This window comes from Paenibacillus sp. FSL H7-0331, from assembly GCF_001956045.1.
In genome coordinates this window covers 57,672-115,342 of record NZ_MRTH01000024.1, presented here as the reverse complement: position 1 = coordinate 115,342, position 57,671 = coordinate 57,672, and the positions used below count along the sequence as shown (strand labels likewise).

Sequence of the window (57,671 nt, the reverse complement as noted above, 5' to 3'; positions counted from 1 at the left end):
CTGCATGTACTCAGCCGCTCCGGGGATAAGCATGCCAAGCATGCACATGATGGCAACTTAATCACATTCCACACAGTGAGAAATTTCCGGGAGCTCATTTATTAACTTATGGCAACAAATCTTATGGGAATGATTAAGGAGACATGGATACATGGTGAAGAGGGTTGCACAAACGCTGGCAGAAAAGTGGGTTACGGTTTACCAGTCACCTGACCCGTCATCCATAGCATGCTATAGTCCGGGTATTGCTCGATTACCTGGAGGGCGGCTGCTGGCCACAATCGATATTACGGGCATTGGTTTAGAGCAGCTGGGTGGAAGCAAGGGCATCCGAAATGGCAAGGAGATACAAGGGAAGCTCCTGATCTCCGATGATGGAGGGCAAACGTGGCAGCAGCAGCTCGATTTCCCGTTTATGCATGCCCGTCCCTTTACCTGTGGCTCCAATGTCTATATTCTTGGCCATTGCCAAGATTTGATGATCATCCAGTCAGGCGATGGGGGCAATACCTGGTCGGAGCCGATAAAGCTGACAATAGGAGAACAATGGCATCAAGCTCCCTGCAATGTTCATTATGCAAATGGGTGCGTGTATATCGTCATGGAAAGGTTTGCAGCTTCCGATGTGTCTGGTTGGCCCGTCAGCGTCATCGCTCCCGTAACCATGCGAGGCAGGATGGATGCGGATCTGACAATAAGGGAAAACTGGACATTTGCCTCGGAGCTTGTGTTCCGGGATGCAGTTGCGGTGAGCGAGCTGGATTATTTTGGGGTTCCTTTTTTCCCTACACTGCCGAAGGAAACCATGGAGGTTGCACAAGGAAGGCATTGCGCGCCAATCGGCTGGCTGGAAACGAACCTTGTACAGTTTCAGGATCCGAACCATTATTGGCATGACCCCAGCGGTCATACGTTTCATTTGTGGAGCCGGGCGCATACGGGAGGAACGGGTTATGCAGCGATAGCCAAGGTCGTGGAGCATGAAGATGGAAGTATGACGACGATGCTCGAAACGGTGCCCTCAGGCAAAACAATCTTGTATGTGCCTTGTCCGGGGGGGCAGATGAAATTTCATATTGTATATGATGACGTGTCTCAAATGTTTTGGCTAATGAGCACACAGGCAACCGACAGTATGACTCGTGCCGAGCTGCTACCGAAGGATCGCTATGGACTGCCGAATAATGAGCGGCAGCGACTGCAGCTGCATTTCTCCAGAAATTGCATCGATTGGTGCTTCGCAGGCATGGTAGCCATGGTAGCGGACAATAAACAATCGCGGCATTATGCGAGTATGGTGATCGATGGAGAAAATTTGCACGTACTCAGCCGCTCCGGGGATGAGCACGCCAAAAATGCACATGATGGAAATTTGATTACGCTTCATACCGTGAGCAATTTCAGGGGCTTGATCTATTAGTGAAGGCACGAATCGAATGAGAACCAAGTCCTATGAGGTTACTGTAAGAAAATTCGATATCACCAAAGAGAATGAGCGGATTGTCGTTACGATATAAAAATACGAATATGGAAGAAGGAAACGCTCTTGATTCAGAATCATCCATCAGCAGCTTCATTTAAAGGCGTGTTTTCACTGCTGCTCACCCCATTTACAGCTAATGGCGCCATCGACTGGAACACGTATGACAAGTATGTGGATTGGCAGCTTTCAAAGCAGCCAGATGGTTTATTTGCCGTCTGTGGAAGTAGCGAGATGAAGTGGCTGAGCTTCGAGGAAAGGCTGGAGCTGGCAAAGCGTGCCGCACAACGCTCCGGCAAGATTCCTGTCATTGCTACGGCCAATCTGAATCCGGATATAAGTAAGCATGCCTCCGAAATTGCCGAGATGTCGGAGACCGGAATTTCCGGAATTGTGCTTACGCCACCGAGTGGCATGGGCGAAGATCAAAGCAAGCTGGGCGATTATTTCGCCAGCCTGCTGGAAGGCTGCCAATTGCCTGTAATTGTATACGAGTGGCCTCATGTTACTCCTTATTTGATCGATCCCCAAGTATTTGGGAAGCTGGCTGATCTGGGCCTTACAGGCATCAAGGATACAACTTGTACGCTGGAGGGCATTCAATCCAAAATACAAATGGCTTCCCAATCGGTGGTTTACCAAGCGAATACCCCGTTCATGCTTGATGCGATTCGAATGGGTGCCCAAGGCATTATGGCGATCACAACAGCATCAGCGGCAGGGCTGGTCGTGGATTTTTGGCAGAAGGCAACGCACAATCACCCGGACGCTGAGGTACTTCATCAGCATCTTGTTTATTTGGATGCCATTCTGCGGCTAGGCTACCCGGCGACGGCGAAGCATTTGGCAGTCTGCCAGGGAATTCCGTTTGACCTTTATACAAGATGGCCGGTAACGTTAAAAAACGAAGCACTCAAGGCCATCGAAATATGGTACAACTATGCCAAAAGGCTGGAGCTGCTGTATTAGAATTAAGGGTCATGCGAACAGGGTGAATATCGGGTAAAACCGTATGCTCATCCTGTTTTTAAATTAGTTTAAGAATCGCATATTGGTGTTAATTTTCGAGTATTTACATGGCACCATGTACTCACTAGAATGAAGCATGCAACACGGCAAAATAAATGGAAAAGTGAGGAGGGGATGCAAATTTACTTTGTAAATTGAAGGCAATTTCAAGAGGTATTGTAATAGGCTACAGAGATGCTCTTAAGATTTAGCTTAAAAAAGGGAGTGATAGTATTTATGTTCCATTTTGCACGTGTCAAGTCTAGTGTAATTACCATGATGATACTGGTTTTACTGATGGGTTTGCTGCCAGTCCAGGAGGTTCATGCTGCTTCAGTTAACCCGAATGCCAGTCAGAAAGTAAATGATGTATTGAATTACCTTGAGACGCTGAAGAACCAGAACCAAATATTAGCTGGACAGCATTTGCATGAAGGTCGGACCGATCTGTATGCGCCTATCAGTGAGTATCAGCATACGTACGACGTGACCGGCCGCTACCCGGCGCTTCTTGGCTTGGATATGGATTTTGGTGTGCATGGGTCGGTGTTCTCCAGTATGGATGAAAACCGGTCGAAGAAAGTTGAGCAAGCCACCCAGCATGCTGCGCATGGTGGACTTGTCACCTTTACATGGCACGAGACCAGTCCCCAAGCAATCGATGACAGTGGCTGGAATGCAGTTAACCAAGCCATGACAGCAACCGATTTCCATAATCTTGTTACGCCAGGCACGCCCTTGTACAACAAATGGTTGGCTCACATCGATTTGATTGCTTCTTACCTGAAGGAATTGCAGGATAACGGTGTAGTTGTGCTATGGAGACCCTACCATGAAATGAACGGTAGCTGGTTCTGGTGGGGTAACAAAGGAACGGAATTCAAGCAGCTATGGATCAACATGTACAACAGATTTACGAATCATCATCATCTGAATAACCTGATCTGGGTTTGGTCGCCGAACACGGGAGACATGAACAGCGTGTACACCAATTATTATCCAGGTGATGCATACGTGGATTTGGGCGGAGTGGATTTATATACCAACAATCGAACCGATGCCGCTTGGACTTCCGTCAATAACACCTTCAAGACCAAGCTAGGCTCGAAGAATTTCGGCTTAACGGAAGTAGGGCTATTGCCGACGCCGGAAAAGCTAATCAACGATACCGACTATGTGTGGTATATGTTATGGCATACAGGCTGGATGGACAATAACTTCTATGGGGCACCAACTGGTAACGGACCGGGAAGCAATCCGCAGATTCTGATGGATTTCTATAATTCCCCCAATACGATTACTAGAGATGAATTATCTTTATCGACGACAATTATCGATCCGCTCGACAATTGGAATAAAACCTACAGCCATAGCTCGGGTCTCTCCTTCGACGTTACGAATACGCAATACATTGGCAATGATTCTTCCCGGGCCTATCGGATGCCAACGGCTCCAGCCCATGCCGAGATCGTCTGGAAGTACAAAGGCATCTCCAGCTTTCAGGCTACAGGCTATCATTGGCCCTATGAGTCGATATCGCATTACAGCTTCTTTACATCATCCGATGGAAGCACCTGGACACCGGCAACACCGGTGATTACCCAAAACTCAGTTGGCTCGGGCGGGAATTGGTCCAAGTATACTTACGCTCTTAGCGGCTTGTCGAATGCCAATTATGTAAAAATACAATGGAACTATACGAGCGGAATGCACTGGAATCCCAATCTCGGCGAAGTCAAGCTTGAGCATACAGGATCATTTGAAACCACTTCTGTAGATCCACTCAATGATTGGACCAAGACCTATTCCCATACCCCTAACACTAACTTTAACACGACTAATAGCACTTATATTGGTTACGACCCTTCGCGAGCCTCTAGGACGCTGGCAACGAACGAGGAGATGATATGGAACTACAATCAAATTCAAAGCTTTCATGCCACAACTTACTTCTATCACGAAGAAGCGATATCGCATTTCAGCTTCTTTACGTCACCAGACGGAAGCACTTGGACACCGATTACTCCTACCATTCACCAGAATACGGCGGTTTCCAGTGCTGCGTGGACGAATATGTCTTACACACTGCAGAATCTTAGCAACGTAAATTACGTCAAGGTTAAGTGGAATAAAACATCCGGTTATGCCTGGAGCCCTCAGGTCGGTCAAGTGGCAGTAACGCATCTCAATTAAAGTCGAGCAAGATAAGAATCGCATATGGGTATTAATTATCGAGCATTTACTTCCAGCTAAGGAGTCACTACTATGAAGAATGCAAACGCTATCAGAACATCGAAAGGAGGGTTACAGATCACTGTAATAGGCAAAAAAAAGGCGCTCAAGGTCATACAGAATTATCAATTGTACTTATTGTTTTTACCTACGTTCTTATTTTTTATTATTTTTCATTATGGTCCGATGTATGGCTTGCAAATTGCTTTCAAGGATTTTAATTTTGCGAAAGGCATTACGGGCAGTCCATGGATTGGGTTTGAACACTTCGAACGTTTTTTTCGCTCTCGACAGTTTTGGACATTAATAAAGAATACACTGGGCTTAAGCCTATATAACTTGCTTGTCGGATTCCCGGTACCGATTATTTTGGCACTATCATTGAATCAAATTACAAGGAATCGGTTTAGGCGCTTCGCTCAAACGATTACCTATGCACCACACTTTATCTCGACTGTTGTCTTGGTTGGGATGATGTCTGTTTTTTTGTCCCCTTCCACTGGACTAATCAACCACTTGATTACGTTTCTGGGCGGAGATCCGATATATTTCTTCGGAGAAGCAGGCTGGTTTCAAACCCTTCATGTTTTCTCAGGTGTTTGGCAGCATGCTGGATGGGGAGCGATTATTTATTTGGCAGTTCTTGCAGGAGTCGATCCTGGTCTTCATGAAGCAGCAATTGTGGATGGAGCCAATAAATTTCAACGGATCCGGCACATTGACTTCCCGAGCATAATTCCAACGGCGGTTATCCTCTTGATCTTGAATTTCGGAACCTTGCTGACAGTTGGTTTCGAGAAAACCTTTTTGATCCAGACGCCATTGAATATCGCTTCATCTGAGGTAATTGCAACCTATGTCTACAAAACCGGCCTATTGGGATCACAATTTAGTTATTCAGCGGCAATTGGACTCTTTGATTCTGTGATTAACTTGATCCTATTAATTGCCGTGAACCGACTGGCCAGAAAATTTACGGAATCAAGCCTGTGGTAATTAGTCATCGTAAAGGGAGGTTAAGTTTTGATTAAAGTAAGGAGCCGTGAAGACCGTTTATTCGATGCTCTCAATTATTCGTTGGTGCTCCTGTTATGTGCCATTGTTATTTATCCGCTTTATTTTATCATCGTTGCATCCTTCAGTGATCCTTATGAGGTCAACACAGGGCAAATGTGGTTGTTTCCAACAGAAATATCGTTCGAGGGGTATAAAAGAATATTTCAAAATGACACACTTTGGTTGGGCTACAGAAATTCTTTGATTTATATGGTAATTGGCACATGTATCAATGTTGTTTTAACGATTACTGGAGCTTATCCGCTATCTAGAAAAGACTTTTATGGGCGGGGCTTCTTTATGGTGATGATCGTTTTTACCATGTTCTTCAGCGGGGGGTTAATTCCAACCTATCTATTGGTAAAGGATTTCGGCATGGTTAACACCCTATGGGCATTAATTATCCCTAATGCAATTGTCGTATGGAATTTGATTGTCGCCAGAACGTTCTTCACGCAATCCATCCCTGAGGAGGTTAGAGAAGCTGCCTTTATCGATGGATGCTCGAATATTCGATTTTTTATGACGATCGTTGTGCCTCTATCGAAGGCGATTATTGCAGTCATGGTTCTCTTCTATGCGGTAAGCCATTGGAATTCTTTCTTCTCTGCCTTAATTTATTTGCGGGATGAGAATAAATACCCGCTGCAACTGGTCTTGAGGCATATATTAATCCAAAATCAGGTGCAAGAAAACTTTGATATGGGAGATCTCGACTCGACAGTCATGCTGCAGCTTGCCGAGCAGATCAAATACGGAGCGATTATTTTGGCAAGTATTCCAGTGCTCATCTTGTATCCGTTTTTACAGAAATATTTTGTTAAAGGCATCATGATTGGATCTTTAAAAGGATGAATGCAAGGTTCAACTTTTTTAGATATAGTTAATCTTATAAAGGGAGTGTTTACGTTTATGAGAAGACATGTTAGTACACAGGTGCTAATTGCTTTATCGATGGTTTCCTTATTGGCGGCGTGTACAAATGATAAGGAGCCTGCTGCTGTTGAGAGCACAAAAAAGGTCGAGAAATTTAATGTATCAGGACTTCCTATTGTAAATGAAAAGATTTCTTTAACCGCTTCTATTCTAAAAGCAGCCCATCATGGCGATTTTAATGATATGGAGATGGTGAAGAGGCTTGAGAAGCTGACGAATGTCCATATTAAATGGGATCAAATCCCCTCAGAAAGCATTAAGGAAAGAAATAATTTGATGTTTGCCAGCCATGAGCTACCGGATATCTTCTTTGCTGGATTGAACTCTATCGAGGTTGTGCAGTATGGTTCGCAAGGTCTACTAGTTCCGCTTAATGATTTAATAGATAAGTATGCGCCTAATATTAAGAAATTTTTGAATGAAAACCCGAATGTGAAGAAAGCGGCAACAACACCGGATGGGAAGATATATGCACTGCCTTGGGTGTATAACCAGCCGTATTTTGAATATCGGAACAGCTTTTTTTTGAACCAGGAATGGTTGAAGAAATTGAATTTGAAAGCGCCAACAACAACAGAAGAGCTGTATACCGTATTGAAAGCCTTCAAGGAGAAGGATCCCAATGGAAATGGAAAAGCGGATGAAATTCCGTTAGGCATGATTTATTCCAACTTGAACAATAGCCACCATGTACTGTACGGCGCGTTTGGTGTTTTGGAGCCAACTGGAAGCAAGCTTGCTGTAGTTGATGGGAAGGTACGCTACGAGCCTGTTCAGCCAGCCTATAAGGAAGCCATTACATATTTCCATAGATTGTATCAAGAGGGCTTGATTGATCTGGAAGCATTCACCCAGGATCAGAAGAAATACAATGCGAAGATTGCCAATAAGGATGTCGCGCTATACGGTTCATTTACAAGCTTCAACGGTGGTGAAACAGGATCTAATGAAAGGCTCGCGCAATACGTCCCCATTGAACCTGTGGCAGGTCCTAGTGGAGATCGTTTCTGGCGTAGACAAGATAATCGTATGCAATTAAACTACTTCTCGATTTCATCCAGCAATAAGCATCCCGAAATTAGCATGCGCCTGGCGGATGCCATGAATGAAGGCGAGCTCAAATATGAATTGCATCGGGGACCTTTCGGAACTCATTTAACAAAATCAGCTGACGGTAAAATTACTGAGGTTGCTCCACCTGCCAGTGAATCACAAGCTGTATTTAAAGGGAAAGTAGCGCCTCTAAATTTCATTCCCTTACTGTTCAGCAGCAAGGAAGCCTTAAATGTCGTCGAAAGCGCTGCCAACGATGCTAGAAATGTCGCTTATGAAACGATTTATAAGGACAATATCGTACCTGAGAAAAACACGTATCCTTCAACGGTTTACTCGACCTTGGAGGAAGCTGACAAACTGAAGGTATTGGATCTGGACATTGATTCCTATGTTTCCGAGATGGAAGTGAAGTGGATCGTTCGCGGCGGCATTGATGAAGAGTGGGACAATTATATCAAAGAAATTAACAGTATGGGACTAAAGGATAAGCTGAAGATTCATCAAGGCATCTATGACCGTTATATGAAGAATTGATTTGAAGGCTAGAAGATGTCTATGATGAGATTGAATGTGAGCGAGGAGAAGTGCGTATGAAGTTCTTAAATAAATGTTCACTGCACTACAAGTATTTCATTTCATACACCATCATTCTTAGCATACCTTTGATCCTCATAGGTGGATTCATTTATCAGTATTTTATAGAGACAGTCCGTTCGGAAGTCATAAAGAACAACAAGCAAGTGCTGTCGCAAGTGCAATATAATCTGGATGTGAAAATGGATGAATTGGAAAAAATAGCTTTTCAAATTTCGTTGAATAATCAACTAACTCCGTATCGTGTTACAAGAGACGGTTATTGGGGAAGGCAGGCTCTGCAGGAATTAAACAAATACAAAACAGGTAATAGCTTCATCTATGATCTTGTACTTTATTATGATAAACAACCTTTTCTATTCTCATCCTATAGTACGTATCAGGTAGAAGAATTTATGGATGGATTATTTGGTTATACTTCATGGAACCGAGACCAATTCAGGCAGGATATCCTCCATAACTCCTTGTCTAAAGTGTACGCGCCACAACATATTAAACCATTGGGTGATAATCCGTTTATTACGTACATGGTCCCCATTCCTAAATCAGCGACCAATTATGGAGTGGTCATGTTTTTCATTAAAGAGAGTTCTATTCAGCTTCTCATCCAAAATATTTTAGAGGATGATGGCAAAGCTACATTTATCTTAGATAGAGAAGGGAAACTCATTAATACGACTGAATCTAGCAGCGTATCCCAAATGGCAGTGATTGCTCCCTATCTCCAATCCAAAGCGGATCAGGGCACCATGAAGCTTCAAATAAAGGATGTTGATTTTCTAGTTTCCTATACCAGGTCACCAAGAAACGGATGGACGTATGTGACGCTAGTAGAAGAGGATAAGATCATGACACGTGTTGTCTATATCAAGAAAATTGCTCTTATAAGCTTAGCGGCAACCTTCCTATTGGGGCTTTGCCTGAGCTATTTGTTTATGAAGTTGAACTATAGCCCGATTCGCAAGCTTAGACAATTCATTGAAAGTGAAACCGGAGAGTCTCTACAGCAACATGTTAATGAATTTGAAGCCTTTCATCGTGTTGTTCACCAGATGTCCAATAAGAACCGATCTATGCAGAGCCAAATTATTTTCAGCAGGCCTGTTTTGAGAAATTTTTACTTGCATGAGTTATTAAGAGGGAATATTGAAGAACTGTCCAAGCTGAATTGGATGGTCAATGAAACAGGAATCTATTTTTATTACGACTGGTTCAGGTCTGTCATTCTACAGCTGGACACATCAGAAGAATCGATCAATGAAATACTGCCCCAAATTGCCCGTAAACTGGAAGAAGAGCTGGACCAGGAGAATGTAGGTTATGCACTGGATACATGGGAAAACAATAAAATCGTGTTTATTATCGCTTCTGAAAGTGATAGTCCGATCGCTTTCCTGAAACAAATGGAGAAATTGCAGATGGCTCTAAGAATAGAATGGGGGGTTCATGCGACCATAGGTGTAGGCAATGCTTATGCGAAAACATCCGAAATCGGAAAATCGTATATTGAAGCCAATACCGCTTTGGATTATCGCTTAATACGTGGTAAACGGTCCATCATTTTCATCCATGAGGTGGTAGAAGGTGACAGAGCCTTACAGATGGTGAATGAGATGGAGAATATACGGCTGTATATTCATCGTGGTGAGATCGAGCAGCTATCCAACTATTTGTCCGAATTGATTCGCGAAATCAAAGCGAAAAATGTGTCGTTATTTGTCGTAAGGAACATCTGCTATGATCTCATCCATCTTATTGTGACGACGTTGAACGAGCTGCAGCAAAATGATCAATATGAAGCAATAGGCTACCCGGATGTCATCACTTTATTGGATTATGAAACCATTGATGAATTATCCGATATGATTACGGGTATTAGTATTCTCATCTGCCGCCATATCGAGGAGAGTAAAAACCGTTCCTCTGTCCAATGGAAGAACGAGTTAGTGACTTATGTGGATGAGCAATTCACGAACCCTCAGTTTTCCCTTCAATTGATGGCGGAACAGTTCTCGGTCACGCCACCTTATTTAAGTCGTATTTTCAAAGAAGAAACAGGCAAAACATTAACCCAATATGTCAATGGGCTACGCATCGAAAAGGTCAAGAAGATGCTTGCTGATGGAGAAGATAATATGCAGGAGCTTGTGGAGAAGGTTGGCTATACCAATGTCTCAAGCTTTATAAGGAAATTCAAGGAGAGTGAAGGCATTACGCCAGGCGATTATCGGAAAATCTATACGAAGTAAATAAGGAGGAGTAAATCCATGTTTTTATTAGAAAAAAGAGTGTTAATTAGAGTTTTGATCTTTTGTATGCTGTTGTCTTTAACACCGTTCATCGGGGTATTAAACCATGCTTCAGCGGCGACGACCCTGTACGTTTCTCCGCAAGGGAACAATGATTATCTAATAAACCCAGGGAAAGGATGGATTGTGTATAGCAATTTTGCTAATGCAAATTCTGCGGTCTGGGAAAAGGCCTCAGTGGGTTATGCTCGCTTTAATTGGAAGGATATTCACATAGGAGACAATTCTTTTAATTGGACACCGATCGATAACATGTACACTGCTGCTGTAACTAAAGGTAAAAAGTTTGCATTTGGGGTTATGCCTGTTCAGGTGAACTCGTCATCAAGCTACACATCCATGCCTCAATGGGTTATTGATGCTGGCGCACAGTATTATTATGCATCAGATGCACCGAGCACCAAAGTGCCTGTATGGAATGATCCCGTATTTATTAGCAAAATGGGACAATTTATTACTGCACTTAAGGATCGTTATAATGGTGATCCCAATATTGAATTTATCGATGCCAGAACCTTTGGAAACTGGGGCGAGTGGCATTTAGGTGGGCTTGGGGGAACAGACCCAGGTGATGCGGTTAAGAGACAGTACATCGATCAGTGGTCTGGCTTTGATCAAACCCATATTATCGTACCGATATCTGGTGGAACGGGTATGTATGCTGGAGGGTATGGCTATTATGCTCGAGACACCTATGGGTTCGGCGCAAGAGAGGATTCTTCGGATTACTCTCCACGATGGCAAAAAGCTTTGTCATTTTTAAATATCGGTCCAGCAGTAGGAGAATGGTCTTTTCCATATGAAAAATTAAAGCTTGGCCAGGGATGGACAGGTGAGATCTGGTATGACGGTATGGTTCCGGGCCAAATTAATGGTTCCAAATACAGCTATCAGCCATTAGGTGAGTGGAATGGAACGGACGCCAATACCTTTTTATCTGAAAAAGGAAATCTGGTTGATGAGTGGCAGAACAAGATGGGCTATTGGTTTAAAATGACAGAGGCGGCTTATCCCAGTGATCTTGGCAACGGCACTACCGGAAGCCTAACCTTCAAGATGCGGAATGACGGAGTCGCACCCCTATACATGAAAGGAAATACGGCAGTTGTAAAGCTGGCCTTGTTGGACAGCAGCAATAATGTACTTGCCACCAGCACCTTGTCCGGTGTGAATCCTTTTGACTGGAAGCCTGGACAGACCGTGACGAATTCAACCTATTTTTCATTCACATACAACGCTAATGCAACTAAGCTGGCGCTAGGTGTATTCTCCAAAGCCTCTATGCCAGAGCCGGATATAAAACTGGGTATTAACAATGGAACATCAAGTAATTGGTATGTACTGTCCGAAATGCCTTCAATACCAGCACCAACTCCCGTTGTACCGGCAGCAGGGCAGGTATTATGGCTGAAGGCAGATTCCATAACGGGCTTGAATAGCGGTGACAATGTGTCTACCTTCGCTGACAGCTCTGGAAGCTCAAACCATGCTGTTCAGAATACCTCGACAAAACGGCCTAAATATTATGCAAATGTTGTTAATGGAAAAGCAGTGTTACGCTTTGATGGCATTGATGATTACATGAGTATGGGGAGTCCTGCATCTTTGAACTTACAGAATAATACGACGATATTTACGGTTGCAAAAAGTCAAGGAACTTCTATTAAAGGCATATATGGCAGAGGAGAAGCGCTGAGAATATCAAGCTCAGACACCGTACCCAGGTTTTTGGTAAGGAATACAAGCCACACGACCAAGACGGTATCGGGAACTGTGTATAGTGGCACATGGAATGCTCTTGGCGGTACCTATAGCAATTCGGATGGGAATCTGAATTTTTATAAGAATGGGGCATGGGTAGGAACCGATTATTTGGGAGGGCAGATCAGGAATGTTTCGCCGGATGATCAACCCAACACGATTGGAGCCTATATGGCTTGGCATACGGGTGATCAAAAGTATATCGATTACTTTTTCCAGGGAGATATTGCAGAGGTAATTATCTATAACCGTGTATTGACAGTGAACGAAAGGCAAGATGTTTTTTCTTATTTGTCCAATAAATACGGATTATAATACTCCTAAAGTTGTGGGATGCTTGTTATAGTCGAGGCTAAGACTCCATGAGAGCTATACTTCTCATGATCAGTATTAGTAGTGAGGGATAGTTCACGCTCCCTGTGCGATTGCAGCAGCGAATGCAGGTGCTCATGAGCGACGCTGAAGTCGCTGCTTTCGTGAACACACTGCATAAAGAAGGAACCGATGTAGACGATAACGCGACCTGCGTATTGCGCATGAAGAGGGGAACGATCGGCACGTTGGTTGCCAACTGGACGTTATTATAAAGGCGGCGACAACAGCACGGTATTTTGGTGCGAGAATGGCGCTATGCACATCGGCACGCATCCGGTTGATCAAGTTATTGTCGAGCTTCGTGACGGCTCCGTTGAGAAGTATCAAGTAGGACCTAATACTTACTTCTAATACTGGTGCTGAAAAAGTAAACCTATCTGCTGCTTGAGCAGCTGACGGCTTACTTTTTTTATATTGTAGCGAAAAGCGCATATGCAAGCATAGGGGGTGATTTTTTATTTCCCTTTTAAGTCAAAAAAGCATGTACATATTTGTGTATAAAAATACATTCATGCAATGGCGGATAGTCTCATCAAATATGGAAAACTGCGGTTTAGTTCAGGTGCGATTCCATGCACTTTCTCACAAATTGTGATAAAGGCCCTTGATAAATCAACATTTTCAACCTCGTTTTTCTCAATAAATATGACACCACACAGTAAATGTGTGGTGCAAAGTTCTAATCCATGATACCATGATTCAAATTGAGACATGGGATAAATACAGCTAGAGTTATCGTAATCTAGTAGAAATGATAGAAGAACGAGGACTACATATGGCTCATACAACCATTATGTGAGGGGTTCACCAGTTTGGACTGGAACTAGACAAGCGAATTCACCCTTATTTGAAGTCGACAAACGATTCATTCCGGATGGATGAGACCTATGTTAAAGTCAAAGGACAATGGAAATATCTTTACATAGCCGTGGATTCAAGCGGCAACACGATTGATTTCATGCTATCTGAAAATCGAGACATTCATGCCGCCAAACGATCTTTCAAGAAATCGTTGACCTCACCTCACAATCAATCACCGCGCGTGATCACCGTCGATAAAAACCCAGCATACCCTACCGGAGTCCAGCAATTGAAGGACGAGAAAGCTATGAATCAAGAAACATTACTACGACAACAGAAATATCTAAACAATATTATTGAACAAGAGCATCGATTCATAAAGAAAGTCAAATCATTAAGTACTGCAGAGAAAACAATTGCCGGAATCGAAGTCATGCATATGATAAAGAAAGGACAGATCGAATGCTATCATTCGTCTGTCCTTTCTACAGTTAAATTTATCAATAAATTGTTTGGTTTGACAGTATTACAAAACCAAAATCGCGGATATCTTTGATCAGTTGCAATGGTTGCACCAAAGCCAGATGAACTCCTAATAGCTAAAGTCTTGACCTGATCTCGGCGAGAAGCAACATTTTTTCTTCCTCGCTGATAGCATCCGCACATAGTTTACGCGCCGCAACAGGCATGATCCAGTTTTCAACTTCATCCAGAGAATTGCCCGACAAACGGCGATACTCATCGCAAAATATTTGAATGATATGCGCTCTCAGGGAATCGAAGTTGGAAACCGCTCTGCTCGGAGCGTGGGGCGGCAAGATGGCATAACGGATCATAATGACATATTCGGCCAAATCAGCCTCGGGGTTGCCTATCGAAGCGTTCATCCAATCAATGAACAAAGCTTTGTTCTCACGAATCATGATGTTTCCCGGATTAGGGTCTCCATGGCAGACTTGCTTTTTGATAGGCAATTGTTCCAGATGGCGGATCACCCGTTCTTTCTCGGATGCGGTTAAATAGCCTGCCGAGCGAATGGAGTATATCATCATTTCTCTTTGAGAAGGCAAAGGAAGGTTGCCAAAACGATGCGTTTCGTTCAATAATCTTGCAGTGATTTTTAAAAATTCACTACTATCGCCATTTTGACTTTTTTCGGAAGGAGGCTGAATAAGGTAACGGAAGAAATGCTCCATCAACGATTCCCCGTGGATTCTTTCCATGACAATCGAGGGACGGCCATCGACTTCCAGTAATTCATAGGGACGGGCCGCGGGCAATCCGTTCTCCCATACGAGCATGTTATTGGAAAATTCTCTTTTCACCGCATCCACACTCGTGTTGCCCTTCGCTACTTTCACGATTTGTTGATTCCCGCCCCATTGGAATACTTCCGAGCAACCGCCTTCGCCTACTTTCTTTCCGACCATTTGCGTCATGATTGTGGTCTCCCTTCATAGGACAATAATGCCTCGTACATTTCTTTAACCATCTCTATAGTTTCATGGAAATCCATCTTTAGCGTGCCTGAATTGATCATTGTGCCAATCCCAATGAGATAGATCGAGATTTTGATAAATATATTTTTTTGCTTATTCTCATCAATAGCTCGAAATCGCTTGCTATGAAGCATTGATTTCATACTTAACGTGTCTCCCATAAACACTTCGTGACTTAAATCAAAACTTTTGTATCCGGATAAATACACGAACTGAAAAATATATCGCTCTTGCTTCGCAAAATGCAAAAAACCGATCGCCATATTCAATGCTGGCGAGTTTTGGTCATCCTGATGGCTGAATATTTGATCCCGCATCAGACTTACAGCCATTCCATACACACGATCTTTAACTTCATCCATATTATCGTAGATTCGATACACAGGTTGAGTCGAGCAATTGAGTTTTTGTGCGATGTTTCGGGCAGTCAAGTATTCTAACCCTTGCACCCGGACAATTTCAAATGCTGCCTTTAAAATCTTCTCTTCCGTGATAACTGCTGTTGGGGGCATTGCTTCAACTCCTTAATAATAACATATGTTATGTAACTAATGTTATTTTAAAGTGGAGTTTGTGTCAATTCATTTTTTCCAAAGCCCCTTGCTAAATAAACGTCGCCAACCAACTCCGACAATGAGCAACTTACATCCCCCTTGGCTCCACCAAACAAAAACGTTGTAGCACCGGGAATTCCCGGTGTTTTTAGATTTGTTATGGGGCATTGATCAGCCGAGAATTGCATCGTGGTCACACTAGTAAATTTTTGATGATATTTCTGCTTTTTCGGAAGCCAATGAACTCCATTCAGACATTATTTTTCTTAAGAAAAGCAATCGCACTGTCCTCTGTTGAAGTCAGGGGATTCATTCTGTTCTGCTCCTAATGCTCCGCTGAAAGGCGGTCAGCAGCTTGGGAACGAATTATTGAATCGTCGTTGACGAATCAGAGCTGTTGCGGTTCAGCATCAGGATAGCCACGGTATGTCTCAGGTCATGAAAACGGATTTTAGGCACATCGGCTTTTTCATCAGTTCATAAAACGTGCGTAGCACTAACTTTACTTACGGGTCCATGGAAATGGTTAGATCATGAACTCATCCGCAAAGTAGTTGCATTTTTTCACAAAATACTATCACATCTGTCAGTGCGTTCTTGGTATGCTAAGAACAACAAAGAGAGGGAGGGTGAAGAGGATGTTGAAGGTAGCTATTATTGGGGCAGGTGCGATTTCGAAGGCCCACATTGAGGGATATCTGCATTTTACGGAGCGGTGCACGATTGTTGTGGTTTGTGATATTTATGAGGATAAAGCGCAGGAGCACATTGACCAATTTCAGTTGAATGCGCGGGCGATTAAGGATTACAAGGAGCTACTGCAGGAGGAAATTGATCTTGTTTCCATTTGTACGCCTCCCTATACGCACGCAACCCTAACAACAGAGTTTCTTGAAGCGGGTTCTCATGTCATGGTTGAAAAACCGATGGCCTCTTCCCTCGAAGAGTGCGATCTGATGAATGATACTGCGAAGCGGACAGGCAAGATCTTATCAGTGGTAGCGCAGAACCGTTTCAAAACGCCGATGATGAAATTGAAAGCCGTGCTGGACAGCGGACTCATGGGAAAAATTGTCCACGTGCAAGTCGACTCCTTCTGGTGGCGCGGTCATTGCTACTACGATCTATGGTGGCGCGGGACATGGGAGAAAGAAGGGGGAGGCCCGACGCTGAATCACGCCGTGCATCACCTCGATACGCTGCTTTGGATGATGGGTAGTCCAACGGAAATCCAAGCGTTCATGAGTAACGTGTCTCACGATAATGCGGAGGTCGAAGATCTTTCCATCGCCATGCTGCGTTATGAGGAGGGTTCTTTGGGGCAAGTGACCAGCTCAGTTGTTCACCATGGCGAGGAGCAGCAGCTGATCTTCCAGGGAGCGAAAGCGCGAGTCTCCACACCTTGGAAAGTAAAAGCATCCAACGCTTTAGCTAATGGCTTTCCTGAGACGAACCATGAGCTGGAAGTACAGCTGCAAGCCTTGTATGATATGCTGCCGGAAGTTGTGTATGAAGGCCACACGGGACAAATCGATAATGTGCTAACCGCCATTGAAACCGGTGCTCTTGTGCTGATTGACGGTATTAGCGGACGTAAAACCCTTGAACTCATTACAGCGATTTATAAATCGTCCAGTACTGGGGAGCTCGTAAAACTGCCTCTAACGAAAGAAGATTTGTTTTACACGAGAAGTGGCGTACAGGCGAATGCGACTCACTTTTATGAAAAGAAGACATCCATCGAGAATTTCGCTTCACAAACGATTACAACCGGCAGTACATATAAATAAAAGAGGAGTTACACGACATGCAAAAAAGCGACGGTATGAATTACGCACCTCAAGGGAATTTCAACGCGGTTTGTCAGCCTGGAGAGTTTATATTTGCGGCAGCGGCGCTAGACCATGGACACATTTATGGTATGTGCAATGGGCTGAGGGAAGCGGGAGGTCAATTAAAGTGGGTTTATGATCCGGACCCGGACAAAGTGGATAAGTTCGTCAGCACGTATCCCGATGTAAAGGTGGCGAGCTCACTTGATGACATTTTGCAGGATACCCAAGTCATGCTTGTTGCGGCAGCGGCAGTTCCTTGTGATCGCGGACCTCTGGGGCTTCGTGTTATGGATAGCGGTAAAGATTACTTCACGGACAAAGCGCCGTTTACCACATTGGAGCAGCTGGAAGCGGCCCGTGCGAAGGTCGTCGAGACAGGACGGAAATATGCAGTGTACTACAGTGAGCGCTTGCATGTGGAAAGCTCTGTCTATGCCGGGCAGCTGATTGAACAAGGCGCGATAGGTCGCGTCCTGCAAGTTATTGGTCTGGGACCGCATCGGATTAGTTTGATGAGCAGACCGGATTGGTTTTTTGAAAAGGATAAGTTCGGCGGCATTTTATGTGACATCGGGAGCCATCAGATTGAGCAGTTCCTTCATTATACGGGAGCGAAAGACGCGAAGGTAGTTCATAGCAAAGTCGCCAACTATAACTATCCGCAGTACCCGAACTTTGAAGATTTTGGCGATGCGGCATTAATCGGAGATAACGGAGCCACCGGCTATTTCCGTGTAGACTGGATGACGCCGGATGGTTTAAGCACATGGGGAGATGGCCGTATGACGATCCTGGGGAGCAAAGGGTACATCGAGCTTCGCAAATATGTGGATATAGCCCGTGATCAGACGAGTGATCATGTCTATCTGGTGAATCAGGATGGTGAGCAGCATTTCGCTGTGAATGGGAAGGTCGGCTTTCCTTACTTCGGTCAATTGATCTTGGATTGCCTCAATCGTACGGAGAACGCTATGACGCAAGAGCATACGTTCAAAGCAGCGGAACTGTGTTTGATTGCGCAGCGCAATGCAATTTCGATCACAGGTACGGAGTAGAGCTGGTGTCAAACTGCTTCTGCCATTGCTTCCGATATTGGTGCGGTGTAACGCCGATTTCCGTTTTAAACATTTTACAAAAGTAGGAGCAGTTCATCATGCCAACGGCTTCACCGATATGAGCCACTGCATGATCCGTTGAGATTAACAGTTTAACAGCCTGCTGCATACGCCTTGAGAACACGTAATCAGTAATGCTGGAGCCTGTACACTCTTTGAATAAGTGGGATAAATGGTGTGCAGAAAGGTGGAGCTCAGCGGCCATTTTCTCCAAACGAAGCGGTTCGGTGTAATGCCCCTCCAGCCAGACGAGTATGCGCTCTGCTTGGTGGGGCTTGCGCGACGTACCCATGCCAATCTGGCCTTTACTTTGTTCCCAAAGGGGCTTAAATTCGCGGAAAAAAGCGATCAAAAACAAGGAGTATTCTTCGAGCTCATCCTTCTTGATCAAAGTGGATTGTTTAAGCTCCAAGCTTTGTAACAGTGAGTGAAACTGTGCCGTTTCGTCAAGGTTAAATAGGCAAGGATAGGGCAGCTTGCTTGTATGAATATGCTTAAAAAAAGCCAATAAACTTGGCCATTTATCGAAATACGCTTCATAGAGTGAAGGCTCGAACTGAATGATAGAGCGAACGAAGGGCGTCTGCGGAGTCATTTCCATCTGAATATGATGCAGCTGATAAGGCTGGAACACACATAGCATGCCGGACATTACTTCGTAGCTTTTCTGATCAACGATAAGCGTACCCTTGCCTTCATGAACGATCAGAATCTCGATGCCTTGATGCGCATGGAATGTACCTTGGAACTGTTCAACTCCTGTGCTTTTTCGTTGGTATGCAAAATAGAGCCGGATTTCGTTCAAACCGAAAGGTTGAATATAAGACATCAGGGGGTCACATCCTTTACAGACTATAGCATACAGGAATGAAGCCGTGGTCTGCAAGGCTGTTGTATGTTTGAAGCTGATGGTTATGTGTAGAAACGAGGAATGTGAGCATTTTCGGTTATTGTCGACGATGATCCCATTCTTTTTATGTTTCGAAGATTTCACATGAGAAACAATAAGGGGAATTGAAGCTATTCATATGCTACGGAAAGGATAGGTTGAAAAGCTACATTTAAAACACGGATGTATCTTCGTCGAATCGGCTCCGATCAGGAGCTTTTCTTATGTTGAATGGATGAAAAAATGAAAACGGCGATGATTTCATTTACAGCAATCCTGATCAAAACAACAGCAATATACGTAAAACAAAAACAATAAAAGCATGATAAAATTTATATAAAGCGTTACCACATATATAAAATTATATAATATTGCTTTTTTTAAGTGTTCGAGAGGAGGAATGATAACATGCTTTCGATACATAGCCCGACCAACCTTGCTCTAGAAAAGAACGGAATTTATGTTCGATCAGAGGTTGATAACTTTCAGGAAAGTTGGCCTATTCACACACATTACGGTACTGAAATTTACTTTTTTATCCAAGGAGACGCAACGTTGCTTATCGGGGATGTTATTTATAGTCCTTCACCAGGTGATATGTTTATTTTTAACGGGAGTGTACTGCATCGTATAAATCCGTCAAAGGAAACACCCTACGTCCGTAGCTATGTGAATTTTAATGAGTTATTTATACAGGATATGCTTACTGGTGAAATGATTGATAAATTGAGTTCCCTGTTTCAATTCCCGAATGGTCTCTTGGTACGTTGGGATCCTGAGGAGTGTGAACAAATAAAAGAATTGTTTATAGCATTGCGAGATGAAGATGAGAAGGAATCGGTTGGCTTTAAAGTGATGATGAAGACGTATTTGGTACAAATGTTGTTCAAAATTTACCGTAAAACGAAGCAGCTTTATTCATTTCATACGGTACCCACTCATTCGCAAAAACAATCAAGTGTGCGTCGTGTGCTTCATTTTATCAATCAAAATTATACGGAAACCTTTTCTCTCGACGAGCTCTCTAAGGTTTTACATTTGAATAAGTACTACATCTGCCATTCCTTCAAAGAAGCAACAGGCTACACGGTGAATAATTATTTGATTCGCAAACGAATCGAAGAGGCTAAAAAGATGTTGCTTTCTACCGATAGATCGGTTTTGGATATTTCTGAAAAATTAGGGTTTAACACTCCTGTGTATTTTAGTAGAGCCTTTAAACAATATGTCGGAATATCACCACAAAGCTACCGAAGGCATAGCGAACTTGGCTAAATGGCAAAATATCTTCCCTAAATCATATGGATATAGGGTTGAAATATATTTTTAATAAACAGGGGGTTGATTGTAATGAAAAAAAAGAGCTTGATGAAAAAATTATTTCTTTTGCTTTCTGTAGTTATGTTATTTACTTTGGCTGCATGCGGACCGAAACCAGGCAGTGATCAGGCCAGTGGTAAGAAAAATGTATCGCTTGATTTTGTATGGTTCTCTGACGGTGGCGAAGGTGATGTAATGAAAGGAATTATAAAGGATTACGAACAAGCGAATCCTAACGTCAAAATTAACTTGATTGAGGTCGCATTTAAAGATTTACAAACCAAATTAAAAACAATGGTCTCCGGCGGTAAACCCCCGGCACTGAGCCGTGTGACAGATACAGGGGCTTTTGCGAACCAAGCGCTTGATCTTACGCCCTATGTAGGTAGTGCCGATCAGTTCACACAGCAATTTATCGATTCACTTAAGCCGTATTATTTGATTAACAATAAACTGGTTGCTGCTCCGATGGACGTCACCGCCAACGGATTAATCTATAACAAGACGCTATTCAATAAAGCGGGCGTTAAGGTGCCGACTTCTCCGGATAATGTATGGACTTGGGATGAATATATGGCGGCATTGAAGCAGGTGACAGAAAAAGGCGGCGCCAAATATGGTATGGTTTGGGATTTCACACCTCACCGCTGGTCTACACTCTTGTATCAATTCGGCGGTAGTATGATAAGTGAGGACGGCACTAAAGCGACGATTAATAGCGAAGCAGGCATCAAAGCAACTGAGATGTTTAAAAAGCTTCATACGGATGGAATTATGCCAACATCTGTCTGGTTGGGAGGAGAAAACCCGAACAATCTATTCCGCACCGGTACGGTAGCAGCCCATTGGGCAGGTAACTGGATGATTAGTAATTACAAGGATATAACCAATTTTGAGTGGGGAGTAACCTATATGCCGAAAGGGATACAGCGTTCATCAGTTCCCGGCGGGAAGTTCGTGATGGCATTAAAGGGTTCAGGAGTGGAGAAAGAATCAGCCGATTTTATTAAATATTTGACTACAAAGGATGTCAATTCTAAATATAACAAAGAATCATTATTCATGAGTCCCCGCAAAGACAGTTCTAAGCTGGATTACGCGTTTGGTAAAGATATGTTCGAAATATTTGCCGATGAACTGAAGAATACATCACCGCTCGCTGCAAACGACTGGTCAAGGCAAATTCTTGTTACCAAGTTTTCGACGGATCTGAAAAATAACCTGGTTGAAGTTATCTCAGGGAAAATAACGGCAAAAGATGCAATGGATAAATCCGCAATATTGATTGATAAAGCAATAAACGACGCCAGTAAATAGTAGATCAGAATGGGCTGCGTCCGTTTGGATGAAGCCCATTCAATCATCACTTTATGAAAAGAGGCATGTAAATGGGTGAGCCGATTAAAGCATCTATGACCTACAAAAGCTCGAAATCCGGAGGTAAGTCTACAATTGCTCCGTATTTGTTTGTTCTCCCTAATTTGATTATATTTTTTGTGTTTATCGTCATCCCCGCCATCCTTGGCCTTTTATATTCTTTCTACGAGTATGATGGATTGAATCCGATGACATTTATTGGTCTGGATAACTATTTGGATATATTTAAAAATATGGAGTTCTGGTCTACTTTAGGTAAAACTGCAATTTACGCCGCAATAGTTGTTCCTTTAATCTATGGTATCGCACTCATTATTGCTTCGCTTTTGATTCAGGAAGTCAGATTTAGGGGTTTGTTTCGAGCCATCTATTATTGGCCGACCATGATTTCCTTTATCATTGTGGGTTTAACGTGGAAATGGATTTTTGGTGATGCTTTTGGTATCGTCAACTACTTACTGACCTGGATTGGATTAGAGCCGATTGCATTTTTGTCATCATCGTTTTGGGCTAATATTGTGGTTATAATTGCCACGGTTTGGTCGCGGGTTGGCTTCTTCATGGTCATTTTCATTGCGGGCTTGCAAGCTATCCCTGCGGACTATTATGAAGCAGGTCGTCTGGACGGCGCTTCCAAGCTTAGATTGTTTTGGAGTATTACTTTACCTTTATTAAAACCTACAAGCTTACTCGTGGTAATGCTCTCTCTGATTGACGCCTTTAAAGCTTTTCCGCTGATGTTTGCCTTAACCGGCGGAGGTCCGGGTAAAGAAACGACTTTCATCGTCCAGTATATTTACGAGGTCGGGTTTACAAAGCAGGAGTTGGGGCTGGCGAGTGCAATGTCGGTTGTACTATTTGCCATTATTGGGATCTTCTCTGCTCTGCAGTTCCGTTTGTCGAAAGGGGGAGCTGTTTAGTATGGAAATGAGAGCCTTATCCAAATTTGCAGTTTACGCGGTGTTGATCGTGATCGGTTTGCTATGGATATTTCCGGTGCTATGGGTTGTCATATCATCTTTTAAAACGAATAACGTTTTATACAGTTTTCCGGCTAAGTTTTGGCCACAGCCTATAACTTTTGAACATTTTACCGAAGCATGGGGTAAAGGCAACTTCGGTTTATATTTTAAAAATAGTGTGGTAGTTACCATTTCATCAACTATTCTACTGTTATTTATTAATTCTATGGCCGGGTTTGCCTTGGCAAAGTACTCCTTTAGAGGGAGCTCCATTATTCTCATCGGGTTTATTTCCACTTTAATGATTCCGCTTGAGGTCATCATGATCCCCATTTTTAAAGTGCTAAGTTTTTTGGGTCTGTACAATAATTTGTTAGCCATTATCATTCCGCCAGCAGCTACGCCGACAGGTGTGTTTCTGATGAGGCAGTATTTATTAACGGTGCCTGAGGAGCTGTTGGAAGCGGCAAGAATGGATGGTGCGAGCGAATGGAAAATTTATTGGCGCATTATATTACCGATTGCTAAACCCATGCTGGCTGTGTTGGCTATTTTCTCCTTTATGTGGCGTTGGGACGACTTCTTATGGCCATTAATTGCAATCAGCGATCCGTCCAAATACACCATTCAGTTAGCTCTTTCTAATTTTATCGGTGAATTCAATGTCGATTGGGGAAGTCTATTGGCTATGTCCGTTATTACCATGATTCCAATGCTTGCCGTCTTCTTGACATTCCAACGTTATTTTGTCAGCGGTATGATTACTTCCGGAATGAAAGGATGAACTCAAACACAACCTTATAAAAGGTTTGCGAGCTATTTATTGCTCTATGTGCCGGGATTTTTGTTGGCGAAGCCATGCGTTGTAGGCATCCAGTACGGGCCGGCTTTCTTTGGCACGCGCCTTGTGGGGTTCTTCAGGAGTAGGTAGCCAAAATTTAAATTGATGTACCGCCACGTCATGCTCCATGCACCAAGCTTTCATCGTTTGATCGCTGGCTTGATAGGATCTAATACGCTTCATCCATATCTCTTACAAACCCATATCCGTTTGAAGCGATCCTTCCTATGCGTGATAGCATCATTATGGTTAATTCGTTTCGATATGAACAGGTCTATTCAGTTTTGACGCTTACCAAAGAACTGCAGATGCTCACACAGACCATCAACATACAAAAGAACCAACCATAATGGGTTGGTTCTTTTGTATGTTGTGTTATCAATTGTTTCGTACTGATGATTGTCGATAATTGTATCTCTATGAGCCAGTTTATGCAGGTTCCCGTTGGAACTGAAAATCATGGAATTTTTAAAAAAAACGAACCTGGTTTACTCCTTAATTGTCTTATTGATAGAAACTAGACAGGAGGTGGATTCAAGAATGACAGATAGGGAAATATTCGAGACTTACAGAAACGATGTGTATTATTTGTGCTATTACTTGCTGAAAAACGCTGCGGATGCGGAGGACATTTGCCAAGAGGTATTCATGAAAGCATTTCAGGCAGATCACCGTCGAATTGAGCGCATGAAGCCTTGGCTCATTCGCATTGCGGCAAATTTATGCAAAAACCATCTCGATCGCAAAAAGCGGGGCGTGCTGAAAGAGCTAAAGCATTTCTTGCTGCAAGGCTTGCAGCAATCCGAAGCAGCAGATCAAAGCCTGATATGCAAGGAAGGAGAGCTTGAATTGGCAAGTTGGCTTCATGCTTTGCCGATAAAAATTAAACAGGTGATGGTGTTGAAGTATGTCCATGAGCTATCTTTGGCTGAAATTGCAGAATCGCTGGATATTCCACTTGGGACGACAAAGTCAAGGCTAAACAAAGGGTTAATTCTCATAAAAAAGCAATTAGATAAGGGAAATCAATTTGAAGTGAGAGGAGTGGATTGTCTTGACTAATCGAACAGAACAATTTTTGCTTGAGAGTGCACGCAGGGAACAACCTGCATTGCCTGATTTTGAAGCCATGTGGGGAAGAATGCAAGTCGGTAAAGCACCTGCCAACTTAACTAATAGAGGGGTTATGGGGAAAATACCTCTCTTTACCTCTAGAATGCGACTTCTTCCCGTGTCAATCGCATTGTCTTCGGTCCTAGTGGCTGCACCCGTGGTAGCAGGGGTCTCTCTAGGGTGGGATGAAATGTTTGACCGCCTTGGGGTTTCAACAGCTTTAAAAAGTGGTTTTGGTAACCCTCTTGATATTACGGTCCAATCAGCTGGAGCCTCTTTGGCTATAAAGGGTGTAGTGACGGATGAACAACGGTTAGATGTATTGTTTTCATTAGATTTCCCACAAATGTCGAATTTTGATGTGGCGGCGTTTGAACAAAAGACTTTAACTAATTCCCGTGGGGAAACGCTCCAGCTTACTGACCGAATCCGCAAGAATGCTTCCTCAGGCCAGTTAACAGGTTTGCTTGAAGCGGAAAACGGACTTGGGACAAAGCGGGAGCAGCTTGAGATTTCTTTGCAAAATCTATTATTATATAAATACAAGGAAACGGAACTCCGGGAAAGTCCGGCATCTCTAAAAGAAGGCCAGCAAATCGATAGCATGACTCGATACGGAAATTTGGATATCGTTTCTGTGGTGAGAGAAAACGAAGTGCTGACGGTTCGCTATGAAATCCCGATGAAACAGCCAAATGATCAAAAATTAGATCCCAAGCTACTCCTTAAGGTCGGAGGTAAAACAGCTGCCGCTAGTTACTCAGCTGTGTTGCCGCCCAACAAAGCTGATGCCATTCTCCGTCAGGATACGTTTCGTCTAACAGATTCTGAATTGAATAGCGCAAAGCTTTATTTTAATCAATTAGAAGTCGTTCAAACGATAGCAGGTAAGTGGGATGCGTCATTTGAAGCTGATGGAAAGAGAACGAGTGAGGCAACTTTTTATAAAAAGCTTGATCCAGCCGTGGTAGCCAATGATTCGAACATGGAACTCAAGCAGCTCGTCGTAACGCCGTTGAACATTCGCATCATGATGGATGATAAATGGAAAACTAAATCGTCTTACGACTCCTCGGTGTACTATGATAAAATCGAGCTGTTTATTAATGGGCAAATTATTCCCGGGGGCAGGTGGGAACATAAAAAAGGGCAATTTTTGAATTTTGAGTTGCCAGAGTGGTATAAGGATTGGTCTGCTATTCCAATGAAGCTGCTGCTATCAGAAGCCAGGATCTCAAAACGGTCCAAAGATTTGTTGCCGTTAGCTGGTCTGTCCGATGCAAAGCAATCTATTCAAACAAGCTTGGATGGAATTGCGGTGTCGTTTACTTATTATAAACAAGGGCAGGATTTAATTGTAGAATCGCAATCCAGCGATCCTAAGTTCTTCGGCATCTCGCAGTCGTCTGTAGTAAAAGACGGAAAACCAATTTACCCCGAAATGAATCCTGTGCCACCAGGTGGAAACGGGACGAATAAGCGGGTGGAGCGATACCCGGGGCTTCTGTCCAAGCAGGGAGAACTGCAGTTGAATCCAGGCTTCTACAGCTACTGGGATAAAGAACGCAAGGTGGAGATTAACATTAATTAAGTTCAATATAGTTGCGAATAGGCGGGGTTATCTAAGTACCCCACCGTACTATGCATGATTACCATAAATTGTCTTAGTGTATATTTCAGTTACAATGTTGACGGGACCCCTAATAGAAATAAACCGAACTCTTAAACCAGATCAATGAGATGAAACAATGCCTTTTGATATTGGCCAAAAGCTACTTCATTCAAAAGAAGTGGTATCAGAAAGAAGGGGCATCTCTAAGGGTATCCCCTTAGGTTAGGGGGATGTATCGCGAAGCCGGTTTTGCTGTTGTTCTAAAAAATACAATGAAACGAAGAAGTCTCTCCCTGTTTCTGAATCGGGGGGGCTTCTTTTGCTTATGCACTTACGTCAATGACAAAAAAAGTGGATCATCACAAAAAAGGGTGTAGCGGTAAAAAACGATTTGGCGTACGGGAAGAAAATGTAGAGCTTTCGGATCTTTGGCTCACCATGCTACTTTAGGTTAAAGGCCACACAATGAAATGAGAGAGAAGGAGAGAGAACCTTGAGCCAGTCTGTACACCAAAGTAAATCTGCGGCAGCAGGTGTCATTTTCCTCCCGGGGAAAAGCTCGGTATGGAAGCATGTGAAGCGGGATCGGTATTTGTACTTATTGCTTGTCCCGGTGGCCGTGTATTTTCTGCTTTTCAAGTATGCGCCGCTGTACGGCGAGATGATCGCCTTCAAGAATTATCGTCTAACCGATGGGATTTGGGGAAGCCAGTGGGTAGGGCTGCTGCACTTTCGCAAACTGTTCGAGAGCACAGAGTTTTATGTAGTGCTACGCAATACGCTGCTGTTGAATACCTATAATCTGATTTTTGCCTTCCCGGTGCCCATCATCCTGGCTATTCTGTTGAATGAGGTCGGCGTCAATTGGTATAAGAGGCTGCTGCAAAATTTATTGTATATTCCGCATTTTATTTCATGGGTTGTACTCGGCAGTATTATCATTGCGCTGCTTTCTCCATCGACCGGTTTGGTGAATCAGGTCATACAGCTTTTTGGGTTCGAGCCTGTTTATTTTATGACCGATCGCTTCTGGTGGCCCGTCGCTTTCGTCGGGTCAGGCATTTGGAAGGAAGCCGGGTTCGGCACGATCCTGTATTTGGCGGCTATGGCGACGATTGATCCTACGCTGTATGAGGCTGCCAAGATCGACGGGGCTAGCAAGCCTCGCCAGATCTGGCATGTTACCCTGCCAGGCATTCGGAGCACGGCGGCGATTCTGCTAATTCTGCAAGTCGGGCGCATAATGGATGTGGGCTTCGAGCAAGTGTTTACACTGCGCAATCTGGCTGTGTCGAGCGTGGCGGAGGTGATCAGCACCTATGTGTATACAAGGGGGATTGTGAATTTGCAGTACAGCTATACGACGGCCCTTGGACTGTTTCAATCCCTCGTAGCCCTGCTGCTGATTATCGCGGTGAATAGGGCCATCAAGGCGATGGGGGAAAGGGGGCTCTGGTAAACGATGAAAAAAATGAAGCCTGGCGCTGCGAGGCAAACGCGCAATCGCTTGAAAAGCAGGATGCTGGGGGTCAACTATGTATTTCTGGCGCTATGCGCTTGTGCAACGTTATTCCCCTTTATTAACATGATTGCCATCTCGTTTAGCAGCAGCCGCTCGATTATGAGCGGAGAAGTGTTCATGTTTCCTGTTGAATTCAATGTCAATGCCTATATCAATTTAATTGAAGACGGTCAACTTTTTGTTGCCATGCGCAATACAATTGTGATTACCTTAGTAGGAACGCTGCTGAACATGCTTTTCACCATCCTGGCTGCGTATCCGTTGTCCAAGAGAAAACTGCGCGGCAGGAATGCGATGTTGATGGGTGTGCTGTTCACCATGCTTTTCAGCGGCGGCCTCATTCCACACTTTCTGCTTATCAGCAGTCTGGGCTTGATCAATACGTATTGGGCGCTGTGGCTTCCCGCCTTAATCAGTGTGTACAATATGTTCGTGATGAAATCGTTCTTCGAGGGCCTGCCAGAGGAGATGGAGGAATCCGCCGCTATGGACGGTGCCAATGACCTGATCATTCTGTGGCGAATCATTATCCCCCTGTCCTTGCCTGTCATCGCGGCTTTGACGCTCTTCTATGCGGTGGGCTGGTGGAATTCCTACATGAATGTGCTCATTTATATCAGAAGCACGGATAAGCTGTCCCTGATGGTGAAGCTCTATCAGATGATCGAGCTTGTCAGTCCGGATCTGCTGCGTAGCGGTGAGGGTGCTTCGGAGATGATGATCACGCCGGAAGGAATCAGGGCGGCTTCGATTGTAGTCGCGATCGCCCCGATTCTTGTAGTTTATCCTTTCTTGCAGAAGTACTTTGTGAAGGGTGTGCTCTTGGGTTCGGTCAAAGGTTGATATCTATCTTTGGTGGATTATATTCATTGTGATAAATATTGTGAAAAAATAGCAGGAGGTCAGAGAAATGAAGAGAATTAACAAGAAATGGGTTTTGTCCATATCCCTCATGATGGCCACAGGCGTTGTGCTTGCAGGCTGCTCGCAGGAGACGGCCAAGACGCAAGAAAGCATTAGCAGCAGCCCTGCCAATAAGGCAGACCCTTATGAAACTCTGCCTAAGAAGGTCAGTATCTCGATGTTTGATCGGGGGCAGGTGTCCAGTGACGAAGGGACCTATGAGAATAACCGATGGGTGAAATTTATCAAGGAGCAGTCGGGGATCGACGTCAGCATCGTTCCTGTCCCTAGGAATCAGGCACAGGATAAGCTGAATGTGTTGGTTGCCTCCCAGCAGGCCCCCGATCTGATCTGGGAGTACGACCGGACCTATATCGGGAAGCTGATTACACAGGGAGCTGTCCAACCGATTGATGAATATATAGAGAAGTACAGCACCTCCTACAAAAAGTATTTGCAAGAAAATCCGCACCTCAAGCCGTATCTGACCTTTGATGGCAAGATGTATGCGGTAGCAACAGAACGAGCTCTGGATACGGTGGCGAATCATGGGATTTGGATTCGTAAGGACTGGCTGGATAAGCTCAATCTTAAGGCTCCAACCACAATGGAGGAGCTCATTGAAGTAGCCCAGGCTTTTAAGAATAAAGATCCGGATGGAAACGGCAAGTCGGACACCACGCCCATTGTGGGTAGCTACTCGTATACGTTCGAAATCTTCTCGGCCATGAATGCAGCGGTCAACAACCAATGGTATGTGGAAGACGGCAAGATGAAGTACGGGGCAACGCTGGACCGATTCGGCGATGCGATTGCGCTGGAAAAGCAGTTCTATGAGCTCGGGCTTGTGGACAAAGAGTTCCTCACCGATAAGAACAGTCAGCGAGCCCAGCAGCTATGGGCAACTGGTAAGGCTGGTATGTATATGGGGCAGTGGGGAATGGAAAGCTCAAATAAGGATTTGCTGAAGAACATTCCGGACGCCAAACCTATAGCGCTAGAGCCGGTAGCTACGAAGAATGGTAAAAATGGCTTATATCAGGAAACGCCCACTTTTATCTACGTTGCTTTTAATAAAGAGATGAAAAATCCCAAAGCAGCGGTGGAATACCTCGACTGGATTATTGAAAAAGGCTGGAAAACACTGCGTTACGGTCAGGAAGGCACTCATTACAAAGACGTGAATGGTGTGCCTCAGACTATCGATGCGGAGAAGAATAAGAAGGAAGTGTTATACGCAGGGGAGTATGCTGTACTGCGTAAAGAGACCTTTAAGCCGTCAGACCTGATGGTATCCGCTGCCCAGGACCCTGCTTCTCAATTGATCGCTTCGTTAAGAGCCAATGCGCTGGAAGTTGCGATGAAGAACAAATTCAGACGGGACACCCCCTATCAGCCAAACTTCAATGAAATTAATGAGATTCAGGCTTCGCTCAGAACTTTCCTTGAGGAAACTCGCGCTAAAGCAGCTACACAAGGAGCCAACTTCACTGCAAAATGGGCGATTGGGGAGATCCGTAAGGAATGGCAGCGACTGGGAGGCGACAAGGCCGAGCAGTTGGCCCAAGAATGGTATGATAAAAATAAAGCAAACTTCAAATAAATCGATCCAGATCCAAACAGGGCACAAACTGCCCTGTTTTGGTCTTTGCCGGGACAGCTGCCGGAGGTCGTAGGGATTCGCCCTAAACTTGACCGGTAGAAAGGAGATGAAGCTGTTGACTGCGATCAAAAATAAATGGTTAAGAAAAGTCATTACCGTCTTGCTGGCACTCTTGTTTCTAATTATCATTGCATCAGCTTCTATCTTCTACTTTGTGTTCACCGATAATCTCAAAGAGGAGCTCACACGCACGAATCTGGAGCTTCTCAAGCATCTTGACCAAAAATTGGAAATTATGCTGAAAAATATTGATAAGGAGTCGATTCAGCTCGTTCAATACGATGAGGTGAAGCGATTCTTCGACGGCAGTATGACGGAAACGGAACGATCCGTGAACGAACTTCATATCAGTAATCACATTGACCGCTTGATTCGCAGCGACGAATTTTTATTTTCCGTTGAGATGTATTCGTATCCACACAATCGTCTAGTGACAGGGGACAACTTGACGGAATCGATGAAGTTGAAGAACTACCAGTGGATTGCCGAATTCGAGTTGTTTGACGGTTATTCGAATTGGCTTCCGGCGAGGAAACTTCCTATTTCGGGGGCGAATGATGCGATCTACCGCAATGTGGTCACTCTGGTGAGGACATACCCGCTCATACACCCGCCTGGCAGTCGAAAAGGGGTTGTTGCCTTTAATATCAAAGAGGATATGCTGTTTTCCTTAATTAAGAACAATACGTCGGACGATCAGTCTAAGACGATGATTATAGACCGGGATGGCGTGGTTGTGCTGCATCCTGACTCAGCCCAGCTCAGTCAGGACCTCAGCGGACTGCCCTATATTGCACAAATCCGGCGGTCGGGTCTGCAGGAGGGTGTCCTTGCAGCGGAGGTTGGCGGCAAGAAGTCAAGGATTTTTTATTTTCATGCTCCTTACACGGATTGGACGTTCGTTCGCCTTGTACCGGAGGTACAGTTGAATGAGCCCTTGATGGCTTTGCGGAGCACTCTTGTCTGGCTATGTGGCATTATTCTGATCACAGCCTTAGTGATCGCGCTGGTTGTGGGAAGATGGACGTTCCGGCCGATCTATCAGTTTGTGCAGACGGTGTCCTCGAAGCTGAACACACATCCGCAAGTCAGATCCTCTGCGGAGTCGTCGTTGAGCAGTTTGATCGATATTGAGGCGAGGTTCCACGATATTATGAACGGCAGTGAGCAGCTGCACAAACAGATGAAGGAAAACATGCCCATTATGAAGTGGCAGCTGTTGATCGAGCTGCTATCGGACTACAAAATTAATTTTTCGAATGTGAAGCCGTATATGGAAATGCTTGGCATCCAGCTGTATCCGAACCGGTTTATCGTGATGTGTGCAGAATTGGATTACAAATCGGAGATCGCCTCCACCAAGGATTTGCATCTGTACAACTACGCCTTATGCAATGTAGCGGATGAATTCATGAATGCCGAAGGCAGGGGGGCATCGGTTGAGCTGGAGAATGGGACTTGTGCTATGATCATCAGCTTTGCTGATGACGGCTGCCAGGCGGAGCTGCTTGCTGCAGCGATCGCGGAGCTGATCAAAAAATATGTGCAGGATCATTTCAAACAAACCATCACAATCGGAATAGGGGGCTGCGTGCAGTCGGTTAGAGACATCCATCTGTCCTATAAGCAAGCGGTCGAGGCGCTATCCTACAAGCTAGTCACCGGGCGGAACTCCATTATTACGCTGGAAGATATTCAGAGCGACCCCACGCCGCAATTTTATCGGTTGGTCGGGATGACCGACGGTATGCTGGATTCCATCAAGCTGCTGGACACGGAGAAATTAAGCACGCAGATCGACAGGTGGTATGAAACGTTTACCCAGTATAACGTATCCCCAGAGATGATTAGACAATTGAATCTGCAGCTGATGATGAAGACAGCTACTGTGGCCGATGAGATCGGCATCGCTCCGGATGAGCTAATCGGCTCCAGGCGGATGCAGGATACCTTGAATCAGCTTGAGAGCCTTGAGGACATGAAGTTCTTTCTCATTGGCGTGCTAAGCGATTACATCGAACGCATCAAAGAGAGACGAAGCACCCGTGAGAAGAGCGACCTTATAGAACGCGTACAGCAATTTATACATATGCATTATAGCCGCAACGATCTGTCGTTGAACCTGCTTGCTGACGAATTCAAGGTGAGTATTTCGCATCTAAGCAAAATGTTCAAGGAGCAGACGGAAAGCAACTTCATCGATTATCTGATGGAGCACAGAGTCAATCAGGCCAAGGCATTATTGGAGCAAACCGATTCCAAGATACGCCATATAGCCGAGTCTGTAGGTTATGGCAACGTGAACAGCTTTGTAAGAATTTTCAAGAAGATAACGGCTTTGACGCCTTCGGAGTATCGGACGGTGCTGGAAACAAGAATTGAAGAGATGCACAAAAAATGAAGATAGGCCAAAACGGGAAAAAGCATATTGAAACAAAAGGAGATCGTAGGCTTCCGGGATGAATCATGGTACCTTAAAAGCCGTAAGGGCGCATTATTAGGACATATAGGAAAAAGGAGTTGGGAAATGGAAGGAAATGAGGTGAAAGATCGGCTCGTTCATGCCATAGGGTTGATGGAGGAGCGTTATAATCCGCAGACGCGTATGCTTCGCTCGCCATTCAGCAGCCCGGGTTACCACACAACGCTGAAGAATACAGCTTTTATTCACTCCACCCGCGATTCGTTGATTTATGCATTGGGGTTGCTGGACACGGAGCTGCCGCAGTATGAGCAAAGGGCGATGGATATCATCCGCCAGGTCATCTCGCTGCAGGAAACGAATCCGGAGCAGGCTACCTATGGCATCTGGCCGTGGTTCTATGAAGAGCCGTTGAAGCAGATGAATCCGCCGGACTGGAATTGGGCCGACTTTTGCGGGAAAAGCCTTGTCCAGTCAGTCGTACGCCATAGTCACCGCATTCCTAATGAACTCAGAGAGCTCGTTAGGAATGCCGTGTTTCATGCATGTGAATCGATTATGAGGCGCAATATGGGCCCTCATTATACGAATATTGCGATTATGGGAACGTTCGTTACCCTCATCGCGGGGGAGTTTTTTGGACAGCCTCGGTATCTGGAGTACGGATTGGAACGGCTAGAAGGCATAGCCGAGTATACGCGGCGGCTGGGAACGTTCGAGGAATACAACAGTCCCACGTACATGACAGTCGTTCTAACGGATCTGTCGCTCATGCATAAGACAACAAAGGTCGTACGGGGCATGCAGCTCAGTGAGGAACTGCTGGAGTTGGGATGGCGCTCGGTGGCGGAGCATTTCCACGCAGCGACGATGGAATGGTCTGGTCCTCACAGCCGGTGTTACAGCAGCCTGCTGAAAGAGAATGTTCAGGCGTTTTTGCAGATAGCTACCAAAGGGGCGGTCCGGTACTTTCCTGATGACCATATGCCTTTCGATATTGGACTGTATGGCTGTGGGGTTCAATGTCCTTCCCAGTTCATACCTTTATTCGTGGAGTCCGGCATCAGAACGGTTCACGAGATCTACCAGAAGGATGGGAACGACGGCTACGAAAAAACGGCCACTACCTGGATCACCCCTTCCTATTCATTAGGTACAGCCTCCAAGGAAGTGCTGTGGAATCAGCGGCGGAATTTGCTCGCTTACCTGGTGAACGGGGAGAGCAGGACATATGTCGCGCTGCGCTGCCTGCATGACGGTTATGACTATGCGGCGGCTGTATCTACCTGTGTCCAGCAGCAACAGCATGTATTGTGCGGTGTGCAGTTCTCCACCAACGGCGGGGACACGCATATCGGGCTGGATCGCATTGACGGTACGATTCAGGCCAGTGACCTGCGGATTCGTTTTGAGATTGGGGGGAGCTTGCAGAAGGTAAAGGTCAGAATACGGGGCCGGAAAGCGACAGCAGCAATCGGAGCACTGGAAGTCACGGTGATGAACGTCTTGATGGCTTTCTCAGGCATGGAAGTCACGACACCAGCAGGAAACTGGGAGCTTTACGAGGAGGACGACGGCCGGATCGGAATGGATCTTGTTTTGTACAGTGGTCCCAGGCGTATCATCGATTTCAACAAGCTGCATGAGGCGCTGGCGTTAGTTGCCTTTGCCGTGTCGGAACCTGACTCTGAGATGAAAGAAGTGGAAGTTGTTCGAGACGATGAAGCTGTGACGGCCGTGTGGGCGCCAACTGGCGTTCCCATCTCCCTGACATTTGGAATGAAACCGGAGAGGGTAGAAGCTTTAAGAGGAATGCTATAGAAGGGGCTTAGGCCTCTTCTTCATCTGCTGGGCATGTCTGTGCAAATAGCCTAATTGTAAGCGATTACATTTAAAATAACATTTATAAATGAGGTGTGAAGAGTGAACAACGGAAAGCTAAAAACGGCGACCGCATCCTTACTCGCGATGATTTTCTTTTTATTTATTTGCATTCCCGCCTATGCCGGACCGGTGAACCGGTTGACAACACCCCCAGAAGGATGGCAGACGAATACTCCAGCAGCGAATACATTTCGGATTAAGGGCTCTAATAAAACATTTATTTTGCTGAGTGTGACAAACGATGTATATGCCAAGTATTTTGTGCTGGCAAAGGATAGCTACGGTTCACGTGCTTTTGATCCCGATAAGACTACCAAGTTCGATGTTGAGGATACGAACAATATCGCCTATTGGTTAAACCATCAGCTGATTGATCCCAATTCGACCAACAAGCTGCCGGTAGAGCTGTTTCCATATATCCATCATCAGCAGGTATGGAGCACGGAGGCTTGCCGGAGCAACAGCATTTGTCCACAGGATTACACGACTACTGCAGGAGTGGCACTTCTATCGCAAGCCGAGTACATCCAATACGCACCCAAGCTTGGTGTCGTCGATGGCATGTCGGGCTGGGGGTGGTGGCTGAGAACGGCCAGAGGAATAAACGCGGACACTCCTACCCTTGTGCAGGCCGTGCAGGTATCGGCGCTGACGGGGCAAACTGCTGCGAGTGAAGCTTCCTTTACCGGTGCGTTTGTGAGGCCTGCTTTTTACCTGCATCAGGATTTCTTTTCCAGTGTCAAGCTGGATGTGAAAAGTATGGGAAGCCATGTCAAGCAAGCGCTCCTGAACAACTACACCAAAGAGCAAATGACAGGAGGAAGCAATCCCCTCTACACGGAAGCGGAATGGAGCCAGATTGAGCTGGAGGGGATCATTAAGGTATCGCATGACCGTCCTGGCGGCATCTTTGAACCGCAGAGCGTCTTGTTCAACGTTTACTTCGATCTACGGGTCCAAGAGCCGAAAACGTACTTGATCGAATATACAGCAACCGGCACGGCCTCGTTGACGGGCTCGACAACGGTCACAGTTCATCCGGGTGCAACCCCTACCGAGCAGCTTGATTTACTCGGATTGCCCAACGGCGTATACAGCTTGCAAGTGAATGTGAAGCAAGGCTCGCGGGTTGTGTCCAGTGAATCGCTGCCATTCTCGGTGATGCCCAATTATCAGAGCCAGTATGACGATCAGCACACGATGTTCGCGATGGCCACACATTACGCGCTGGAAGGCCGATCCGGTCCGATCGATACCGATATATTGGTCAAAGCAGGCGTAAAGGTTGTTCGTGACGAAATTCAGTGGCACAAGATTGAGAAGGCAGGCGGGGTATTCGATTTCTCCAGACACGACTGGTGGGTGGATGATCTGGTATCCAAAGGCATTAAAATCATCGCCGTGCTGGGCTACAACCATCCGCTTTATAACGGGAAGAGCGGCGTAGTCGGAGCGGAAAAATACGGGTACTCCACCCCGGAGGAATTAGAGGCGTATCTCAATTACGTGACGAAGACGGTGGAGCATTACAAAGGCAAGGTGGATACCTTCGAAATATGGAACGAACCTAACCATGGTGGATTCTGGAAGACGACTCCTGATGCGGGGGTCTATGCGAATCTGGTCAAGGCTACATCTCTGGCTATTCGTAAGGTGATTCCTGATGCCACCATTATTGCCGGTGCTGTAGCGAATCAGAACGGGTACCAATATTTGACGGAGATGTTCGAGCATGGCGTGTATCCTTATATCGACGCGATGTCCTTCCATCCGTATATATTCCCCTATAATCCGGATACGTCGTACATGTCCAAGCTGAATAGTTATACGTCCAAGCTCACGCCTTACGGGGATTGGAAAGACCTGTACGTCACTGAAGTCGGCTGGCCCACTTCCATCGACTCCAATGGGGTTCCGGAGAGCGTTCAGGCTGCTTATCTGGTCAAGCAATTTATGATCAGCGCCTCTGCAGGGCTGAAGGTCAGCAGCCTTTATGACATGAGGGATGACGGTGTGGATCCTTATAATCTGGAGCATAACTATGGTGTCATCCGCCATCTGGACTTCTCGGCGAAGCCTTCCCTGATTGCGGTGAGGCATCTGAACGGCGTTCTTGGCAACGCCCAATTCGTGGGTGAAACGGACATCGGCGCCGGTCTGAAAGCCTATATGTGGAGGAAGAACGGAGCGCCTGTTGTCGCTGCTTGGTCTACGTCAGGCACGAGAACGCTGGATCTGGGTTTGGAAGAAAGCTCGGTCTCCGTAACGGATCTGCTTGGCAATCCTGTAGCCGTGAGCGGTCCGTTATCGCTGGGGACAGATCCGGTCTATATCTCTGGCCTGTCGTCGGCATGGCTCAATGCCAGACTGTTTGCCAATGCGGAGAAGCTCTATGGCACTTGGCTGAACCAATGGGGGAGCCAATTCACACAGTCACAGGGCATTATAACGGCCATTAACGCCTTGCGACAGGCGGCTCATACCAATCCGGCAGCTCCTTCCTATGCGAATTTGACAAGCTGGATGGATAGTCATTATTTACAGGGAGAAGCAATTATCGCATATGTCGAGGACCATACTCTGGATCTTCCGGAAGCGATGTCCATGCTGCATCAGTACCACAAGATCGGTCTTATATGGGAAAGCTTGATCGCAGGAGCCACCCCCGCCGGAACCCCAGCGCTCACTTCAGGAACAGCGATCGCGAGTACGTCCACGCAGATTGAAGCGAAGCTGCAAGCGGCAAAGGGCGGAAGCTTGCCATTCGCCGAGGAGGTTCTCCGACACGCGAGGAATTGGAACAAGCGTGCTCAAGAAAATGCGCAGGCAGGTCGCAGCGCTCAGGCACTGGCCTGGGACAGAACCGCTCTAAAGCTGGCAGGCTGGTCTGCGAAGCTTGCCGGGTTCGAAGCCGTGGAAGCGACGAATCTGCTTGTGAACACCTATCCTTCCCGAATTTCTATCTTTGAAGGAGGCGAGAGCCCGTTACAAGTTGTGGTGACGAATACCAGGGCGACTCCATTTACAGGAAAATTACGCATTTTGAACGCAGTCACCCAAGCCGTGCTTGAGGAAAGCGAAATCACGCTGGGTGCAGGCCAAAGCTTAAGCAAGTCTCTGACGTGTCGTTCGTCGGATCCTGGATTTGCAGGGGCTAATGCGATTGTAGTGGCACTGGTGGAGCAGGATCAAACCGTCCGGTCTACGACGCTTCCCGTCGATAATAAGACCAAGGTACAGGCTTCTCTGTCTTCTACGATGGAGGCTGTTTCGGATATGCAGCACATTGGCATTAAGCTGAAAAATGTGTTTACCCAATCGTTGAGCGGTACCGTTGAAGTCACTGCTCCTGAAGGCTGGCAACTTCCCGCTAGTCAAGTCTTTGTACTGCAAGCGAGTGAAGAGAAGGAGATTTTATTCCCTGTGTCTCAGGTAAGGGAAAAGCCGTTTCATGATTATGTGTTTGATGTGACGGTCAAGGATGCCGCCGGAAATACACTTATGATCAAAAAACTTCCTTTGAGCTTCACGGTCGTGAATAAGGCTCAAGGCGAGATGGACAATTTAACCTATTTTTCAGGTGATTTATCTTTATGGAAAACCGCATTTCCTATCTACGTCAACCCTCCCGCCGACCCGAGGTCCGTGGAGGCCTGGAAGGCGAGCAATTCTGCTACCAAAGCCTACTGGCAATGGGATGAAGACTACCTCTATACACTTGTGCAGGTATATGATGATGTACATCTGAATTCGCGGTACGGGGCCAGCATGTGGGAAGGGGATAGTTTGCAAATTACCATAGACACTTTGAATGACAAGTCAACCAGCTATAATTCCAATGATTATGAGTATGGTTTTGCTTTCGACGGGCGCGGCGGTGATGTCTATGCCTGGCATGTGGCCAGCGGAAAAAGCATTGGCGACAAGCCTTCTTCCTGGCTGCGTGTAAACCGGGATGACGAAGCGAATCTGACATCTTACATCATTCGCGTGCCTCTGAGCGAGCTTACGCCACTGACGGCCGCAGAGTCTGGCATCTTCGGTATGAACATTGCAATCAATGACGCGGATACTTTGGACCGGGACCATTACTATGAATTCACACCAGGCACAGCATCGTCCAAAAATCCAAGCAAATATGCGAATTGGAAATTTGTCGAGCACATCCTGACGGAGGAGCCTGGAACAGAGGACCGTCGCAAAGGGGCGGGAACAACGGGTACATTGGCAGGGGGCAGTAGCAGGAGTCAATGACGGTAACACTGGACCAGCTTAAGTAAGATTCATCGGTGCCATCTCTTTAACGATACGGCTGATGTCAGCGAGGTCATATTGACCTGGGAAGCTATAGTAAGGTTCGAGGGCAAGCCTCTGCAGGTGATAGCGAAGAATGTCAGCTTGAGCATTCCGGCCCATGAGCTATGAAAAAGCGTTTGATGACCTAACCGAATCAGTACTGGGCCATATGCCGGGATTCGCGGCTTGACGGCCAAGCACATCGTGCAAAGCACGGAGAAGCGAATTTCTCTCCCGATGAGGTAACGAGGCTCAATTCGCAACACTTTTCGTGCGCTTATTCGGACTGAATATGAATGCCCCATCCTCTTTGAAGACATCCCATCTTCGGACCCTCTCGCTGCCTCGATCACTGCAGCTTGTGCGGCGGGAATCGTGAAGAGGAAGGCGGATGGCTGGTTACATTTTTTTGAGGGAGTATGGATTGCAAACGATGGGGACTTGTCTATCTACTCATTTGCAGTTAAAATGAACATTTCTTGGGTTAGGCTAGCTATAAGCAAAGGCACTTCAACATGGTTCCAAAGCTAAGTTGTCTTCACTTTGTACAGAACATTGAAATCCTAAGATTAAGAGAGTATTCAAGAGATAAGCGAATCCTCATAGAGGGAGGATAGCGGCACAACCAATTAAAATCAAATATTATTGTATTTTCAAGTCACTGGAATTAGACTGGAAAAAGAAATCAACGAATTTAGTAAGGATTTCACCTTGGTTTTATGGATATTGGAGGAGACGCGCCATGACAGAACAATTAACTGAGCTTCGAATCGAAGGTAGAATTATTAATATGCGCCTTGTACGGTTATCTGATCTAGAGGAATACTACACTTTTTTGCAAGATCCTGAGATGAACCGGCTCACAGGTTCGCAAAGAGAATTCACTCGTGACGAAATTGCCGCATGGATCGCGAAAATTAGTGTTACAAGTGGAGACCGTATCGATTTCATGATTGTAATGAAAGAAACAGACGAGCTGTTGGGTGAAGTCGTGTTGAACGAAATAGATTCCATCAACCGCAGTGCTAATATCCGCATCGGCATTCAAGGAACGCAGCATCGTGGCAAAGGATACGGAACGGAAGCGATGGTACAAATGTTACGATACGGCTTCGAATCGATGAAACTACATCGGATCCATTTGGGTGTCTACACATTCAATCCTCGAGCAATCCGTGTTTATGAGAAGATAGGCTTTCAAAGAGAGGGAATACAGCGGGACGCTCTGTATATGGATGGGGAGTTTCATGACATGCTTACGATGGCTATACTTGAGGAGGAGTTCCGCTCTTTGCATGGAGCCGATTAGCTAGTAAGCAAAATATTATTGAACAACGAGGAAGTACAACAAGTTATGCTATAAGCACCAAACAGTGTGAAAAGCAGGAGATTACAAAGCGTAATCTTAACTTTATAACCGAGGATGGGAACGACGGAACCAAGTATCCCGAAACCATCCCGCCAATCCTCCTGCGCGTGTCATGTTTAACAGAACATGAGGTGTGAAGTACAGGTAGATTCGACAGAACGAAGGGAAAAAAGGTATGCCAACGGATATGTCGCGCGGCTGAAAAACTGGATATGGTGAGAATGTTCGCATAGAAGTGATCTGACGAACTTCCGAATGTACAGGTCTAAAGTTAGAGCACACGGAAACGTATGTATCATCAGACGATGGGGTGAGTGGCGTACCCAAGATCTCAGACAACAATACAAAACCTGAATAAACAAAGTCTACTGTCGAGGTACAAGAACTTGATTCCTTTGCCGGAAAGGACAAGAATATGGTGCTATTGCCGATGGTTACTCAAGACTAAAGTAATGAGCAATGTGACAATTATGTCATACTGAATTGAATATTGTTAGGTTAATCGATGGGTATATATTGATATCCCCCTTATACTGGAAATTGTTAAACGAGTTTAATTCCGTAAGGGGGATATCCACTGATGACTGATGTAATTAAAGCAATAATACTTGGCATAATAGAGGGCTTAACTGAATTTTTACCGGTATCGTCTACTGGACATCTTATTTTAGCAGGCTATTTGCTTAGCTTTGAGGGAGACGCTGCAATAACTTTTAAAATTGTTATACAGTTGGGTGCAGTGATGGCAGTTCTAATTCTTTATTGGAAAAGGTATTTGGAGATTGGGGCTAATCTGATTAGAATGGATTTTTCCCAAAGTAAAGGATTAAATGTCATTCATATGATTTTGGCTATGTTACCAGCATTAATCGTATATCTTCTCTTCAAGGACACAATAAAAAGCCAATTATTCGGTCCAACCCCTGTTTTAATCGGTCTAGTTACTGGTGGCTTGTTGATGATCATCGCAGCACGGAGTAGAAGAACTGAAACCGCTGATACGATTGATGGGATTAATTATAAACAAGCTTTCGGGATTGGACTATTCCAATGTTTGGCTCTATATCCAGGTTTTTCAAGATCGGGTTCGACGATTTCAGGTGGCCTTTTGCTTGGTACTAGCCAAAAAGCGGCCGCAGATTTTACGTTCCTTATTTCCGTGCCTGTTATGTTTGGTGCAAGCATGTTGGATTTGTACGATAGTCGCGAGTTGCTGAATTCTGACGATTTCTTTCTAATATTAATTGGCTTTACGACATCCTTTCTTGTGGCAATGATTGCAGTAGTAACTTTTATCAAACTGATTAAGCGAATTCGATTAGAATGGTTTGCTCTATACCGTTTTGCCTTAGCGGCTCTCTTCTATTTAATATTCATACAGTAACCAGTTTTGTATTTGAATGCTAAAGGAATCTATCCCACTATCATTATGCTCTAACGGAACACGATAGCTTAATGGAGTAGTCTACAACAGATGTAGTGTCCTGAATAATAGAAAGCGATAAGTGTTGTTCTCACTCTGGGTAAGAAATCAGAGAATCGTGTAAAGCGGTTTTTGTTCAAATCAACTATGATAAGGATATAACAAAAACCGTTGTACATTTGAAAGGGGAACACAATGAAAAAGAAGTTGTTGGTATTATGCGCTTTAGCGCTCTCAGTAAGCAGTATTGTAGCTTGCACAAAGCAGGATGCTGGCTCCTCAGCACCGAAAAAGTCCGATGACAAGGCTGCGGCTGCAGGTGAATTAAGTGAAAAGTTGACCATCACCTGGATGGCTCGATCCTTTCAAGGCGGAGGCTGGCCGGAAGACCATCCGATGATCCAGGAATTAAATAAAAAGTTTAACGTGGACCTGAAGCTTCAATGGATACCGGCTGCTAATTATAAAGAGAAGCTGAATGTGCTTGCAGCTTCGAATGATTTTCCTGATGTCTTTTTTGTCCTTCATCCGGAATTCAATAAGTGGAAGAAGCAGGGGATATTCCTTGATGCACAGCCTCTTTTAGGTCAATATCCGAACTTGGCGAAAATTCCTCAGGAAGCACTGAATTCGCTGAATCCGAAGGGCAAAACACTCGGAATTCCTTACTATATCACGGAAGCAAGAGATTCCTTATCCATCCGCGAGGATTGGCTAAAGAAGCTTAACTTGTCCTCACCAAAAACGCTGGACGAATTTTATGAAGTGGCGAAGGCATTTGCAACCAAAGATCCGGACGGCAATGGTGTTCAGGATACGACCGGCTTTTCGTTTTATATAGATTCAACTACCAATTCACTTCGGGATATTGAGTTTATCATGGCCGGTTTCGGCTTATGGAATCAGTGGAAGGATGTAAACGGTAAACTAACCCCTTATCAGATACAAGTAGAAGAGTGGAAAAACTTTTTGACCTTTATGAACAAAGCCTATAATGAAGGCGTGCTGGACAAGGATTTTGCCGTTAACAAGATTAGGTCGACCGTAGAGAAGTTCGAGTCGAGTAAAGTGGGCTTTGCTTATTTAAATCCAAATGATTACAGCACGACAATTAAAAACGTAACCAAGCTTGCACCGAACGCCGTACCCGTTCCCTTAGAGCCTCCAAAAGGCCCGACAGGCTTAACCGGAACGAATAATATCGATATGCTGGATAAAAACGTAATCAATGCAAAAATCGATCCGAAGAAGCAGCGCCGTATCCTCATGATGCTGGATTATTTCCTTTCGCCGGAGGGCTCTGATTTCATTAAGCACGGGATCGAAGGGGTTCATTACAAGAAAGTCTCCAATGATAAATATGAGAAGCTGGAAGCGGCAGACAAGGACCGTCAGAACTTAATAAATAACTGGGTGTTCCGTCCCTTTGATCCAAGTATTCAAATGTACAAATGGGATGAACCGTCTCAAAACAAAAAGATCGGCGACATGTTCATAGAAAACAAGAAATATAAGTATGCCAATCAGGCGGCAGGGCTGGAATCCGAAACCATGATTCGCAGCGGTGCCAATCTTAACGCCAAGTTTATGGAAAGCGTCACAAAAATCATTATGGGCCGCGATCCGATTAATGCCATTGAGAAAGCGTCCGAAAGCTGGTTGCAAGGCGGAGGCAATAAAATCATCGAAGAAATCAACAAGTCGTATAAAGAATAATTTGGCATACCCCTCAGCCCCTTCCTTGATTGGAGGGGGTTATTTGCGTGCAGTCTACCGGTTGTCGTGCGGATTATCCAGCCATGACTTTGTCGGCCATGCACCAAGCCGCCGGCATGCCTAAGAGCCTGCTTGTGATCGGGATCTCAAGCAGGCTTGTCTAAATCAGGTTTATTCTAAGAATTAAGGCAAAAGCGGTTTGAATTCGTCTACGACCGTCTGATGGCCTGAGTCCGCCTCATAGCTCTCTTCGCGCTGAAGCTCGAATTTATCCATTATCGGGCTATCACTCACAGAGAACATATAAGCATCCTCAGCAGCGATATGCTCATGCCAAGCCCAATTCGGGATGACAAGAAAATCGCCTTGTGACCAATCAAAGCGAACGCCATTGATGATCGAGCAGCCGGAACCCTTGAACACTTGATAAATGCTTGAACTGGTATGGCGGTGAGCTTTCGAGTGGAAGCCTCCCGGCAGCTTTTGCATCCAAGCGGCAATGTTCGGGTTGGCTGTTTTCCCATTGCTAGGGTTAATAAATTCAACGGCATAGCCATCATACGGGTCCGGCTCAAAGCGGCTTAAGCCTTTGAGAGCTGCTAGCGTTTGGGACCACTTATAGGAACCAACCGGTGCAATCTTCGGCTCCCGGTCAGATATCGGACGAACCATACCGCCCTCATACCGCCCAGGGCTGAAGTAGTCCGGCACATTCGGCTGCTCTATGCGTTCCGGATAGCTTTCGAAGAATGTCCCGCCGATCGCATAGATCGTTGGAATATCCAGGCAGTCCATCCAAATCATCGGCTTATCGCCGAGGTGGGCGTGGCCGTGCCACAGATCTTTAGGGGTAGTCAGGAAATCACCTTCTTCCATAAAAAAGCGTTCGCCCTGCACGATAGAATAGGCACCATCACCTTGCATAATAAACCGGAGAGCGCTTTGCGTATGACGATGGGAAGGGGCGGTTTCACCAGGCAGCAGCAGTTGAACGGCCGCGTACAACGTTTGTGTCGTCGACGCCCAGCCCCATGGCTGGCGATTCGTTAATCCGGGATTTTGCAAATAAATCGCCCGCCGCTCTCCGCCCCGGTCTGGTGTAAAGATTTCACGCGCCTCCATAAGCTTTGCGTACAGCGTTTCCCATTTCCATAAATACGCTACGGCGTGCGAAGTCGGCTGCTTATGCATCAGCTCGGGAATGGCGTTCCAGAGCGGACCCAGGTGGTATTTCTCAATTTCCTGGTTAAAATCCTTGACGGTTTGACTTTGGAAAAAATCTGATTTTTCTGCCATGGGCTCGCACCTCTTCTTTAGTTTGTTAATTTCCGGGCTTCAAACTGTTCGATGTTTCTGCGAATTTGCTTTAAATGGGTCACCAAATGATCGGTGAGAAGGTGATCGATAATAAAAGACATCGGCTTTATGCCGAAACGTGGGTTCCGACTTTCCGCTTCCAGCTTCAAGTCGTCTTCACTAATCGAACCGAGGATAGTCTCCACCTGCTGCTTTGTATTCGCGAGCCCTTCCAAGGCATCAGCGGTAGAACGCTGGTGTGCTTGACTGACAGCAGCGAGGCGTCCTTCGTGCTGCAGGCCACGACCCCACGGTGCTGGTTTTTTCAAGGTATCCTGCAGTTCATGCAGCCAGTAAGGAATCGCTTCCTCAAGATGGCAGACGACTTCCTGGATGGACCATTTTTCTTCGGTTGGCTTCCAGAGAATAAGCTCATCGGACAGCCCCTTTGTCAGCTCGACAATTTCGTCTGTGGTTTGATGGATCGCAGCAATCGTTTCGTTCATAGCCATCCTTATACCCCCTCGCTTACTTTCTTTACTTTGTTCTCCAGTACGCCGACGCGGTCGATCTCAATACGCACGACATCGCCGTCTTTCAGGAACACCTGCGGCTCGCGGGCAACGCCAACGCCTCCCGGCGTGCCTGTCAGGATCACGTCTCCCGGCTCCAGGGTCATCAGATTCGATAAAAATTCAACCAAGTAGGATACGCTGAATACAAGGTTCGAGGTATTGGAGTGCTGGCGCTCTTCGCCATTAACGGTCAGGACAACCTCCAGTCCCGAAGGGTCTTGAAGCTCATCGGTGGTCACAAGCCAAGGGCCCATCGGCGCGCTGCCTTCCACGGTTTTGCCCTGCAGCCATTCAATCGTTCTTCTTTGAATATCGCGGTAGGTGACGTCGTTCACGATCGTGTAACCGGCAACATAATTCAGCGCGTCAGCCTGCGATACGCTGCGTGCGCGCTTCCCGACGACAAATGCAAATTCCGCTTCATAGTCAAGCTGTTCGGAAACCGGATAGAATGGAATGTCGTCCTGAGGGCCGACAATAGTGTTACTGAATTTCGCAAACACCACCGGAACCGGAGGCAGTCCGCGGCCCATTTCGAGAATATGCTCCCGGTAATTGTGGCCGACGCAAATCATTTTACCGGGATTCAGGACAGGAGCCTCGATTTTTACATTCGACACGTTATGTAGAACCTTATATTTGAATCCCTCAGTGCTGTTCAGGATATAATCGACGGCCTTGTTCGCCAGTGCCATGCTTGGGATGCCGCCTTGTAAAAATTCCACCATGTTCGCGGGAACATAAGCTTCTGCAATTTGCGCTGCGCGGATGACACCGTCGGCTTCCAGCATTGAGCGGCAGGCGAGGTTTAGGTCAATAATTTGATTCTCGAGACGACATCCGATACGTGTGTTTCCTTCGTAATTAAAGCTTACCAATTTCATGATTTTCGCTCCTTTGTTAAATAGAATATCGCAGGATTTGTTCTACGAATAAAGAATTATAATATTAGAGAACTTAATTCTCTTATTATATAATAAAAACGTATTCTTCAAAAATTGTCAATATACCTAATCGACGATTACTTCTTTTTTTGATAGTGCAGGTTGACACGTCTTGAGTAATATCGCTATATTTTATTTATTCATAGTGAACTTTGTTCACTCTATAACCTCCGGAAAGGTTGTTTGTCATGACCGAAATCAAATCAGGCACTACCATTCAATCACTGCAAATCGGCTTCAGTATCGTTGAGCTCGTGGCGTCATACGATCAACCGCTAAAATTTAATGATATCCAAGAGAAAACCCAGATTACGAAAAGTAACTTGTATAAATATTTAAATACGCTCACCCTTAGCGGGATTCTATACCGGGATAAGGAGAACGGCTTATATTCCCTCGGCAGCAAGTTGGTCGAGCTTGGCATGAAAGCCTTGAACAAGGAGGAGATGATCGAGCGGGTGACGCCGTTCCTGCAGGAAATCAACCGGACCTGCAAACAAACCGTGCTGCTGACGTCATGGTCGCAGAGCGGCCCGGTCGTCGTGAAGATGATCAATAGTCATCAGGGCTTGAATATCGGTGCTCAGATCGGCACGCTGCTCCCAATCCTCTCGGCAGCAGGTAAGGTGTACGCCGCTTTTATGGAGGAGGCGGTGATAGGCGTTTGGAGTAAGCAGCAGCTTACGACCTTGGATGAGGAACGTGGATTAAAGCTGAAGACCGAAATCGAGGCGATACGGTTGCATGGGATTTCCTTTGCCAGTGAACCGCTTGTTCCAAGCATCTCTTCGGTTGCCCTGCCGATTATTAATTTTCAAAAGAGTCTGCTCGGGGCTGTGGTCATTGTCGGCTTCTCCGACGCGCTGCCCACGCACATCGACGAAGTCATGAGCCAATATTTGCTAAAAGTGAATAAAGAGATATGTGCGATCTTCGGCTGCAAAGGCTGAGTTCATGCTTGTCGCAGAAATGGGCAAAGAAAACAAAATGTTCTGCAGGAGGGTCAGCCCTTATGATCGGATGTTATCTTCAGAGGTGACATCTTATTTTGATTTTCCAGGAGAAATGGCTGTACTTTCAGATAATTGGATAATTTTAAATTTTTTCGACTAAAGGGAAATGCTAACCTCAGAAAGAAGTTGTATGCCATTAGAAAAACACATGAACAGATGAGAGGAGGGGACCCCGATGTACCATGTGCTCGTAGCAGAGGATGAGCATTGGATACGCAGCGGTATTGTCGAGATGGTAGACCGGATCGGAAGCGGGTTTAAGGTCACAGGGGAAGCCGGAGATGGGGTTGAGGCTTGGAACCTTATTCAAGAGCTGTGTCCGACCGTCCTTATAACCGATATTATGATGCCCAAGATGGATGGGCTGTCGTTAATCAAGCAAATCGATGAAATTAAATTCCCTATAGTAAGTATCATTATCAGCGGCTATGATAATTTCTCTTATGCTCAGCAAGGCATACGTTACGGGGTGTCCGAATATTTGCTGAAGCCGGTAAGAGAAGATGTACTAAAGGAAGCGCTGGAAAGATCCTTACACCGGCTGGAGTTGCTCCATCCTGTTCATGATCAGCTGATGAGCATCAACACCTTCGTCGAACAGATTCAAACCATGGATGTTCAGCAGCTAATGGGGGAGCAAGCGCAGCTGGTTCAATCCATTCTGAGGAACAAGAACAGCCATCCGAGCTCGAAGCTCGGTTTGCTTCGCATATTGGCCGGAAAGCTGAATGACCTGCTGGAATATACGTACCCTGAATTTCAGAAATCGGACGTTCTCGATGAGCGGACGGAGGAAGCGCTGAAAAGGCATATTCAGTATTTAATCGAACAATGGTGTCAATATGAACAGCATCAGCATCAACATCACAAGCGCTCTTTCCGGCTCGTCATTAAGAAGGCCTGCGATTTCGCCGAGAAGAGCTACATGCAAGAGATCAGTCTATCGCAAATAGCCGATTACGTCGGTCTTAGCGTTTCCCATTTCAGTGCGTTGTTCAAGCAGCATACGGGCGATTCGTTCGTCAACTATATGAACAAGTTCCGGATCGAGAAGGCGAAGCAGCTGCTGCTGGAGCCAGACTTGAAAATATACCAGGTGGCAGATATGGTCGGCTTCTCATCCATGCCTTATTTTAACCGGGTGTTTAAAAATATAACAGGGCTATCGCCGAATGAATATAGAAAAGGCATGGGGATTTGACAATAAGAAGCTCGATCTGGCCATTCCCAGATGCCATAGAAACCGCATCAGCTGAGTGGATGAAGAGTAGTAGAGTATTGCTGTTCGACTGGAGTAGTCTGTCGGACAGCTTTTTTTCATGCGTAAAAAAGTAAAGCGATATCGCATGTATCACAAATCAGAGAATTGTGTAACGACATACGGAAACGAATTCAATATGATTAAGCCAGAGTAAGCGGAAGCGGATGTGCTGACTTGTTGGGAAGTGTTTGCAACGAGCCGAAGCCATTATTCATAATACGAGGAGAAGACGCTATGAAAAATGTTATGATGATCACCACAGACCAACAAAATCTCGATGCCATGGGCTGCATTAATTCCAGTTATTATACTCCTAATCTGGATAAGCTAATCGGACGGAGTGTCCGCTTTACCGGTGTGATTTCCACATCCGCACAATGCTCGCCGTCAAGGGCCACCTGGATGACAGGGAAATTCCCGCATCAGGTTGGCGTCAATAATATCGGTCATGTGCTCGATCCACAGGAGTGGGGCATTGCAAAATCGTTTAATCAGGCTGGCTATGAGACCGTGTATTTGGGAAAGTGGCATTTGGGGTTGTCCCCAGCGGATCATGAGTTTCAGATTACCGATTATCGGACAGACGGTTTTGAGCTGGGAGCTGCCAATCCCGATCCGCGCTTTCACAGCCACAAGGATGCTGTAACAACCACGAAAGCACTGAATTACTTGGAAGATTATGAAGACAGCAAGCCGTTCTTCATGGCAGTGAACTGGTTTATGCCTCATCCGAACGTGCCGGTTGACAAGCCATTCGAGCTGATTGAGCAGTATGCGGAGCAGTTTCCGCTTGAAGACATGCCCATTCCGAGCAGCTATTATCTCGATGACCTGTCTACCAAGCCTGCCTTTCAGCTTGAACGTTCCAGGACGGGCGAATCCATCCTGACGGAGGGACTGGTTCGGCGTGACGCTCAACACTATCGTTCCTTGCTTACGCTTATGGATCAGAACCTTGGCCGTTTAATGGATAAGCTTGAATCGAAGGGAATGCTTGAAAGCACAGTCGTCCTGTTTACAACGGATCATGGTGATATGCAGGGGGCCCACAAGCTGCGATTAAAGGGGCTTCTTCCGTATAAGGAGCTGTATAACGTGCCCGTGATCCTGCACGTGCCGGGGGCGAACCCAACGCGAAACGTCATTCCTGATCTGGTATCCAGTTCGGCCGTTACCGGCACCTTGCTGGATGCGGTCGGTATAGAGGTACCTGCCGAATGCGAAGGCGGTTCGCTGATACCTCATCTCAAATTGGCTGAGTCTCCTGTGGAGCAGCTTGTTTTCTTTGAGCATTACAAGGCGTACTGGGGTTATCATCCTTTCCGTGGCGCACAAACACCAGAATGGAAGTATGTGTATTACTACGAGGAAGATATGGAGGAGATGTACGACCTTCATCAGGACCCGGACGAGCTGGTCAATGTGGCAGGACATCCCGAAGCGGAAGAAGCACGCAGAGTACTTCGCCAAGCTGTGGATGAGTGGTGGGAAGCGACCGGCGCATTGTCGCGGCCTTCCATACCAGATACGATTAACAAATGGGGTAGCGAAGGTTAAGGTTTCCTTGCTGCCGCGCAAGATTCAAAGTGAGGATGTCATCTGAGAGGATGGCATCCTTATTCATTTCCTGGATAACCTTTCAGCAAATTGGCTAATTTTTATTATTCTTGAAAAGAGGGATATACTCACCCCGGAAAGAACTTGTACGGATAACGATTAGGACAAATGAACATAGAAAAGGTATGGTTCACATGAGAAAATTTTGGATTCGCTTTCCGATTAAGGTCAGCATGGTCGTCTTGTTTTTGGGGATCAGTCTTTTGTCGATGATTCTCATGGGCATCTTCTCACATTTTAACTACAGTAATACGGTTAAAAAGGATTTTCATACCGTCACGGACGAAGCAACCAAGCGATTAAATCATCATATCGAATTTTACTTCGAGCAGCTGTCCAAAACGACTAAAACGTTAGTGAAGGAAGAACCGATTCAGAGTTGGTTCGATGGCAGCCGCAGCATCAATATTTTCGAGGCGGATGAAATTGAAGCGATGTTAAGACGTCACGTTGCACTTAATTACAGTGAAGTGGCTGGAGTTTTCTTAATGTCAACAGACAAGCGGGTTTTGGCCATGCGCAGCTATAACTCCTCGGGCGAGAATTTCAGTACGGAGCCTTGGTTTGCCGTTTCCTTCTCGGACCAACGCGTCCTTATTCCAACCCATACCATTACCTACCCGCAGCAAATGGGCATGTCCGTAATCTCTATGCTGAATCCGGTCTATAGCAGTTCTAGTCTGGCACCCATTGGCTTCCTTGTTATGGATTTGGGGCTCAACGAAATTGAAGCGACCTTCGAGCGTTCGAAGTTAGGCAATACGGGCCAGTTCATGTTGCTTTCTCAGGATGATACGATCATATACCATCCTGTTAAAGAATGGCGCGGCCGGAAGCTTGCCGATACGCCTTTGGGTCAACTCGGTACGCCGGCCGAGGGTGGGGTGAGTATTCGAACCTATAACGGAGAAAAGGTGCTTGTATCGACAAGCAGCTCCAAGGTGCTGGGCTGGCGGGTTGTAGCCATCGTGCCTTTTGACGAGATGGCCAGCGGCCTTTATTCGGCACGTAACTCCACGATCATCGCGTTTGCGCTTATTGCCGTTATGGTCATGTTTCTCGTACCGCTTGTCTCCAATTTATTTGTAACACCGGTGCTACACCTGAAGCACAATATGAATCGGGTGTTTCAGGGCGACTATAAGACGAGGGCTGAATTTCAGCAGGGGATGAACGAATTTCAGAAGCTGAACTACAGCTTTAACAAGATGGTTGAACAGCTCGATAATCAGCTGAATACGATTTCCAACCTGAAGCTGCAGGATGTGCATACGCGTCTGCGGCAGAAGGAAGCGTATATCCAGGCGCTGCAGAACCAAATCAATCCGCATTTACTGTATAATTCATTGGATGTTATCAAAAGTATAGGTTATCTCAATAACGACGATCTGGTCGTCAGCATGGCTGCCAATTTGGCGGACGTATACCGATATACGGCGAAAATTTCGGATAACGAAGTGAGCTTCAAGGATGAGCTCGCCATCTTGGAAAAGTATCTTGAGATTACGCATATCCGTTTTCCGAAAAAGTTTTTTAGCCAAATCACGGTCAATCCGAAATTCCACGATTGTCTGCTCGTGAAGCTGACTGTCCAGCCCATCGTAGAAAATGCCGTGAAATATGCGGTTGAACCCAGGGCGGGAGACGCAGCTATCCTGGTTAGCGCGTATGACGACAAGGATGATTTGGTGATCGAAATTGCGGACAATGGAGGGGGAATATCGGAGTCCAAACTGGCGGAGCTGACACAAGGGTTAAAGGATATATCTGAGAATGTGAACAACGAGGAGTTCATACAGACAGAATCGCTCGGCATAAGGAACGTGCATACGCGTTTATTCTTGAAATACGGCGAGGGCTATGGACTTAGCCTGACTTCCTTTCCAGACCGCGGCACCGTAGTTTCCATTCGAATTCCATTCAGCTACAGAGGGACGAAGAATGGTTAGAAGTTCAGAGAATTGTATGGCACCGAAACGACTTATTTGCGATAAAGACGACGAGGATCTGCATAGGCCGTCCGTCCGGGGAACCGGCGGGCGGTCTTCTTTTTTCACAGTCGGGTTAGCCGAAATTGCTGTGCCCCTCTTCATAGTGTGTAGTTTGGAAATCAGAGAATCGTGTAACGACTTATGAAAGCGAAGCCATTATGATGTAGCTATATCAAATATGATGCATCATGCAGGAGGGAACAAACGTGCAGGGAGATTCCACAGTAAAGCTTGTGCAGCTTAAATCGCAATCACTCAGAAAGTCGGCGTTAAAGGAATGGAAGAGAGGACTTCCATTATACCTGATGATTTTACCGGGTTTGTTGTTTTTTCTTATTTTCCGTTATTTGCCACTGGCCGGGATCATCATTGCCTTCCAGGATTACAATCCGTTTGCTGGACTTTCCGAAAGCGAGTGGGTGGGCTTCGCGCACTTTGAACGGTTGTTCGGAGAGCCGGATTTTTGGACCTTGTTAAAAAATACGCTCATTTTAAGTGCATTAAACTTGTTTTTGTTTTTCCCGGCTCCCGTGTTGATCGCGGTTATTTTGAATGAGGTTCGTATGCAGTTGTTCAAGAAATTTGTACAAACCGTTATTTATATGCCGCATTTTCTATCCTGGGTTGTCTTGGTGGGTATTACTGTCATTTTATTCGCTACGCAGGAAGGCGCTATCAACAAAGGCTTGGCTAGTGCAGGCTTCGCTCGGATCGAGCTGATGACAGATCCAGACTATTTCCGCATCGTGTATGTATTGCAGAGCATCTGGAAGGAAGCGGGCTGGAATGCGGTTATCTTCTTGGCGGCGTTGGCTTCGATCGATCCTACCCTGTATGAGGCAGCCGTTGTTGACGGTGCTAACCGTTGGAAACAGCTATGGCACATCACGCTTCCTGCGCTAAAGGCGACGATCATTATTCTGTTTATTCTAAGATTGGGTCATATTATGGACATCGGGTTTGAGCACATTTACTTAATGCAAAATTCCTTGAACCTTTCGGTTTCCGATGTGTTTGATACGTATGTATACCGTTCAGGCGTTCTACAGGGAGAGTTCAGCTTTACAACAGCTGTCGGTTTGTTTAAATCGCTCGTAGGTTTAGTCCTGATTTTGCTGGCAAACAAGCTTTCCAAGAAAGCAGGAGAAGAGGGGGTTTACTAAGATGAATACATTTGATTCACGCGGGAAGGATTCCGTCTTTACTGGAATTATATACGGTCTGCTCATCGTTTCAGTGCTGGTTATTCTAGTGCCGTTCTTCTACGTTATTGCCAGCTCCTTTGCAACGGAGCACGAATTTATGTCACGCGGATTTTTCATCATTCCGCACGAGTGGACCATTGAGGCTTATGGTTACTTACTGAGTAATGCAAACTTCAAAGCCGCATTCGGAAATGCTGTCACCATTACGGTAACGGGCACGTTAATCAATATCCTGTTAACAAGTCTCATGGCTTACGGCTTATCCAAGAGCTGGCTTAGGGGCCGACGTATGATGAATTTTCTGGTGCTGTTCACGATGATTTTTGCCGGCGGCATGATCCCTACTTATCTTGTAGTAAAAGAGTTAGGGCTTCTAAACAGCTATTGGGCGCTTTATCTGACTACTGCGATCGCGCCTTTCAACCTGATCGTCATGCGAAGCTTCTTTCAAAACATTCCAGCTGAATTAGAGGAATCGGCACGTATTGACGGCTGCTCGGAGCTGCGTTTGTTTTGGCAAATCGTGATTCCGTTATCGATGCCGGCAATAGCTACCTTTACGTTGTTCTATGCGGTTCAAAACTGGAACACTTACTTTTACGCCATTCTCTTCCTTAATAACTCTGCGGATATGCCGCTGCAGGTGTTCTTAAGACAAATGCTGATCGAAAGCGATTCCGGCATGGAGGTCGATGCGGGAGGTTTTGCTTATACGCCAGCCGTTAAGATGGCCGCAGTTCTGATTACCGCTGTACCCTTACTGGTCATCTATCCGTTTATGCAAAAGTATTTTAATAAAGGTATGCTGATGGGTTCGGTGAAAGGCTAAGCTTAAAGAAAAGAGGGGAAACATGTGCAGAAGCGACCAAACGATGAAATGATTGGGTATGTCAAAAACCCGGGAGGGCCGACTCTCGGTTACTCCAAAGATTCGGGTGTGGGCATTATTTATCAAGACGGCTTAGCCTTCAAGGACCTGAACAAAGACGGTATATTGGATAAATACGAGGATTGGCGCTTATCCCCAGAGGAGAGAGCGAAGGATCTCGCGACCAAAATGTCTGTCGCTCAAATTGCAGGCCTCATGCTGTACAGTAAGCATCAGTCTCTGCCGGGGAATAAAGGGTGGAATCCTGCGACCTACGGCGGGAAGTCGTTTGACGAAAGCGGCGCGATGCCGTATGAGCTGACGGACCAGCAGCGGCTGTTCCTAACCGGAGATCATATCCGGCATGTGCTGATCACCAGCGTGGAAAGTTCGGAGATCGCGGCGAAATGGAGCAACCGGCTGCAGGCGTATGCTGAGAGCCAGCCACTGGGCATACCGGCGAATAACAGCTCGGATCCACGGCACGGACTTGATGCTTCCGCCGAATTCAAAGTCGCCGGGGGCAGCAAAATTTCCATTTGGCCGGAATCGATGGGGCTGGCTGCGTCGTTCGAGCCGGAGCTGGCTCGACAATTCGGTGAGGTTGCCGCACAGGAATACCGCGCTCTGGGCCTCACGACAGCCCTGTCTCCACAGGTGGATATCGCTACGGATCCGCGTTGGTTCCGATTCGGCATGACATTCGGCGAGGACCCGCAGCTCTCGGCAGATATGGGCCGTGCTTATATCGACGGTTTTCAGACGTCGGAGGGCGAAGCGGAAATTGCGGACGGCTGGGGCTATGACAGCGTCAATGCGATGGTGAAGCATTGGCCGGGCGGCGGCTCCGGGGAAGCGGGGCGCGACGCACACTTCGCTTACGGCAAGTATGCCGTATATCCGGGCAGCAACTTCGAGCAGCATCTGATTCCTTTTACCGAGGGCGCGTTTCGTCTGAACGGCAAGACGGGAAAGGCCTCTGCCGTCATGCCTTACTATACGATTTCCTGCGGTCAGGATAAGAAGAACGGAGAAAACGTCGGTAATTCCTACAGTTCATACCTTATCAACGATCTGCTCCGCGAGCAGGTAGGCTATGATGGTGTTGTTTGCACGGACTGGAGCATTACGCACGACGAGCCAGAGGATATTACGAAGCTGTCCCCCGGTGGCAGGTCCTGGGGAGTGGAAGATGGGTACACCGTGGCTGAGCGCCATTATAAGCTGCTGATGGCCGGGGTCGATCAATTCGGCGGCAATGATCAGGCTGCTCCGATCATTGAGGCGTATCATATCGGCGTTAAGGAGTATGGAGAAGCCTTTATGCGAAAGCGGTTCGAGCTGTCTGCCGTGAGGCTGCTGAAGAACATGTTCCGTTTGGGTCTGTTCGAGAACCCTTATGTTCAAGTAGAGGAAACGGTGGCTAAAGTGGGCTGCGATGCATTCACAAAGGCAGGCTTCGAGGCGCAGCTGAAATCGTTTGTTCTGCTTAAGAACGAAGATGGAATCCTCCCTTTTAAAAAGCAAAAAAAGGTGTATATTCCGAGGCGCAAGCTGCCGGCCAGCACGAACTGGATCGGGCTGCCGATTCCGGCTAGCGTTGGGTATCCCGTGAAACTGGATATAGTTCGGGAATATTTTGAAGTGACGGCTGAGCCCGATGAAGCGGATTTTGCCTTAGTGTTCATCGAAAGTCCCCGCTCGACGATGGGCTATAGCAAGGCAGATAAAGCGGCGGGTGGAACAGGGTATGTGCCGATCAGCTTGCAGTATGCACCATATACGGCGGAGCATGCGCGGGAAACGAGCTTAGCCGGAGACCCAAGGGATGTGCTCAACCGTACATACAAGGGCAAGACGGTGACGGTGACCAATGCGGGCGATCTCGACATGGTGCTGGAGACCAAACGGCTCATGAAGGATAAACCGGTAATTGTTTCGCTCGCTTTAGCGAATCCGACGGTTTTAGCTGAATTTGAGGAAGCCGCAAGCGCGATTCTGGCGAACTTTGGAGCTGAGGATCGGGCGATCATGGAACTGATCACAGGTGCCGCCGAACCTAGCGGACTGCTGCCGTTCCAAATGCCGGCTGACATGAAGACGGTCGAGAAGCAGCAGGAGGATGTTCCTCATGATCTGGCGGTTTATATAGACTCCGCCGGGCATGCATATGATTTCACATACGGACTCAATTGGAGCGGTATCATTCAGGATGCCAGAACTGAAAAATACAAGGCCTTATCTGGCACATAGGCATAAAGCAAGTTCGACGCTAACTGAACTGGTCTTACGAAGCCCATTATTTTCATTGAGTATCGAGTGGTGAGAATAGTGTGCTTCGTTGCTTTTAAAATTCTATATAAATGATATGGAGGAATAGCCATGAGCAGCAAACCGGATATTTTGGTGTTTTTAAGTGATCAGCATCATGCGCAGTATGCAGGTTTTGCAGGGCACTCGCTGGTGCGTACGCCTCATCTGGACCAATTGGCCAAGGAAGGGACCGTGATGAGCACGGCTTATACGTCGTCGCCGCTTTGTGTCCCTTCGAGAACGTCGATGCTCACGGGGCAGCTGCCGGAAAAAACGGGTGTATTTACCAATGAAGGGGCGATTGGCAGCGATCAGGCGACTTTTTTGCACGGTATTGCCGCAGAAGGATACGACACTGTGCTGTGCGGGCGCATGCATTTTCTCGGAGAGGATCAGCGGCATGGATTCACACGAAGAATTATGGGGGAGCTGACTCCGTTATTTTGGGGGCGTTATGGGCAAGCTCGGACGGATCTTGGGCCTTATGTCGGCACCATGGCGAACAAAAGTTTGAAAATCATCGGCGGCGGAACTTCCCCTGTACTTGAATATGACAAAGCTGTTATCAAGGCTGCCTTGGAATACTTGCAGGAGGACCACGCAAAGCCTCAATGCATCGTTGTCGGAACTTATGGCCCGCATCATACCTTTGTCGCGCCTCCGGA

At 46.0% G+C, this 57,671-nt stretch carries 41 protein-coding genes and 2 pseudogenes (2 of these 43 cut by a window edge); 36 read left to right on the top strand and 7 right to left on the bottom strand.

Annotation, left to right across the window (positions count from 1 at the left end):
• The 11 genes and pseudogenes from BK127_RS28165 to BK127_RS28120 form a co-directional block, all read left to right on the top strand.
• Positions 1-105: the final stretch of a hypothetical protein gene (locus tag BK127_RS28165; protein WP_076235382.1), read on the top strand. It extends 1,158 nt beyond the left edge of the window; 105 of the gene's 1,263 nt are visible here — the last part of the coding sequence; its start codon lies beyond the left edge, outside the window; the stop codon is at positions 103-105.
• A 46-nt stretch (positions 106-151) separates the two neighbouring features.
• Complete coding sequence (locus tag BK127_RS28160; RefSeq protein WP_076235381.1) at positions 152-1,420, top strand: sialidase family protein; 1,269 nt, start codon at positions 152-154, stop codon at positions 1,418-1,420.
• Positions 1,421-1,546: 126 nt separating this feature from the next.
• On the top strand, positions 1,547-2,449 hold the full coding sequence (locus tag BK127_RS28155) for a dihydrodipicolinate synthase family protein (protein WP_076235380.1): 903 nt from the start codon (positions 1,547-1,549) through the stop codon (positions 2,447-2,449).
• Positions 2,450-2,725: 276 nt separating this feature from the next.
• Positions 2,726-4,681, top strand: coding sequence for a glycosyl hydrolase (locus tag BK127_RS28150; RefSeq protein ID WP_076235379.1), 1,956 nt, complete (start codon positions 2,726-2,728; stop codon positions 4,679-4,681).
• 72 nt (positions 4,682-4,753) lie between these two features.
• Positions 4,754-5,716: an ABC transporter permease gene (locus BK127_RS28145; protein ID WP_076235378.1), complete on the top strand. Its 963-nt coding sequence runs from the start codon at positions 4,754-4,756 to the stop codon at positions 5,714-5,716.
• Between the two features lie 27 nt (positions 5,717-5,743).
• On the top strand, positions 5,744-6,631 hold the full coding sequence (locus BK127_RS28140) for a carbohydrate ABC transporter permease (protein WP_076235377.1): 888 nt from the start codon (positions 5,744-5,746) through the stop codon (positions 6,629-6,631).
• A 57-nt stretch (positions 6,632-6,688) separates the two neighbouring features.
• Positions 6,689-8,302, top strand: a complete 1,614-nt coding sequence (locus BK127_RS28135) for an extracellular solute-binding protein (RefSeq protein ID WP_076235376.1) — start codon at positions 6,689-6,691, stop codon at positions 8,300-8,302.
• A gap of 56 nt (positions 8,303-8,358) precedes the next feature.
• Positions 8,359-10,611: a helix-turn-helix domain-containing protein gene (locus BK127_RS28130; protein ID WP_076235373.1), complete on the top strand. Its 2,253-nt coding sequence runs from the start codon at positions 8,359-8,361 to the stop codon at positions 10,609-10,611.
• Positions 10,612-10,629: 18 nt separating this feature from the next.
• A complete protein-coding gene (locus tag BK127_RS28125; RefSeq protein ID WP_076235371.1) occupies positions 10,630-12,747 on the top strand; it encodes a DUF4832 domain-containing protein in 2,118 nt (705 codons plus the stop codon).
• Between the two features lie 143 nt (positions 12,748-12,890).
• Positions 12,891-13,140: pseudogene (locus tag BK127_RS42620) on the top strand (Gfo/Idh/MocA family protein); the annotation flags it as partial.
• Between the two features lie 397 nt (positions 13,141-13,537).
• Positions 13,538-14,164, top strand: a pseudogene (locus BK127_RS28120) (IS6 family transposase); the annotation flags it as partial.
• A gap of 43 nt (positions 14,165-14,207) precedes the next feature.
• On the opposite strand, the gene BK127_RS28115 reads toward BK127_RS28120, so the two are convergent.
• Together BK127_RS28115 and BK127_RS28110 are read right to left on the bottom strand one after the other, a co-directional pair.
• The gene (locus tag BK127_RS28115) at positions 14,208-15,047 is read right to left on the bottom strand and encodes a phosphotransferase (RefSeq protein ID WP_076235369.1); all 840 of its coding nucleotides are present in this window, start codon (positions 15,045-15,047) and stop codon (positions 14,208-14,210) included.
• On the bottom strand, positions 15,044-15,619 hold the full coding sequence (locus tag BK127_RS28110) for a TetR/AcrR family transcriptional regulator (protein ID WP_076235367.1): 576 nt from the start codon (positions 15,617-15,619) through the stop codon (positions 15,044-15,046). Before BK127_RS28110 ends, BK127_RS28115 begins: the two co-directional genes overlap by 4 nt.
• 680 nt (positions 15,620-16,299) lie before the next feature.
• Here BK127_RS28110 and BK127_RS28105 point away from each other — a divergent pair.
• Positions 16,300-17,451 (top strand): Gfo/Idh/MocA family protein, encoded by a 1,152-nt coding sequence (locus BK127_RS28105; protein WP_076235365.1) that lies wholly within the window; start codon positions 16,300-16,302, stop codon positions 17,449-17,451.
• Between the two features lie 17 nt (positions 17,452-17,468).
• Positions 17,469-18,551, top strand: coding sequence for a Gfo/Idh/MocA family protein (locus BK127_RS28100; protein WP_076235363.1), 1,083 nt, complete (start codon positions 17,469-17,471; stop codon positions 18,549-18,551).
• On the opposite strand, the gene BK127_RS28095 is transcribed toward BK127_RS28100, so the two are convergent.
• Positions 18,535-19,440 (bottom strand): AraC family transcriptional regulator, encoded by a 906-nt coding sequence (locus BK127_RS28095; RefSeq protein WP_076235361.1) that lies wholly within the window; start codon positions 19,438-19,440, stop codon positions 18,535-18,537. The two genes, BK127_RS28100 and BK127_RS28095, sit on opposite strands and share 17 nt — an antisense overlap.
• A 468-nt stretch (positions 19,441-19,908) precedes the next feature.
• On the opposite strand from BK127_RS28095, the gene BK127_RS28090 reads away from it, so the two are divergent.
• The 4 genes from BK127_RS28090 to BK127_RS28075 all read left to right on the top strand — a co-directional run bounded on the left by BK127_RS28090 (position 19,909) and on the right by BK127_RS28075 (position 23,943).
• Positions 19,909-20,775: an AraC family transcriptional regulator gene (locus tag BK127_RS28090; RefSeq protein ID WP_076235359.1), complete on the top strand. Its 867-nt coding sequence runs from the start codon at positions 19,909-19,911 to the stop codon at positions 20,773-20,775.
• A gap of 75 nt (positions 20,776-20,850) precedes the next feature.
• On the top strand, positions 20,851-22,137 hold the full coding sequence (locus tag BK127_RS28085) for an ABC transporter substrate-binding protein (RefSeq protein ID WP_076235356.1): 1,287 nt from the start codon (positions 20,851-20,853) through the stop codon (positions 22,135-22,137).
• Between the two features lie 71 nt (positions 22,138-22,208).
• On the top strand, positions 22,209-23,117 hold the full coding sequence (locus tag BK127_RS28080; protein WP_083689650.1) for a carbohydrate ABC transporter permease: 909 nt from the start codon (positions 22,209-22,211) through the stop codon (positions 23,115-23,117).
• A 7-nt stretch (positions 23,118-23,124) separates the two neighbouring features.
• Positions 23,125-23,943, top strand: coding sequence for a carbohydrate ABC transporter permease (locus tag BK127_RS28075; protein ID WP_372237381.1), 819 nt, complete (start codon positions 23,125-23,127; stop codon positions 23,941-23,943).
• A gap of 36 nt (positions 23,944-23,979) precedes the next feature.
• On the opposite strand, the gene tnpA is transcribed toward BK127_RS28075, so the two are convergent.
• Complete coding sequence (gene tnpA / locus BK127_RS28070) at positions 23,980-24,183, bottom strand: IS66 family insertion sequence element accessory protein TnpA (RefSeq protein WP_076235352.1); 204 nt, start codon at positions 24,181-24,183, stop codon at positions 23,980-23,982.
• Positions 24,184-24,459: 276 nt separating this feature from the next.
• Between tnpA and BK127_RS28060 the strand changes: the two genes are divergently transcribed.
• The 11 genes from BK127_RS28060 to BK127_RS28010 all read left to right on the top strand — a co-directional run bounded on the left by BK127_RS28060 (position 24,460) and on the right by BK127_RS28010 (position 43,923).
• Positions 24,460-25,062 carry an RNA polymerase sigma factor gene (locus BK127_RS28060; protein WP_305954332.1) on the top strand — a complete coding sequence of 201 codons (603 nt, stop codon included), beginning with the start codon at positions 24,460-24,462 and terminating at the stop codon, positions 25,060-25,062.
• Positions 25,055-26,704 (top strand): DUF4179 domain-containing protein, encoded by a 1,650-nt coding sequence (locus BK127_RS28055; RefSeq protein ID WP_076235346.1) that lies wholly within the window; start codon positions 25,055-25,057, stop codon positions 26,702-26,704. The genes BK127_RS28060 and BK127_RS28055 overlap by 8 nt, the downstream gene beginning before the upstream one ends.
• 514 nt (positions 26,705-27,218) lie before the next feature.
• Entirely contained in the window at positions 27,219-28,184 is a 966-nt protein-coding gene (locus BK127_RS28050) for an ABC transporter permease (RefSeq protein ID WP_256711485.1), read from the top strand.
• A 3-nt stretch (positions 28,185-28,187) separates the two neighbouring features.
• Positions 28,188-29,090, top strand: a complete 903-nt coding sequence (locus tag BK127_RS28045; protein ID WP_305954331.1) for a carbohydrate ABC transporter permease — start codon at positions 28,188-28,190, stop codon at positions 29,088-29,090.
• A 67-nt stretch (positions 29,091-29,157) separates the two neighbouring features.
• Entirely contained in the window at positions 29,158-30,753 is a 1,596-nt protein-coding gene (locus BK127_RS28040; protein WP_076235344.1) for an extracellular solute-binding protein, read from the top strand.
• Positions 30,754-30,841: 88 nt separating this feature from the next.
• Entirely contained in the window at positions 30,842-33,214 is a 2,373-nt protein-coding gene (locus BK127_RS28035; RefSeq protein WP_083689649.1) for a helix-turn-helix domain-containing protein, read from the top strand.
• A gap of 126 nt (positions 33,215-33,340) precedes the next feature.
• Positions 33,341-35,056, top strand: coding sequence for a hypothetical protein (locus BK127_RS28030; RefSeq protein WP_076235340.1), 1,716 nt, complete (start codon positions 33,341-33,343; stop codon positions 35,054-35,056).
• A 102-nt stretch (positions 35,057-35,158) separates the two neighbouring features.
• Positions 35,159-39,373: a sugar-binding protein gene (locus tag BK127_RS28025; RefSeq protein WP_076235338.1), complete on the top strand. Its 4,215-nt coding sequence runs from the start codon at positions 35,159-35,161 to the stop codon at positions 39,371-39,373.
• 784 nt (positions 39,374-40,157) lie between these two features.
• Complete coding sequence (locus BK127_RS28020; RefSeq protein ID WP_076235336.1) at positions 40,158-40,724, top strand: GNAT family N-acetyltransferase; 567 nt, start codon at positions 40,158-40,160, stop codon at positions 40,722-40,724.
• Between the two features lie 640 nt (positions 40,725-41,364).
• Entirely contained in the window at positions 41,365-42,168 is an 804-nt protein-coding gene (locus BK127_RS28015) for an undecaprenyl-diphosphate phosphatase (RefSeq protein ID WP_076235333.1), read from the top strand.
• Positions 42,169-42,402: 234 nt separating this feature from the next.
• A complete protein-coding gene (locus BK127_RS28010; RefSeq protein WP_076235331.1) occupies positions 42,403-43,923 on the top strand; it encodes an extracellular solute-binding protein in 1,521 nt (506 codons plus the stop codon).
• A 183-nt stretch (positions 43,924-44,106) separates the two neighbouring features.
• Here BK127_RS28010 and BK127_RS28005 read toward each other — a convergent pair whose 3' ends face one another.
• Genes BK127_RS28005 through BK127_RS27995 form a run of 3 tightly spaced genes read right to left on the bottom strand, consistent with a single transcriptional unit; the run spans position 44,107 to position 46,678 of the window.
• On the bottom strand, positions 44,107-45,219 hold the full coding sequence (locus BK127_RS28005; protein ID WP_076235329.1) for a cupin domain-containing protein: 1,113 nt from the start codon (positions 45,217-45,219) through the stop codon (positions 44,107-44,109).
• 17 nt (positions 45,220-45,236) lie between these two features.
• Positions 45,237-45,731, bottom strand: coding sequence for a DinB family protein (locus BK127_RS28000; RefSeq protein ID WP_076235326.1), 495 nt, complete (start codon positions 45,729-45,731; stop codon positions 45,237-45,239).
• 2 nt (positions 45,732-45,733) lie between these two features.
• Positions 45,734-46,678: a fumarylacetoacetate hydrolase family protein gene (locus BK127_RS27995; protein ID WP_076235324.1), complete on the bottom strand. Its 945-nt coding sequence runs from the start codon at positions 46,676-46,678 to the stop codon at positions 45,734-45,736.
• Between the two features lie 248 nt (positions 46,679-46,926).
• On the opposite strand from BK127_RS27995, the gene BK127_RS27990 reads away from it, so the two are divergent.
• The 8 genes from BK127_RS27990 to BK127_RS27955 form a co-directional block, all read left to right on the top strand.
• Positions 46,927-47,688 carry an IclR family transcriptional regulator gene (locus BK127_RS27990; RefSeq protein ID WP_076235321.1) on the top strand — a complete coding sequence of 254 codons (762 nt, stop codon included), beginning with the start codon at positions 46,927-46,929 and terminating at the stop codon, positions 47,686-47,688.
• 238 nt (positions 47,689-47,926) lie between these two features.
• The gene (locus BK127_RS27985) at positions 47,927-48,952 is read left to right on the top strand and encodes a response regulator transcription factor (RefSeq protein ID WP_076235319.1); all 1,026 of its coding nucleotides are present in this window, start codon (positions 47,927-47,929) and stop codon (positions 48,950-48,952) included.
• Positions 48,953-49,246: 294 nt separating this feature from the next.
• Entirely contained in the window at positions 49,247-50,569 is a 1,323-nt protein-coding gene (locus tag BK127_RS27980; RefSeq protein WP_076235317.1) for a sulfatase family protein, read from the top strand.
• Positions 50,570-50,763: 194 nt separating this feature from the next.
• Positions 50,764-52,578 carry a sensor histidine kinase gene (locus tag BK127_RS27975; protein WP_076235315.1) on the top strand — a complete coding sequence of 605 codons (1,815 nt, stop codon included), beginning with the start codon at positions 50,764-50,766 and terminating at the stop codon, positions 52,576-52,578.
• Positions 52,579-52,826: 248 nt separating this feature from the next.
• Complete coding sequence (locus BK127_RS27970; RefSeq protein ID WP_256711484.1) at positions 52,827-53,783, top strand: ABC transporter permease; 957 nt, start codon at positions 52,827-52,829, stop codon at positions 53,781-53,783.
• Position 53,784: 1 nt separating this feature from the next.
• Positions 53,785-54,654 (top strand): carbohydrate ABC transporter permease, encoded by an 870-nt coding sequence (locus BK127_RS27965; RefSeq protein WP_076235311.1) that lies wholly within the window; start codon positions 53,785-53,787, stop codon positions 54,652-54,654.
• A 48-nt stretch (positions 54,655-54,702) separates the two neighbouring features.
• A complete protein-coding gene (locus BK127_RS27960; protein ID WP_144026581.1) occupies positions 54,703-56,946 on the top strand; it encodes a glycoside hydrolase family 3 protein in 2,244 nt (747 codons plus the stop codon).
• Positions 56,947-57,075: 129 nt separating this feature from the next.
• Positions 57,076-57,671, top strand: partial view of a sulfatase family protein gene (locus BK127_RS27955; RefSeq protein WP_076235308.1) — the beginning only. Its footprint extends 844 nt past the window's final position; 596 of the gene's 1,440 nt are visible here — the first part of the coding sequence; it begins with the start codon at positions 57,076-57,078; its stop codon lies beyond the right edge, outside the window.

Bases quoted from the DNA above. Each gene is read 5' to 3' on its own strand.
- BK127_RS28160 (WP_076235381.1), top strand. From the start codon at position 152: ATGGTGAAGAGGGTTGCACAAACGCTGGCAGAAAAGTGGGTTACGGTT.
- BK127_RS28150 (WP_076235379.1), top strand. From the start codon at position 2,726: ATGTTCCATTTTGCACGTGTCAAGTCTAGTGTAATTACCATGATGATA.
- BK127_RS28145 (WP_076235378.1), top strand. From the start codon at position 4,754: ATGAAGAATGCAAACGCTATCAGAACATCGAAAGGAGGGTTACAGATC.
- BK127_RS28135 (WP_076235376.1), top strand. From the start codon at position 6,689: ATGAGAAGACATGTTAGTACACAGGTGCTAATTGCTTTATCGATGGTT.
- BK127_RS28130 (WP_076235373.1), top strand. From the start codon at position 8,359: ATGAAGTTCTTAAATAAATGTTCACTGCACTACAAGTATTTCATTTCA.
- BK127_RS28125 (WP_076235371.1), top strand. From the start codon at position 10,630: ATGTTTTTATTAGAAAAAAGAGTGTTAATTAGAGTTTTGATCTTTTGT.
- BK127_RS28115 (WP_076235369.1), bottom strand. From the start codon at position 15,047: ATGACGCAAATGGTCGGAAAGAAAGTAGGCGAAGGCGGTTGCTCGGAA.
- BK127_RS28110 (WP_076235367.1), bottom strand. From the start codon at position 15,619: ATGCCCCCAACAGCAGTTATCACGGAAGAGAAGATTTTAAAGGCAGCA.
- BK127_RS28105 (WP_076235365.1), top strand. From the start codon at position 16,300: ATGTTGAAGGTAGCTATTATTGGGGCAGGTGCGATTTCGAAGGCCCAC.
- BK127_RS28100 (WP_076235363.1), top strand. From the start codon at position 17,469: ATGCAAAAAAGCGACGGTATGAATTACGCACCTCAAGGGAATTTCAAC.
- BK127_RS28095 (WP_076235361.1), bottom strand. From the start codon at position 19,440: ATGTCTTATATTCAACCTTTCGGTTTGAACGAAATCCGGCTCTATTTT.
- BK127_RS28090 (WP_076235359.1), top strand. From the start codon at position 19,909: ATGCTTTCGATACATAGCCCGACCAACCTTGCTCTAGAAAAGAACGGA.
- BK127_RS28085 (WP_076235356.1), top strand. From the start codon at position 20,851: ATGAAAAAAAAGAGCTTGATGAAAAAATTATTTCTTTTGCTTTCTGTA.
- BK127_RS28080 (WP_083689650.1), top strand. From the start codon at position 22,209: ATGGGTGAGCCGATTAAAGCATCTATGACCTACAAAAGCTCGAAATCC.
- BK127_RS28075 (WP_372237381.1), top strand. From the start codon at position 23,125: ATGAGAGCCTTATCCAAATTTGCAGTTTACGCGGTGTTGATCGTGATC.
- tnpA (WP_076235352.1), bottom strand. From the start codon at position 24,183: ATGAAGCGTATTAGATCCTATCAAGCCAGCGATCAAACGATGAAAGCT.
- BK127_RS28060 (WP_305954332.1), top strand. From the start codon at position 24,460: ATGGAATTTTTAAAAAAAACGAACCTGGTTTACTCCTTAATTGTCTTA.
- BK127_RS28045 (WP_305954331.1), top strand. From the start codon at position 28,188: ATGAAAAAAATGAAGCCTGGCGCTGCGAGGCAAACGCGCAATCGCTTG.
- BK127_RS28040 (WP_076235344.1), top strand. From the start codon at position 29,158: ATGAAGAGAATTAACAAGAAATGGGTTTTGTCCATATCCCTCATGATG.
- BK127_RS28030 (WP_076235340.1), top strand. From the start codon at position 33,341: ATGGAAGGAAATGAGGTGAAAGATCGGCTCGTTCATGCCATAGGGTTG.
- BK127_RS28020 (WP_076235336.1), top strand. From the start codon at position 40,158: ATGACAGAACAATTAACTGAGCTTCGAATCGAAGGTAGAATTATTAAT.
- BK127_RS28015 (WP_076235333.1), top strand. From the start codon at position 41,365: ATGACTGATGTAATTAAAGCAATAATACTTGGCATAATAGAGGGCTTA.
- BK127_RS28010 (WP_076235331.1), top strand. From the start codon at position 42,403: ATGAAAAAGAAGTTGTTGGTATTATGCGCTTTAGCGCTCTCAGTAAGC.
- BK127_RS28005 (WP_076235329.1), bottom strand. From the start codon at position 45,219: ATGGCAGAAAAATCAGATTTTTTCCAAAGTCAAACCGTCAAGGATTTT.
- BK127_RS28000 (WP_076235326.1), bottom strand. From the start codon at position 45,731: ATGGCTATGAACGAAACGATTGCTGCGATCCATCAAACCACAGACGAA.
- BK127_RS27995 (WP_076235324.1), bottom strand. From the start codon at position 46,678: ATGAAATTGGTAAGCTTTAATTACGAAGGAAACACACGTATCGGATGT.
- BK127_RS27990 (WP_076235321.1), top strand. From the start codon at position 46,927: ATGACCGAAATCAAATCAGGCACTACCATTCAATCACTGCAAATCGGC.
- BK127_RS27985 (WP_076235319.1), top strand. From the start codon at position 47,927: ATGTACCATGTGCTCGTAGCAGAGGATGAGCATTGGATACGCAGCGGT.
- BK127_RS27980 (WP_076235317.1), top strand. From the start codon at position 49,247: ATGAAAAATGTTATGATGATCACCACAGACCAACAAAATCTCGATGCC.
- BK127_RS27975 (WP_076235315.1), top strand. From the start codon at position 50,764: ATGAGAAAATTTTGGATTCGCTTTCCGATTAAGGTCAGCATGGTCGTC.
- BK127_RS27965 (WP_076235311.1), top strand. From the start codon at position 53,785: ATGAATACATTTGATTCACGCGGGAAGGATTCCGTCTTTACTGGAATT.
- BK127_RS27960 (WP_144026581.1), top strand. From the start codon at position 54,703: ATGATTGGGTATGTCAAAAACCCGGGAGGGCCGACTCTCGGTTACTCC.